The sequence below is a fragment of the Cylindrospermum sp. FACHB-282 genome (genome assembly GCF_014697195.1).
Taxonomy (GTDB): domain Bacteria; phylum Cyanobacteriota; class Cyanobacteriia; order Cyanobacteriales; family Nostocaceae; genus Cylindrospermum.
In genome coordinates, this window is record NZ_JACJRJ010000010.1 from 1 (window position 1) to 57,671 (window position 57,671).

Annotated in this window: 45 protein-coding genes and 1 pseudogene (1 of these 46 running past the window's edge); 20 read left to right on the top strand and 26 right to left on the bottom strand. The window is 41.6% G+C overall.

Translation table 11 applies throughout. The features are described 5' to 3' along the window. Positions 1-466: 466 nt before the first annotated feature. Positions 467-904: a DUF4332 domain-containing protein gene (locus H6G32_RS07065; protein ID WP_190456530.1), complete on the top strand. Its 438-nt coding sequence runs from the start codon at positions 467-469 to the stop codon at positions 902-904. Positions 905-938: 34 nt separating this feature from the next. On the opposite strand, the gene H6G32_RS07070 is transcribed toward H6G32_RS07065, so the two are convergent. After that, positions 939-1,553, bottom strand: coding sequence for a TetR/AcrR family transcriptional regulator (locus tag H6G32_RS07070; RefSeq protein ID WP_190456531.1), 615 nt, complete (start codon positions 1,551-1,553; stop codon positions 939-941). Between the two features lie 731 nt (positions 1,554-2,284). On the opposite strand from H6G32_RS07070, the gene H6G32_RS07075 reads away from it, so the two are divergent. The 9 genes from H6G32_RS07075 to H6G32_RS07115 all read left to right on the top strand — a co-directional run bounded on the left by H6G32_RS07075 (position 2,285) and on the right by H6G32_RS07115 (position 11,193). After that, a complete protein-coding gene (locus tag H6G32_RS07075; protein ID WP_190456533.1) occupies positions 2,285-3,883 on the top strand; it encodes a M16 family metallopeptidase in 1,599 nt (532 codons plus the stop codon). A gap of 23 nt (positions 3,884-3,906) precedes the next feature. Beyond that, positions 3,907-5,394: a M16 family metallopeptidase gene (locus H6G32_RS07080; RefSeq protein ID WP_190456535.1), complete on the top strand. Its 1,488-nt coding sequence runs from the start codon at positions 3,907-3,909 to the stop codon at positions 5,392-5,394. Between the two features lie 424 nt (positions 5,395-5,818). After that, positions 5,819-6,058, top strand: a complete 240-nt coding sequence (locus tag H6G32_RS07085) for a hypothetical protein (protein WP_190456537.1) — start codon at positions 5,819-5,821, stop codon at positions 6,056-6,058. Between the two features lie 591 nt (positions 6,059-6,649). Further along, positions 6,650-6,907: a hypothetical protein gene (locus tag H6G32_RS07090; protein ID WP_190456539.1), complete on the top strand. Its 258-nt coding sequence runs from the start codon at positions 6,650-6,652 to the stop codon at positions 6,905-6,907. Between the two features lie 388 nt (positions 6,908-7,295). Beyond that, positions 7,296-7,511 carry a hypothetical protein gene (locus H6G32_RS07095; RefSeq protein ID WP_190456541.1) on the top strand — a complete coding sequence of 72 codons (216 nt, stop codon included), beginning with the start codon at positions 7,296-7,298 and terminating at the stop codon, positions 7,509-7,511. A gap of 153 nt (positions 7,512-7,664) precedes the next feature. Further along, complete coding sequence (locus H6G32_RS07100; protein WP_190456543.1) at positions 7,665-8,852, top strand: phosphotransferase family protein; 1,188 nt, start codon at positions 7,665-7,667, stop codon at positions 8,850-8,852. Between the two features lie 54 nt (positions 8,853-8,906). After that, positions 8,907-10,010: a T3SS effector HopA1 family protein gene (locus H6G32_RS07105; protein ID WP_190456545.1), complete on the top strand. Its 1,104-nt coding sequence runs from the start codon at positions 8,907-8,909 to the stop codon at positions 10,008-10,010. A 47-nt stretch (positions 10,011-10,057) separates the two neighbouring features. Beyond that, positions 10,058-10,351 carry a HetP family heterocyst commitment protein gene (locus H6G32_RS07110; protein ID WP_190456547.1) on the top strand — a complete coding sequence of 98 codons (294 nt, stop codon included), beginning with the start codon at positions 10,058-10,060 and terminating at the stop codon, positions 10,349-10,351. Positions 10,352-10,383: 32 nt separating this feature from the next. Continuing rightward, positions 10,384-11,193: a peptidylprolyl isomerase gene (locus H6G32_RS07115; RefSeq protein WP_190456549.1), complete on the top strand. Its 810-nt coding sequence runs from the start codon at positions 10,384-10,386 to the stop codon at positions 11,191-11,193. A gap of 620 nt (positions 11,194-11,813) precedes the next feature. Here H6G32_RS07115 and H6G32_RS07120 read toward each other — a convergent pair. From H6G32_RS07120 to H6G32_RS07145, 7 genes are all read right to left on the bottom strand, one after another. Then, the gene (locus tag H6G32_RS07120) at positions 11,814-12,584 is read right to left on the bottom strand and encodes a peptidylprolyl isomerase (protein ID WP_190456551.1); all 771 of its coding nucleotides are present in this window, start codon (positions 12,582-12,584) and stop codon (positions 11,814-11,816) included. Positions 12,585-13,086: 502 nt separating this feature from the next. Beyond that, entirely contained in the window at positions 13,087-13,350 is a 264-nt protein-coding gene (locus H6G32_RS26515; RefSeq protein ID WP_206757959.1) for a hypothetical protein, read from the bottom strand. Between the two features lie 336 nt (positions 13,351-13,686). Next, positions 13,687-13,944, bottom strand: a complete 258-nt coding sequence (locus tag H6G32_RS07125; RefSeq protein ID WP_190456553.1) for a hypothetical protein — start codon at positions 13,942-13,944, stop codon at positions 13,687-13,689. A 562-nt stretch (positions 13,945-14,506) separates the two neighbouring features. After that, on the bottom strand, positions 14,507-16,054 hold the full coding sequence (locus H6G32_RS07130) for an HlyD family efflux transporter periplasmic adaptor subunit (protein ID WP_190456555.1): 1,548 nt from the start codon (positions 16,052-16,054) through the stop codon (positions 14,507-14,509). A gap of 116 nt (positions 16,055-16,170) precedes the next feature. After that, positions 16,171-19,230 carry a peptidase domain-containing ABC transporter gene (locus H6G32_RS07135; RefSeq protein WP_190456557.1) on the bottom strand — a complete coding sequence of 1,020 codons (3,060 nt, stop codon included), beginning with the start codon at positions 19,228-19,230 and terminating at the stop codon, positions 16,171-16,173. Positions 19,231-19,251: 21 nt separating this feature from the next. Continuing rightward, the gene (locus H6G32_RS07140; protein WP_190456559.1) at positions 19,252-19,851 is read right to left on the bottom strand and encodes a helix-turn-helix domain-containing protein; all 600 of its coding nucleotides are present in this window, start codon (positions 19,849-19,851) and stop codon (positions 19,252-19,254) included. Positions 19,852-21,189: 1,338 nt separating this feature from the next. Next, positions 21,190-21,939 (bottom strand): peptidylprolyl isomerase, encoded by a 750-nt coding sequence (locus tag H6G32_RS07145; protein ID WP_190456560.1) that lies wholly within the window; start codon positions 21,937-21,939, stop codon positions 21,190-21,192. Positions 21,940-22,760: 821 nt separating this feature from the next. On the opposite strand from H6G32_RS07145, the gene H6G32_RS07150 reads away from it, so the two are divergent. From H6G32_RS07150 to H6G32_RS07160, 3 genes are all read left to right on the top strand, one after another. After that, positions 22,761-23,129, top strand: coding sequence for a hypothetical protein (locus H6G32_RS07150; protein ID WP_190456562.1), 369 nt, complete (start codon positions 22,761-22,763; stop codon positions 23,127-23,129). A gap of 174 nt (positions 23,130-23,303) precedes the next feature. After that, complete coding sequence (locus H6G32_RS07155; RefSeq protein WP_190456564.1) at positions 23,304-25,466, top strand: peptidase domain-containing ABC transporter; 2,163 nt, start codon at positions 23,304-23,306, stop codon at positions 25,464-25,466. Between the two features lie 87 nt (positions 25,467-25,553). Beyond that, entirely contained in the window at positions 25,554-27,059 is a 1,506-nt protein-coding gene (locus H6G32_RS07160) for an HlyD family efflux transporter periplasmic adaptor subunit (RefSeq protein WP_190456566.1), read from the top strand. 1,164 nt (positions 27,060-28,223) lie between these two features. On the opposite strand, the gene H6G32_RS07165 is transcribed toward H6G32_RS07160, so the two are convergent. The 8 genes and pseudogenes from H6G32_RS07165 to H6G32_RS07200 all read right to left on the bottom strand — a co-directional run bounded on the left by H6G32_RS07165 (position 28,224) and on the right by H6G32_RS07200 (position 41,820). Next, positions 28,224-28,694: a HetP family heterocyst commitment protein gene (locus H6G32_RS07165; RefSeq protein WP_190456569.1), complete on the bottom strand. Its 471-nt coding sequence runs from the start codon at positions 28,692-28,694 to the stop codon at positions 28,224-28,226. Between the two features lie 1,245 nt (positions 28,695-29,939). Further along, positions 29,940-30,569: pseudogene (locus H6G32_RS07170) on the bottom strand (ABC transporter ATP-binding protein); the annotation flags it as partial. 621 nt (positions 30,570-31,190) lie between these two features. Beyond that, positions 31,191-31,400 carry a hypothetical protein gene (locus H6G32_RS07175; RefSeq protein WP_190456570.1) on the bottom strand — a complete coding sequence of 70 codons (210 nt, stop codon included), beginning with the start codon at positions 31,398-31,400 and terminating at the stop codon, positions 31,191-31,193. A 263-nt stretch (positions 31,401-31,663) separates the two neighbouring features. After that, on the bottom strand, positions 31,664-34,114 hold the full coding sequence (locus H6G32_RS07180; RefSeq protein WP_190456571.1) for a GH116 family glycosyl hydrolase: 2,451 nt from the start codon (positions 34,112-34,114) through the stop codon (positions 31,664-31,666). A 654-nt stretch (positions 34,115-34,768) separates the two neighbouring features. Beyond that, on the bottom strand, positions 34,769-37,972 hold the full coding sequence (locus H6G32_RS07185) for a GAF domain-containing sensor histidine kinase (RefSeq protein WP_190456574.1): 3,204 nt from the start codon (positions 37,970-37,972) through the stop codon (positions 34,769-34,771). 102 nt (positions 37,973-38,074) lie between these two features. Then, the gene (locus H6G32_RS07190) at positions 38,075-39,292 is read right to left on the bottom strand and encodes an HhoA/HhoB/HtrA family serine endopeptidase (RefSeq protein ID WP_190456576.1); all 1,218 of its coding nucleotides are present in this window, start codon (positions 39,290-39,292) and stop codon (positions 38,075-38,077) included. Positions 39,293-39,400: 108 nt separating this feature from the next. Further along, complete coding sequence (locus H6G32_RS07195) at positions 39,401-40,660, bottom strand: RNA-guided endonuclease InsQ/TnpB family protein (protein ID WP_190456577.1); 1,260 nt, start codon at positions 40,658-40,660, stop codon at positions 39,401-39,403. 140 nt (positions 40,661-40,800) lie between these two features. Further along, positions 40,801-41,820 carry a ParA family protein gene (locus H6G32_RS07200; RefSeq protein WP_190456578.1) on the bottom strand — a complete coding sequence of 340 codons (1,020 nt, stop codon included), beginning with the start codon at positions 41,818-41,820 and terminating at the stop codon, positions 40,801-40,803. A gap of 660 nt (positions 41,821-42,480) precedes the next feature. On the opposite strand from H6G32_RS07200, the gene H6G32_RS07205 reads away from it, so the two are divergent. Together H6G32_RS07205 and menH are read left to right on the top strand one after the other, a co-directional pair. Then, the gene (locus tag H6G32_RS07205) at positions 42,481-42,882 is read left to right on the top strand and encodes a metal-sensing transcriptional repressor (protein ID WP_190456579.1); all 402 of its coding nucleotides are present in this window, start codon (positions 42,481-42,483) and stop codon (positions 42,880-42,882) included. 280 nt (positions 42,883-43,162) lie between these two features. After that, complete coding sequence (menH, locus tag H6G32_RS07210; protein WP_190456580.1) at positions 43,163-43,975, top strand: 2-succinyl-6-hydroxy-2,4-cyclohexadiene-1-carboxylate synthase; 813 nt, start codon at positions 43,163-43,165, stop codon at positions 43,973-43,975. Between the two features lie 57 nt (positions 43,976-44,032). Here the strand turns inward: menH and H6G32_RS07215 are convergent, their stop codons facing one another. Continuing rightward, positions 44,033-44,788, bottom strand: coding sequence for a glycoside hydrolase family 24 protein (locus H6G32_RS07215; RefSeq protein WP_190456770.1), 756 nt, complete (start codon positions 44,786-44,788; stop codon positions 44,033-44,035). Between the two features lie 98 nt (positions 44,789-44,886). Beyond that, positions 44,887-45,546, bottom strand: a complete 660-nt coding sequence (locus H6G32_RS07220; protein ID WP_190456581.1) for an SDR family oxidoreductase — start codon at positions 45,544-45,546, stop codon at positions 44,887-44,889. Positions 45,547-45,726: 180 nt separating this feature from the next. Between H6G32_RS07220 and H6G32_RS07225 the strand changes: the two genes are divergently transcribed. Continuing rightward, positions 45,727-46,410: a DUF1997 domain-containing protein gene (locus H6G32_RS07225; protein ID WP_190456582.1), complete on the top strand. Its 684-nt coding sequence runs from the start codon at positions 45,727-45,729 to the stop codon at positions 46,408-46,410. Between the two features lie 51 nt (positions 46,411-46,461). On the opposite strand, the gene H6G32_RS07230 is transcribed toward H6G32_RS07225, so the two are convergent. Both H6G32_RS07230 and smpB read right to left on the bottom strand, forming a co-directional pair. Beyond that, positions 46,462-46,932 carry a DUF4079 domain-containing protein gene (locus tag H6G32_RS07230; RefSeq protein WP_190456583.1) on the bottom strand — a complete coding sequence of 157 codons (471 nt, stop codon included), beginning with the start codon at positions 46,930-46,932 and terminating at the stop codon, positions 46,462-46,464. Between the two features lie 124 nt (positions 46,933-47,056). Continuing rightward, on the bottom strand, positions 47,057-47,524 hold the full coding sequence (smpB, locus tag H6G32_RS07235; protein ID WP_190456584.1) for an SsrA-binding protein SmpB: 468 nt from the start codon (positions 47,522-47,524) through the stop codon (positions 47,057-47,059). Between the two features lie 623 nt (positions 47,525-48,147). On the opposite strand from smpB, the gene H6G32_RS07240 reads away from it, so the two are divergent. Then, complete coding sequence (locus H6G32_RS07240) at positions 48,148-48,831, top strand: response regulator transcription factor (protein WP_190456585.1); 684 nt, start codon at positions 48,148-48,150, stop codon at positions 48,829-48,831. A gap of 40 nt (positions 48,832-48,871) precedes the next feature. Here the strand turns inward: H6G32_RS07240 and H6G32_RS07245 are convergent, their stop codons facing one another. The 4 genes from H6G32_RS07245 to murC form a co-directional block, all read right to left on the bottom strand. Beyond that, on the bottom strand, positions 48,872-49,390 hold the full coding sequence (locus H6G32_RS07245; RefSeq protein ID WP_190456586.1) for a low molecular weight protein-tyrosine-phosphatase: 519 nt from the start codon (positions 49,388-49,390) through the stop codon (positions 48,872-48,874). A gap of 83 nt (positions 49,391-49,473) precedes the next feature. Further along, entirely contained in the window at positions 49,474-49,821 is a 348-nt protein-coding gene (locus H6G32_RS07250; protein WP_190456587.1) for a YbaB/EbfC family nucleoid-associated protein, read from the bottom strand. Between the two features lie 329 nt (positions 49,822-50,150). Further along, the gene (gene murB / locus H6G32_RS07255; RefSeq protein ID WP_190456588.1) at positions 50,151-51,149 is read right to left on the bottom strand and encodes a UDP-N-acetylmuramate dehydrogenase; all 999 of its coding nucleotides are present in this window, start codon (positions 51,147-51,149) and stop codon (positions 50,151-50,153) included. A gap of 125 nt (positions 51,150-51,274) precedes the next feature. Continuing rightward, complete coding sequence (murC, locus tag H6G32_RS07260; RefSeq protein ID WP_190456589.1) at positions 51,275-52,732, bottom strand: UDP-N-acetylmuramate--L-alanine ligase; 1,458 nt, start codon at positions 52,730-52,732, stop codon at positions 51,275-51,277. A 405-nt stretch (positions 52,733-53,137) separates the two neighbouring features. Here murC and nadD point away from each other — a divergent pair, with 405 nt between their 5' ends. Both nadD and H6G32_RS07270 read left to right on the top strand, forming a co-directional pair. Further along, complete coding sequence (gene nadD / locus H6G32_RS07265; protein WP_190456590.1) at positions 53,138-53,764, top strand: nicotinate (nicotinamide) nucleotide adenylyltransferase; 627 nt, start codon at positions 53,138-53,140, stop codon at positions 53,762-53,764. A gap of 116 nt (positions 53,765-53,880) precedes the next feature. After that, positions 53,881-54,894, top strand: a complete 1,014-nt coding sequence (locus H6G32_RS07270; protein ID WP_190456591.1) for a type I glyceraldehyde-3-phosphate dehydrogenase — start codon at positions 53,881-53,883, stop codon at positions 54,892-54,894. 67 nt (positions 54,895-54,961) lie between these two features. Here the strand turns inward: H6G32_RS07270 and thiL are convergent, their stop codons facing one another. Together thiL and H6G32_RS07280 are read right to left on the bottom strand one after the other, a co-directional pair. Continuing rightward, complete coding sequence (gene thiL / locus H6G32_RS07275) at positions 54,962-55,984, bottom strand: thiamine-phosphate kinase (protein ID WP_190456592.1); 1,023 nt, start codon at positions 55,982-55,984, stop codon at positions 54,962-54,964. 130 nt (positions 55,985-56,114) lie between these two features. Continuing rightward, positions 56,115-57,242: a peptidylprolyl isomerase gene (locus tag H6G32_RS07280; RefSeq protein WP_190456773.1), complete on the bottom strand. Its 1,128-nt coding sequence runs from the start codon at positions 57,240-57,242 to the stop codon at positions 56,115-56,117. 210 nt (positions 57,243-57,452) lie between these two features. On the opposite strand from H6G32_RS07280, the gene efp reads away from it, so the two are divergent. Then, positions 57,453-57,671: the 5' portion of an elongation factor P gene (efp, locus tag H6G32_RS07285; RefSeq protein WP_190456594.1), read on the top strand. It continues 339 nt past the right edge of the window; the window shows 219 of its 558 coding nt (coding positions 1-219); the start codon lies at positions 57,453-57,455; its stop codon lies beyond the right edge, outside the window.

The window sequence follows — 57,671 nt, forward strand, 5'->3', positions numbered from 1 at the left end:
CCCCGTCCTGTCAAACCTATGGTTTGAATTAGTTGGGGGTCAATTCGTCGTCGCCCAAAAATTCATCCCACACTCCTAAGAGTGAGTGTGGGGCTTCTTTTCGTTTAAGCTAACAATTGCTAATAAATGCTCATTTTTAAGGATTTGCAACAGCATTCTAACTGTCCCGGTTTTGGTGGCTTACCTTAAGGTGCGTTAGGGAACGCACCCTACAGATGTAGCGCTATGGCGCGGTGCGATCGCTTCGCCAAAGGCGATCGCATCTTTATGTCTGGACAAGTGGTAACAATTATGCGTGGGGAATTAATCACCAAAATAGTTGTGAGGCTCTAGTTTTTTGTACTACGTTTTGTTTCAAATTGATGCAATACGCTAAATATAAGGATTCCAAATCCAAAATCCAAAATCTAAAATCTAAAATTGTATGAGTGACAATAGTAAGTAAGTCCATTTCTCGGTTTTAGAAATGACAGCTAAACAAATAGATAGTAGAAATCCGCGCCAATCTAGCGACTGGCCGATTGAGCAATTACCTGGATTGAGCCAAGAGGAACAATCCCAACTGCAAAGTTTTGGTATTACCACCACAGGAGCGCTAGTCAAACAAGGGAAAACGCCAGAGGCGAGATTGGCCCTAGCAAATAAATTACAGATGAATCTTCAGTACATTAATAAATGGGTGGCTTTAGCTGACTTGGCGCGGATTCCCAGTGTCGGGCCAGAACATTGTGGTTTATTGCTGCACGCGGGTTTTGTTTCTGTGGCGCAGTTGTCCCAAACTCCTACTCACCGATTGCACCAACAAGTTATGCGGTTGCACGTGGCGACAATGCAACGGCGAGATTTATGCCCAGCAATTGAGCTAGTACAACAATGGAGTCAACAAGCGCGACAAATAAGTTAAAAATCCAAATTTTGAATTTTGAATTTTGAATTGTTCACTCTTTAGCTAAGACGCCATTAAGGAAGATGTCAGCGAGTCCTTCTGCCATTTGTTGCATTTCCTGGGGGGAGGCGTCGGGCGACATGAGGGTATTGTCGGAAAAACCTGCGATCGCAAACATGCCCAAAAAAACCTTAGCAACAAGCTTGGCATCTGTCTGACGATAGATGCCTTTATCCATTGCTGTTTGAAAAAATGCTTCGGCGACATCGGTCATTTTGCCAATCACTTCTATCTGAATGCGATCGCGCAAGTCTGGGTGAAACTGCACTTCCATAAAACAAACCCGCATCAAATCGGCATTTTGTTGTAAATTCCACATTCGGCGGCGCATCACCTGAGCGATCGCTTTATAGCTGCCCATTTCACTCAATTCTGTCAGCAAATCTGTGAGAATTTCTACCCAACCACTAGTGGCTACTTCTACTAAAATTGCCTTTTTATTGGGAAAATAACGAAACAGCGTGCCTTCGGCTACACCTGCTTTTTGTGCTAAGTCGCGGGTGGTAGTGCTAGCAAACCCCTGGGACGAAAACAACCTCAGCGCTGCCTGTAAAATCCGGGTGCGCGTCTGTGCTTCTGAAGGCGGAGGAGAATTAAAAACTCGCATAGTGATTATAGTTATATCTGCTGTACAAAGACTAGACAACTCTAGACTTTGCTTGACGCTTCAACGGGAGCATGGGAGCAGTTATTCCCTCCACGTCCAGGCACGGGTTAGCCGATATAAAAATGCTAACAATTACTAACAATTGCTCACATTTTATTCCTGCTTCTACCTGGAAGTGTCGGCACTATCCAGTCCAGCCGCCTGCTGTATGCCAGTTGCTACAACTTTGGACACCAAAGCAACGCACTGGCTCAAATTTATCGCCGCGTTTAAATCTTTAGTTCTTACAAATCTATTTTCCAGCAGTTACACTTGGTTTTGGCGAAACTAGTCAATATTTTTATTGAACTAGATTTTTGGGGAGTTCCATCATAATTTTTGTGACAAAAACATCAGCAAATTGTCAAGTGTTATTTATGGTTGTCCAGTCAAACCAATGTTAGTACCTCACGGCGGAAATAAAGCTAGGATTCAAAATCCACCAAAAGCCTACATCATCAGCTTTTTGAATTTTGTATCCCTTACCGGAGCCGTAGGCTCTATGAGAGAATTCCCCGTAAGCGTAGCTTCTGGTAGAGAAGCGTTACTAGTCAAAAGCTCCAGAACACGAATTGTAGGATCATTCCCTAATGTTAAGTACAAAAAGCCCAGAAAACTTAACACAACATTAGCGCTCTTTTTAGCTAATTACCTGTCTCTGAAGAAGTATAACTTTACTTGAATTTTCGCTTATGAATCAGCCCAGACGGTCAATTTTGGATTGGTTAAATCAAGTATCTGTCACCTGGCATCGGCTGTGTTTAACCACCTTAGCCTTAATAATGCTGTTCTCTGTCATGCCAGAAATGGTATCAGCGCAACAAATCGCCAAAACTCCTACCCCACCAACTGCTCAAACTACAATTCAACCCTATCTAGATCGGGCAATCAAGGAGTTGACAGAGTTTCGCCTCGACAATGGCATGAAGTTTATTGTTTTGGAACGGCATCAAGCGCCAGTGGTTTCTTTTCTTACCTATGCCAATGTAGGCGGTGTGGATGAGCCAAAGGGTAAAACTGGTGTAGCCCACTTTCTCGAACATTTGGCGTTTAAAGGTACTCAGCGTATTGGTACAACAGACTACAAAGCAGAAAAACCACTACTAGAACGCTTGGAGCAGTTGGATACCCAAATTAAAACCGCAAAAGTCGGGGGTAAAAAAGATGAGATTTCCCAATTGCAAGCTGAGTTTAAGCAAGTGGAATCCCAAGCAGCCAAGCTAGTGAAGCAAAATGAGATGGGGCGAATTGTCGAACAAGCCGGAGGTGTGGGTTTAAATGCCAATACTTCGACAGAAGCCACCCGTTATTTTTACAGCTTTCCCGCCAATAAGTTGGAATTGTGGATGTCGCTGGAGTCTGAGCGATTTCTAGAACCTGTATTTCGAGAATTCTATCAAGAGAAAGATGTAATTTTGGAAGAACGCCGGATGCGGGTGGAGAATTCTCCCATCGGCTTGATGATTGAGAAATTTATCGATACTGCTTACAAAGTCCATCCTTACAGGCGTCCGGTGATTGGTTATGACGAAGATATCCGCAATTTGACACTGTTGGATGTTGAAAAGTTTTTTGATGCTTACTATACACCTAGCAATATTGCGATCGCCATTGTTGGTGATGTCAACCCGACTGAAGTCAAAAAACTGGCGCAAATTTACTTTGGGCGGTTTAAATCCAAACCAAAACCAGTTGAGCAAATTTCAGTGGAACCTCAGCAGACAGAAACACGAGAAGTAGCTGTAGAGTTTCCCTCTCAACCTTTGTATTTAGAAGGTTATCACCGTCCAGCAATTACCCATCCAGATAATGTGATTTATGAAATCATTGGCAGTTTATTGAGTGATGGACGCACATCACGGCTATATAAATCTTTGGTGGAACAGCAGCAGTTAGCTTTAAATGCCCAAGGTTTCAGCGGTTTTCCGGGGGATAAATACCCGAATTTGATGTTGTTCTATGGTCTCACGGCTCCTGGACACACGGTTGATGAGTTGGCGATCGCATTACGTCAGGAAATTGACAAGTTGAAAACTGAACCTGTATCTGCGGTTGAGTTACAGCGGGTGAAAACCCAAGCAAGGGCGGGTTTGTTACGTAGCCTCGATTCTAATTCGGGTATGGCCGAGCAGCTGTTGGAATATGAGGTAAAAACTGGTTCTTGGCGAAATTTGTTTAAGCAGTTGGATCAAATTGCTGCGGTGACTCCTGGGGATATTCTACGGGTGGCGAATTCGACTTTTACACCTGAGAATCGCACAATTGGCAAGTTGTTGGCGAAGAAGGCATGAGCGAATCGCAAAGGAAGAGGGATATGCTGAGGTTTAAGGGTAAAGGGCAGATGAAGTTTAAAGTTCAATATGCATTGGTTGCGGCTTTGGCTTTTTTAGTTGTGACGTTTAACTTTTCCCTGGCGGCGACGGCAGGGGCGAAGCATTACACTGAATTGCAGTTTGCAGTAGTACCGTCGGTTAAGTTACCCAAGTATGAGCGGTTTGTGCTGCAAAACGGCTTGGTGGTGTATTTGATGGAGGATCATGAACTGCCGTTGGTGAATGGTACGGCGTTTGTGCGTACTGGTTCTCGATTGGAACCAGCCGATAAGGTGGGTTTGGCTAGCTTTACAGGTGCGGTGATGCGGACTGGGGGAACTCAGAAACATTCCCCTGACCAGCTTAACGAAATATTGGAACAACGAGCGGCGGCGGTAGAAACTAGTATTGGTGAAGCTGCTGGTAGTGCTAGTTTTGAGGCTCTGAGTGAAGATTTAGAAACGGTGTTTGGGCTGTTTGCTGAGGTGCTGCGATCGCCACTTTTTGCTCAAGAAAAGCTCGATTTGGCTAAAACCCAGGCTAGGGGTGGCATTGCGCGGCGGAATGACAGTCCAGATAATATTGCCAGTCGAGAATTTCGTAAATTGATCTATGGCAAAGATAGCCCATACTCGCGAACAATGGAGTATGGGACGGTGGATCAGATTAAACGTGAGGATTTGCTCAAGTTCTACCAGCAATATTTTCATCCCAATAATTTGATTTTGGGGATTGTGGGAGATTTCGACAGCAAAAAAATGCGATCGCTCGTTCAAGCTCAGTTTGGTGACTGGAAACTTAACCCAACAATCACTCAACCCCAGTTACCAGCAGTATTACCAGCCAAAACCGGCGGCGTATTTTTTGTAAATCAGCCACAACTGACTCAGAGCAATATTCTCATGGGCCATTTAGGTGGAAAGTTAGATAGTCCAGACTATGCAGCCTTGGATGTGTTGAACGGGGTGTTAAATGGTTTTGGTGGACGCTTATTTAACGAGGTGCGATCGCGTCAAGGTTTAGCTTACTCTGTATACGGTTTCTGGAGTCCCCGCTTTGACTACCCCGGAATGTTCATCGCCGGTGGACAAACCCGATCTGATGCTACCGTGCAATTCGTCCAAGCCTTGCAAGCAGAAATCAAGGGCATCCAAGCTCAAAAAGTCACACCCAAGGAATTGGACTTTGCTAAAGAATCTACACTCAATTCCTTTGTTTTCAATTTTCAAGACCCCAGCCAAACCTTGTCAAGGCTGATGCGATATGAATATTACGGCTATCCCGCTGACTTTCTGTTTCGCTATCAAAAAGCTGTAGCTACAACCACAGCGGCTGATGTCCAACGGGTAGCACGGCAATATCTCCAGCCAGAAAAACTCGTAACTCTGGTGGTAGGAAATCAAAACGCCATTCAACCACCATTAACCCAGCTAGCCCCACAGGTAACTGCAATAGATGTAACCATTCCACAACCACAAGGGAAAAAGTAATCTGCTGGGGAATTGGTAATTGGTAATTGGTAATTGGTAATTGGTAATTGGTAATTGGTAATTGGTAATTGGTAATAGAAGTTATACCAAGAAAGAAAAATGATGGCGACAGTTGGAAATCTGAAAGCTATTACTAATAGCTCATTCTCTGCGAGACGCTACGCGTAGGCGTTAACCGTGCGTAAGCATCAGATAAGCCAAAATCCAAAATGGTATTAACTACCGCTTTACCAATCACCTTTTCCCAATCTCTAATTTAGATAAAATCATTATCTTTACAGACAAAATTCCTTGACTTTTGTCTGTTAAATTAGTTTAAAAACCTTGACTTTATCAAATTAAAGCCGAAAATATAATAACAGGAGTGTAGATTTATATCTCAGGCTCTGTTACTCAATACCTCTATATTTGGGAAGGTGACTAAATGGTGAGTATAATAATATCTGACCTTTATCTTAGTAGAGAGCAACAGCCACTAGGTGAAATAACCGCTGATGAAATGAAGACTATAGCTGGTGGTGCAAGAAGAAGAAGAAGAGGGTCAAATACAATCAATGCAGAGGACTTGCCCTCTATAATAAAATCAATAGATAACCAAGTCGGTCAAATGACAATTAACCTAAATGAAACTTCTGAAAACCTACGGAAGCAACTCGGTATTTGAGCATATTCTTTTGGTAATTAAATATTCTTCTGATTAACGTGCGTTCTAAGTCTAGTAGATATTAGAGCGCATTTTTTTACGCAAATTTTTTAATAAAAAGTATTTAGCATAGCCGTTTACAGACTCAAAATCAAAGCCTCTATCCACCCCCCCTCTTTCCTATAGCGGTACAACAACTAATCCTCTCCTTTCTGGAGAGGTAAGTGTATTTTATCCAAACGAGAAGCGCTATATTAATTAATCCGCTTCATATCTGGCGCTAAATCCTCTTCTACCCCCCTCATAATGGCGACAAAACTGTATCAGCTAGTAGCTTGTAGCTCATAGATACAAGGAAATATTTAACCATATTTGATATGCAAGCTTTCTCAATTAAATTAGGATAATTAGTAATCAAAAAAATATTTATTTGAGGTTGAATTTACGGTTTATAAAAGACACAACTCATTTATTTATGTCTTTTTAAACAGGTTTTTAGCCTTGACTTTACCGATTTTCATGAATAAAAATGGTGTTAACAGGTAAGCGAACCACAGCTTAACTGCCTGCAATTTCTAATCACTGAGAAACAAGTATTTTAGGAGAAAAATCATGGCAACTATCAAACTTGCTGAATTACAAATCGCTGGTTCTGAACTGTTCCAAGATTCCGAAAGCTTTATTAATGACTTGAACGATGTAGCTTCCGTGTCTGTTCATGGTGGTTACGACAGCAGCGGCTTCTCAGATTATGGTTCCTTTGGTGCTGACTTCGGTTTCAAGTACCTTGAGTATTTAGTCAATGGATATGCCGTAAGCACTGTCAAGGAAATCGCTAAGTCCTTCAGCCACAGCCACAGCGGCCACTAAATACTAATTGCTTAGTAGTGCACGACTAAGCAAAATAGCTCTCTAGGGGTTAAAGGGAAAAAGCTACCAATGTGATCACCATCAGGTTTCTTAATTCCCAATACCCCTGGAAAGCTAGCCAAATTCAGCAGTTTCTCAAAAACTTTTTGCTAATTCTAGTTGTTTGTTGCTGGTTTAAGTAGGTTGGTAGTGAGCGGCTAAAGCCCTCTCTTAGCGACCCTACGCAGTAAGCGCAGGCCCGCCTAGCTTCGACCACAGGAGATAGAGAGGGCTAAAGCCCTTACTACGAGCTAATTTCAATATTTTTTACTTTACTTAACATAGTTTGATTTCTTTTCGCCTACTTACTTAGTTTTGGCTATATCTGTTTGTTAGGAAAATCAAAGAAATGGCGAAGATTATAATTGCTGATCTGTATCCTGCCGATTTAGAAACCTTTATCTACGACATGAAATATCTAGATTATCGGTCTATATTTGGCGGTGAAAATGATGCTTTTTCTCTGGGGCTTAACTTTGGCATTAAATTTTTTGAATATGTGTTAGTGGTGTATGCCATCGATACTGTTTCCACACTAGCTAAGTCATTTAATACCACGAAGTAAATCTTGATATTTCCCTGATTATTAGATAACAAATTGCCATGATTACCAATAAAATGTCCTATGCGATCGCTAGTTGGATAGTATCATGGTTGATCTACAGTTTATTAATTGACCAACAGCAAGTTGTAACTATGCTCACAAGCATCTGAAACTATGCGATTTATCTTAAGTGATCAAAATGTTTTTGACTACTTGATATCTCAAGGACTATCTACTCCACAAGAGAAGTCATTGAGCAATATTGAGCTAAAATCTGGCAAAAACTTTAACTTGTTAATCAGTTTGCCAAATGATCGTCTACTCTTGATTAAGCAAGAGAGTTTAAACCCAGAAGGAAAAATTCAGGGTGAGTTATTCGCAGAATGGCAAGTTAGAGATTTTTTACGACAATTTCCCGAAGTTAGGCATCTTCGCTCATGTTTTTCAGAAGCGATACATTTTGATGCGGAAAACTCCATCATAGTTTTCAAATATCTCAATGACTATCGCGATTTAGCAGATTTCCATGATACAGAAAATTTATTTCCTACTGAAATTGCCAGGGAAGTTGGTACAACTCTAGCATCGATTCATCGCCTAACTCTAGACCGTCAAGACTATCGGGAATTCTTCCAAAATAGTCAGAATGGATTAAGTCAAAAACCTCCTAACTTGACTCGTGGATTAGATAGGATTACTCCAGCAGTTTTTGGTTCGGTTCCTGCTGATGGTCTGAAATTCTTTACACTCTATCAACGGTACGATAATTTAGGAAAGGCGATCGCAGATTTGGGTACAGCTTTCACTCCTTGTTGTCTCACCCATAATGACCTCAAGCTGAACAATATTCTTCTATCCTTAAATTGGGAAGCAGCAGTATACCAAGAATCCGGTGAGAGGATGATTCGTTTGATAGACTGGGAGCGCGGTGCTTGGGGAGATCCAGCTAATGACTTAGGAGCATTGATCGCCAGTTACCTGCAAATCTGGCTTTATAGCATAGTAGCTAGTAAGGCGATCGCAATTCAAGATTCTTTACGCCTAGCCGCAACCCCCCTAAATCTACTTCAACCTTCCATCGCTACACTGGTTGAGGCTTATTTAGCTGACTTCCCCGAAATCTTAGAACGTCGTCCAGATTTCTTGCAACTAGTTGTGCAATTTTCTGGTTTAGCCTTAATTAGGTCTATTCAAGCAAAACTCCAACACGAAAAAACCTTTGGTAATTCGGGTATCTGCATCCTTCAAGTTGCCAAAAGTTTATTGTGTCGTCCAGAAGCATCCATCTACACAGTTTTTGGCATGGAAGCATCAGACCTTATTCCCACCAACTTATCTCCTGCTTATACCAATTTTAGTTAGATTTTGGATTTTGGATTTGTCTTTTCCATCACCCCTGATTCAGAGGCAAGACTTATGCAACTCTTAGACTCACAGCTAAATAAACTTTCAGATATTCCAGATTCATTGCAGATATCACTACAAGATATCGTCAATCGTGTTCAGATTGAGTCTCACCATTATATTAAACATCCAGACTACAAAAACGAAGAATTACCAGAGTCAGTAATCTCTCGCTTTCAGCAATTGCCCTTAGAAATTCAGAATCAGCATTTGATTCTGCTACTGCGTAATCTTCTCTACAGCGTATACTATAACGGCTCTTTTAAATCGAACCTCGCATCCGATGCAGAAAAAACCAATTTAGCCCCAAATCAAAATCTAGAAAACAACAGATTATTCGGCGTAGATTTAGCATTTTATGAACGTTTGCATAGCAGTAACAAAAGTACAGGCTACTGGAGCCATGATTGGGTAGTAGTCAAAGAAGAAACAGATGGCACTTTGGCAGTGCATAGAAATGGTTTGACCCTGCACATTGAGCGCGATATTCATCTACCACCAGAACATCAAACAGCCACTGTTGGTAATTTAGTGGCGATCAAAATGCCCAAAAATCTAGTGCAAAACGCCTTTTATATGGCAATGTCTAATGTCTCTGCATCGCCAATTCACCAAAATCTTGTTCGCATCTACTTCAACGTCACCCCAGACGGTGCAGTATCAGTCATGGAAAGTTTGACAACTCAACTCAACGCCATCCCGATTTCTTTCTCATTTAAAGCACTAAATAACCCCTCAGATTATGAGCGTTACGACTCAGCAGTACTTTACTTTGACAAAAATAACTATGAAGTTGTCTACCCAATCCTAGAAAGAGTTTATACAGAAAACCAATCCTATTTTAGCGAGCAAATACCTCTATTTACCAAGTTACTAGCACCAGGATTAGCTTGTGCCGAAGAACCAAATCACAAATTTGGCGACCAAGAAAGTTTTGGCACCAATCGCTGTCAAATTGTTGCTAATGGTTTAGTCGATGCTTGGCTGCAAGGGAATAATACGCCAACAGGTCGGGTAGCATCGATTTTACAAAATTTCTCTTTACACTCAATAAAATTGGCTTATCCTTACCTCAATCCTAACTCAGAGGATATCTACACTCCTTTAAATTTATAAACCTCAAAAATATTCAGTCTGGTTAATCACTGCATTAAAATAATGCTATGACTCAAGAAAAATTTGAACTAAACGAACCATTAGAGAAGATATTCAAACATAAAGAATTAGAGCAGATAGTCAAAGCCATTGTCAGCGGTAAGTATTCCTGGGCTTGTTTTTTAATTCTCCATTTTTCTGGTTACAACCCGATGGATTTTATCCCCTACCGCACCTACATCAGATTACTGAAAAACAACTGCCAAGTCGGTGGAGCAAAACTTTATCCAAATGAACATCGAAAATTAGAACTTTTATCAGCGAGAATTCTACCAGGTAGTGATAAACATGGCTCAAACTAAATTCCTATACTAAAACACAATATCAAAAGGTCATGAAAGAACAATTAGAACCAAGCCTCACAGCAACGGCTATCCGCCACCAAGAAGAAAAACAGCACAAGGAAACATTAACCTTGGTTCCAGTTCCTCCCGCAACTGATGCCGAAATTCTGGCATATCTGCGCCGTTCTGGAAAATTAACGGAAATTGCTGCTTTAGCAGAACGAGATGTAGTCATCTTAACTATGTGCGAGCAATTGGGAATTACGACATCTGATGCAGAATGGCAAGCTGCTGGTGATGCTTTTCGCCTGGAACACCAGCTGTGGGGAACATCGGAAACCTTGGCATGGTTAAAGCAGCAGCGCATTAGAATACAAGAATGGTCACAAGGAATTAGAATAGCTCTATTAGAGAAAAAGCTCAAAGAACATCTGTTTGGTGCAACTGTAGATAGCACTTATTACTCTTGCCAAAACAACTACAGACGGGTGGCGCTGTCACAGATTTTAGTTTTTGATCTCACAACTGCTGAGAAAATTGTGCAGACATTGCAAGCAGGAAGTGATTCTTTCTGCGCTTTAGCATTGGAATATTCTCAAGGTAAACTATCTCAAGAAAATGGCGGTTTTGTTGGACTTCGCTTTTTAGTAGAACTTTTACCAGAAATTGTGACAGCTATTATTGATGCTGAAGCAGGCGAAGTTATTGGCCCCATTCAGACCCAACTAGGGTATCACATTCTCAGAGTAGAAAAGTGGCTCTCTTCAGAATTGAATCAATCAGTCCGAGAGCAAATTATAAATATGATGTTTAAACTTTGGCTAAATAATGTAGAGAATTGCCCTAGTGATGGGGAATAAAAACCTAATGCCACATTAAAAATTTGCCGATATTCTCGAATTTGGTGGAGCTAATTTTCGGTTAGTTATATTATGTCAATTTTGTGAAAATTTGATTGCTGAAATAAATCTGGGCGGTAAATTAGTTGCAAAAATCTGTTTACATAATCTTGAAAACTACAGATAAACACAGATACTTTATCAGGATGTTAGGGTGTAAGTAAGTAGGCGAAAAGAAATCAAACTATGTTAAGTGAAGTAAAAAATATTGAAATTAGCTCGTAGTAAGGGCTTCAGCCCTACTTTGTAAAGAGAAAGAAGGCATAGCTGCGCTTACCGCGTAGCGTCTCGTATCGCCAACGCCTAGCGTCAATCACAGGAGATAGAGAGGGCTAAAGCCCTCACTACCAACCTTGAATTATTTACACCAACCTATTTAATACCAATTAAAAAAAATGTGACAGATACAAGCCCGCAAACCCTATCAAATCAGGCTTTGTTAATTTGGAATTGGTATAATACCACTATCCTACGGCAACGCCAAGGGCGTATGTCTACAGGTAGCTTCAGTTTTGTTCGGGCTTTAAATACCCTTATGCAATAGTCTCCAATTTTTAATTTTTAATTTTTAATTTCTGTTGTCAGATATCTTTCGATGATTGATAATTAGCATCTTCTGCTAGCTTGGCTACAATTTCTACAGTGGTGATTTGTTGCTTTAACCAATTTGTAAATAAATCTCCCATAATTCGCTGACGCAGCTGTTCATCTAATTGGGGTTGGATGATTTCTTCAACCACAATTATATGCACTCCTTTAGGTGTAATTATTGGCTTGAGAATTTGCGGGGGAGTAGCAGCAAAGACTACTGCGGCAATCTCTGGTCTAAAGTCGCTACGTGGTCGAATTCCCTGATATCCTCCAGCACGACGGATTTCTGGATTTTGGATATATTGGCGGGCGATTTCTTGAAAAGTAATTTCGCCCTCTTGCAGGGCATAAAAAATTTCTAGGGCTAAGTCTTCATCATCTAATATAACTTCATAGGTAACTACTCCGCTATAATCAAGTTGGTTTGCATAAAAAAATGGTTCGATCTTATCTGCAAATAAATGATTTGCTAACTTTGCAGATAGTAGGTTAGTTTGTGCTAACTCTTCAAATTCATCTAGAGAAAGATGATGTTTTTCTAACCACTCCCAAGTATCTTCTGCTTTGAGGAGTCTGTTGGCTAATCGCAAGCTATCTGCTGCTTGTTGCAGTTCTTCTGGCTCAATTTTAATACCTTCCTTTGCGGCTGTGTCGGTAATAATTTTTCGGGTGGCGATCGCTTCTAATAAACTAGGAACTTGTCCAGAAAGTTTGATATAGTAAATAATGTCTTTATCTGAGATGTTTAAAGTATTTGACACGAGATAAGTCCTCCGATTACTCACCTATTGTGGATTAGTCATTTGAGCTTATTGGCATAAACATAAATTAGTTGTGTATCTATTATATTTAGCTTATATATTTTTTTGTTTTCTCTATCTAATGGTACTTTTAATTAATATTTTAATATTTAAAGCAGTATAAATAGATTTATAGCACTGATTTAAAGTATGTAATCTTCTTGACATTAAATATCAAAAAGATAGGTTTAAATCAATATATTTTCGTTTTATATATAGCAATCCTATTTGATTTGTGAACATAAAGTGAGTCAGATACCTGACTTCTTAGAGAAGTCGGGTATCTTTGTGTTCACAAATGATTTAGGACTACTATAGAAATAGAAACTTAATTAAATTAGTTTGAATTACTCAATTATAACCGAATCAAAACATCTAGTTAGCAAAGCATAAAAAACCTGCATTAATATATTACTATCTCAATGCAGATTTCCGTGATATTCAAATATGAATTGGCAACTGATTAGAGTACCAAATAGATAGTTAACCTTGAAAAGTCAACAGTAAACAACTTGTTGTTATATAAACTGAAGGGACCATTATATGTAGTTGATGTGTTATTTACACCATCATGAACAGTGGTTAGCCCAAGAAGGGTATCCTCACCCAACAAAGTCAGAAGAATATTTTCTGATCCTGATATGGCATTCATTTCTTCTGAAGTTAGGTCATGGAAAAACGTCTTATCATCAATAGGATGTAAGTCAGAAATCATGATTGTAGTCATTGTCTTATTTTCCTAATCAGGAAGTGAACAGTTTTGCAACTTTAGTGGAGAGTGGAGCAAAAATGCTGACACAATTATACAGAATCCCTGTCAAAATTAAAGCGATTGCACCGTCGTAATATTGCTTTTTGGCTAGGTTTTTAGGCTCATTTTTGGATAGTTGCCATAGAGTAATTTACGGATTTAGCTCTTGATTTGATGTGACTGAAGCCTCAAAAAATACCCCACTTTCAGAAAGGTCTACGTGCTATGGTTATTATTCAGTCTGCTTTGTAGCCTCTCTATCACTCCATCACAAACTATTATAAGTTTTTGACAACATAACTGAGCCAATTATCAATCCCAAGAACGGTACCAAATGTAAGTTGACCTTGAATAGTCTACGGTGTGGATTTTATTATCATGGGAGTTGCCTGCGCCTTCATATGTAGTTGATTTGCTATTTATGTCGCCATGAATAGTCAGTATCCGAGCATTGCGATATTGATCTGATAAGAAGCCGCCTAATAAAGTTTTCATTTGCGCTGGATCTAGATCAGACAGAAATGTCTCTACATCAGTAGGATGTAGGTCAGAGATTACTAGTTTATTCATTGTCTGTTATTCTGAATCAAAAGTTAATTTGACTCTTATATTTTTACATTATTTTGATGTAATTTTTTATTTTGAAACAAAGGGCAAATATTGAAAATCTGTATGAAAAAAATTAGTTTTATACATAATTCTTTGTAGACGTAATTAAATGAATTTTGTCTGGAATATGATGCTTTTGTAGTAATTATTAGCTAATTTAATGAGCTAGGATAGCTTGACATAAAAATACATCATAAACAAATAGTTTAATATCCAATTATCTAGGACATAACTCAATGATTTCTGTCTTAAAAGCCGATACTGTTTTACAGCAAAGATGAGATGATGGGTCTGCCTACAAAAAATGATACAAAGTTGTATTTAAATTTAAAATACAAATTAAGCAATATATAAATTATTGATATAGGAGTTCTAAATTCTTGGGGTCTTTGGCAGTAACTTGCGGCACACGGCTATTGTTTTTTTAGGTTTCAATGTCTTTTAATTTGGGGATTCAGGAACCCATGAAAAATTTTTCATGGGTTCCCTGTCGCTGCAAGGGGGATTTATTAATCTGATGGCACTAAAGCTCCAGTCCGCCGGTTTGTAGCTTTTTAAATGGATCTAAAATCAAGTCAATTACCCGACGTCGGCGGACAATTACCTCTGCTGTTGCTGTCTGACCAGGCGTTAAGATGGTGCGTTTGTCGCCGGTTTGGATATAAGGCTGATCTAGGGCAATATCTAACTCATAGCTTTCAGTGCGATTTTGGCTATTTTCCTGAATTTTAGAGTCAGGTGAAATCCAGCTAATGCGCCCTTGTAGGACTCCATACTCTTGGAAAGGATAGGCATCAAATTTGATTTTGACTGGCATTCCCACCTTGACAAAACCACTTTGTTGACTGGGCATTTGTGCTTTGAGGATTAAAGCAGTATTTTGGGGGGCAATTTGGGCAAGCATTTGTCCTGGTTGGACGACAGAACCGGGTTTTTTAATGGGTAAGGCAAAGATCATGCCATCAATAGGCGATCGCACCACTCGTTGCTGTAACTGCAGCTGTAAGGATGTGATCTGACTTTTGGTTTGAGCAATTTCCGATTCCAGGGTAGTTATTTGGTTTTGCAGGTCTTTAATCTGTTCCTGACTCTTGAGTACCGCCAGTTTCCCTGCTTGCACCGCGCTTTGATAGCTGCTTTCCTGCTCTTGGAGGCGCATTTTTGCTAGTTCAATATCTGACCGGGCTTGACTCATCAGTGAGTCATAGCGGCTCAATTCTTCTCTTAAGCGCAGGTTAGCTAGTTGGATGTTGGATTTTGCTTCTTCTTGGGAACGTTGGCTTTCTTCGGCTGTTTTTTCCAGTTCTACAACTTTGATTTCGGCAATTGCACCCTGTTCTAAAAGTTGGCGATAGCGCTTGACTTCTACCGAATCTCTGCTTAAACGACTGTTGGCTAACCTCTGGGTAATTTGGCTAGATTTGATATTCTGTCTAGCCTGATCTACTAGAGCTAGTTTTTCTAATTTTTGGAAGTTATAGGTACTCTTTTTAGCATCCAGGTTTTGCTGGGCCTGACTAACTTGAGACATTTTTTCCCATGCTTGGGATTGGTTTTGTTGCTCTTGGATGTTAATTGCTAGCATGACTTGGTTTTTTAGCAACTCCAATTGCGATCGCCGATCAGCTAAACCGGCTAACTTAGTTTGTGCCTGTTGCAGTTCCGTTCGTAAAACATTAGATTCCAGTTCTACCAAAACCTGTCCGGCTTTTACAGTTGCACCTTCTGTGACATTGACAGCAATTACACTACCAGTAACAGGACTATCTAATTTTTGTGTTGCTCCTTTGGGTTCTATCCGCCCAGTTGCACTTCCTGTTTCATCAACTTGAGCATACATCGACCAAGGTAAAGCGATCGCCGTAAAGCTGATTAATAAATACAGTATTGAGCGCGTCCATACCCTGGGTAAAGCGTCTAGGAGTTCCTCAGTACCGTAAAACCAATCATTGCTGCTAGCTATGATCTGTGTCTGATGAGGAAAAACAGCACTAGAGTCTTCAACTAAAGGAAGTTGCTCCGGTGATCTCTTAATCAGGGTGGATGATGGTTTATTAGATGGGTGTGGCATAAATAATGGGTAATGGGTAATGGGTAATGGGGAGAAAGGTAATTGGTAATGGGTAATGGGCAATCCTTTTTTTGTTCATCCCTAATCCCTAATCCCCAATCCCCAATCCCGATTTCTCAAGCTGTTTGGGCTAGTTGTTGCTGATTGAGATAGTAGTAATGACCTCTTTTAGAGATTAAGTAGTCGTGAGTGCCGCTTTCCACTAAAAGGCCCCGATCTAAGACTAAAATCAGGTCAGCATGGCGCACAGTGGAAAGGCGATGGGCAATAATCAGACTTGTGCGTCCTTGGAGAATTTTTTTGAGATTAGTCTGAATAATCCGCTCAGATTCTGAATCTAGGTGACTTGTGGCTTCATCTAAAATCAATAGGCGGGGATTGCCTAATAAGGCACGAGCGATCGCTAAACGTTGACGTTGTCCCCCCGATAACATTCCCCCACCTTCCCCAATTTGGGTTTCGTAAGCCATTGGCATTCGCTGAATAAATTCATCTGCTCCTGCCTGACGCGCCGCTTCCGTAATCTCTTCTAAAGTGGCTTCCGGATGAGCAATGCTAATATTTTCGCGAATTGTCCCGCCAAACAAAAACGTATCTTGATCGACAACCCCAATTTGCGATCGCAGCGATCGCAGGGAAATATTAGTCACATCTTGATTGTCAATTAACACTTTCCCATCCGTCGGCAGATATAAGCCTAAAATCAACTTAGAAAGAGTAGTTTTGCCAGAACCACTACGCCCCACAACCGCGACAGTTTGCTCTGGCTTGATTTCAAAACTCAGATTTTCCAGCACATTCACATCACTTTCTGAGTGATAGCGAAAAGTGACATTATCAAAGCGAATTTTACCCCGTAGCCTGGGTAAAGACTGACGGTGTTGATGCTCTAAATCTTCCTCTGGTTCAGCTTCCAAAATGTCATTAATCCGCTCTGTAGAAATAACCACTTCCTGTAATTGATTCCACAGAACTATTAACCGCTGAAAAGGCTGAATCACGTTACCTAGCAACATATTAAAAGCAACTAACTGGCCAATTGTCAGTTGGTTTTGAATTACTAGCCATGCACCAAACCACAACAATCCTGTACCTGCTAGAGATTGAATTGTCGCACTGAAAATTTGCAGTTGATTACCAATTACTTGACCGCTAAAACTTTTTTTTGTTAACTTATTCAGCAGTTCTTCCCAATGCCAGCGTACTGTCTGCTCAATAGCCATTGAGCGAATAGAAGCAACCCCTGTCAAAGCTTGAATCAGATAACTGTTTTCATTGGCTCCAGCACTAAAAACTTCGCGGTTGATGCGGCGCAAAAAAGGAGTGGCCACAACTGCCAACAGTAGATAAGGTGGTAAGACAGCTAAAGTCAGCCAGGCCATTGCCGAACTGTACCAAAACATCAACCCCAAATAGATAAACACCGTCAGCAAATCCAAACAAATAGATAGTGCTTCCCCGGTGAGGAAACGCTGAATTTTTTGATTTTCTTGGACGCGAGAAACAATATCGCCAACGTAACGCGACTCAAAGAAAGAAAGAGGTAAGCGAAAGGTATGTTTGATAAAACCTACCAACAACGCTACGCCGATGCGGTTGGCTGTATGGTCTAGCAAATATTGCCGTAGTCCGTTGATAGCAATGCGGAACAACCCAAAAATCACCAACCCGAAACCAACGGCGTTTAATGTCAGAGTACTACCCTGGACAATTACTCTGTCTAAGATCAGTTGGGTAAATAGAGGAGTAACAAGTCCAAAAACCTGAATTAACACCGAAGCAACAAACACTTCTAGCAATACTTGTTTGTGTGGTTTGACTAAATCAAGCAACTGCCAAAATGGTGTATTTGCTTCTGGGGTTTCTTTGAGTGAGTTTGTGGGTTGCAATAACAACGCGTAACCAGTCCAACCAGCTTTGAATTCCTCATTGGTGAGAGTACGTTGACCAATGGCTGGGTCGCCGACAATCACCCGTTTTTTGCTGATTTCATAGACAACTATATAGTGCTTGCCTTCCCAATGAGCGATCGCTGGTAGAGGTTGTTGTGCAAATTTATCAAAGCTAGCTTTCACCGGACGGGTAGCAAAACCGATGCTTTCTGCCGCTGATGTTAAACTCCGCATTGATGCACCGCTGCGGCTAACGTTGGCTAAATCCCGCAGCCGATTGACACTCAAGTTTTTGCCCCAATAGCGACTAATCATCACCAAGCAAGCTGCCCCACAGTCAGAGGCACTTTGTTGAGCAAAGAATGGATAGCGCTTGGTAACACGTTGCCACCAATGACCCACACTCACATTGGGGTTGGGAAAGTAAGCTTTTCGTTTCTTTGGTTGTGGCTGTGGTTGTTGCTCTGGGGTTGATTGGGGAAATGTAATCAGATTTCGGTTGATTTGGGCAAGTTGTTCGACAGCTACAGCAGCGGATGGCCCTTCTCCAAAGTCGTTCAACTCTGCTAATTGTGGCCAGTGTTCCAGTGCTGTTGGCCAATCAGCATGACGCAGAGCGTATGCGATCGTTGGTTGTGTCGCTTGCCAACTCCCCTGCTGAGGATTTACATAAATGTTGCCTGGTATTACAGTCCGCCCGTCAGAGTACAGTAGTTCACCCCGACGCAGCAGCCAAAGCTTGGTATCTTTGGTGAGTTTGCTATTGAGAGAACCACTTTCGAGATTGTGGCGCTCAAATAGACATAGCGCTTTGAACATCGACTCGGAAGAGCTATTTTGCGGCAGTAGGGAGTTTTGGCAACATAACAGCAGCTCATCCCAAAGTTCTGCCTTTGTGAGGAGGCATAAGCGAACATTATCAGATGAGCCAAAGATTTCTTGCAACACCTCTTGGTGAAGATAGCAGAGCTTTAAATTCACAGAAGCTCTGGCCACATAAGGAATAAAATCCTCTTCTGGAAACAGAGTCAACTCGCCAAATGATGCCCCAGGGGAAAGGGTAGTAATTAAGTTATTGGCGCTATCTAGCAGTCTAGCTTTACCTGTAAGAATGATATAAATTCCCGGATTTGCTGTTGTTGCTTGCCAGAATTGTTTGGCTACTGGTGGTTCAACAATTTCTACTGCTTTAACGCACTGATCAATTTCCCTGCTTGACAACGACTCACCCAAGGTTTGGGCGATTTGTTCAGCCAACTGTTGTGGGGAAAACGCTCTTTGCATTTCCTTACCTCCAAAACACTACTACTTATTGGTCTGAATCAGATTGAATGACCAATGGAAACTAGGTTTGGAGTTAGATTCCAAGTCGCAAATCGTAATACCAGCGTCCTTAGTATGATCAGTTTCTGCTGGACAGGAACTTTTTCGCTTAGTGGAAAGTCCCATTTGTTTAAGCAGGCGATTAATATGGCGATCGCTAATTTCGATGCCAAATTCAGTCGCTAAATGTTTGCTTAACCATTGAGCTGTCCAATAACCAAAAGCATAGCCATATTCACGAGGACTATGGCTTACCAATTCCTTCAACCTTTCAAGATATTGATGACTCACCGTCTTTGGTCTACCTATCGGTCGCTCACTCCACTTGTGCGCCATACCTGCTTGAGCTACACCAATCCAATACCGCGCCATCTCTTGAGAACAACTTAATATTTCACAGATTTGGGCTTGGGATTTACCCATATCTGCCAACAGCATAATTTCCATCCGCCGCCGAAATTCTGGCTGTAAATTAGCTTGCAAATTTTTTACTAGCGCCTTACGCTGAAATGGGGTTAAAAACTTACCTTCCTGTGTCTCATAACCCTCAAAAGCTTTATCTAGACTGGAATAGTATGACATAATCCTTACCAGTTGCCGTCTACTGTACAATGTGGGCAATTATGTACGTTGCAGATGTTGCTGAAATTTAGATGCCTAAGATTTTACAGATGCTTTCATTAATTAGCCTGTTATGGCTAATTAAGTATTTACATAATGTGTAACTCACGCTAGATATTTCCCCCTAGCTTTCTCAAACTCTAGAGAGTCATACCTGCGTTTACTTAGATTTTGATCCATCAATATCCGGCTTTAACGCGCTCCATCTGATAAAAACAGAACATCAAAAAATCTGAGCCAGACCATGTAAATTTGGTTTTTTCCATTCAGTAAAATCTTGATCAAAAACTACACTCCAAAGTTACTAGAGCCGATAGTTTACAAGCAGTAGTCAGCATCCCTGATAAAATATGCAGCAAGCATAGCTGTTCTGTCCCTGATAAACAGCAGTGTCTGGTAAAACACCTAAAACTAGTGAACTACTCACTGGTTAACCCCAAGAGCTAGAAAGACTTTCCTGGCACTTGCTACAACAATGGTATTGACTGAAACCATTTACCCCGGTTGATCATAACAGGAAAGCAATTTAGAGCCTGAACTCGGCTCTTTATTTGAGGATATTACTGAACTCTGCAAAGCAGATTCATAGGTCAACCTCCGAATATTTAGGTTGGTTAATTTTTGATTACCAAAAAGAGGTTGAAAGCTGTTCAACAGATTGAAGCCTAAAAATAGCCAATGTCAGGCATGAGTGAAAATCTATTTCCTACACTAGCCTAACACTAGTGTTTTCTCATCAGCAGATCATCATAAATCTGAAATTCTCTGTAAAAGCAGTTCAACTAAAAAGCGACAGTTCCTCACTCTTTGCCTTGTTTAAGAATTTTCCTACATCCTAGCCAGGAGATTTTATAAAAAAAATAAATTTCACCAAATATTCATAATATCTTCATCAAATATTCATAATTTGATGCAAGTGAACAATAAGAGCTTAGTTATTAATTTTATTGTTAAATTAACCGAGTTAATTTAAAATTACTAATCAAACTAATTCTGGACTGGCAAATTTATATTTGATGCTAAATATCAGCATAAAAATCAAATAGTATCATCAACATCTAGCTACTAGATATGCATCTATCTTTAGTTAGAAACTGACATACTTGTTAATATCTGACATAACTTATAATATATCTACTAAATTTGTATCTATCTCTAGCATCAAAACCCTATAGAGTGAAAAATACTCATTTTTTTCTAATTACTGTTGATAAATCTAACCTTAGTTGGATGATACTTTAATTCAATATATTTATTACCTGGCAAAATTCAGTCTAGGAAAGTAACACAGCCAATAGTCTAAACTGTGTCTTTTAATGACGACTTCAGTAGAGAGTCTAGTTCAGAAGCTAGCCAACGTTGAAACATATTATTGAGAATTTCTTGATACCTTTCAGAAGTTAATTCCGCTGGTAGGAACTCTTCAACCATAAAAAGATGATAACCTTGATCAGTTTTAAAGGGAGGAATCAACTGTTTAGCTGGTGTACTAAATACAACAGCAGCTATATCTGGCTGGAGAGCAAAACGGTAAATCTTACCTTCATAACCGCACTTGTATCTGCGTTGTTCATCCATATCATAAAGGTGAGCAGCATGATAAAAGCTAATTTCTCCTTCTTCTATCTGATAAAAAAGTTCTTGAGCAAATTTTTCATAAGAAACAATAATTTGATAAAGCACAACTTGCTCAAAGTCTAGACGATTTTGGAAAAAGACCTTTTTAACTTCTTGAGCAAACAACGTTTCAGCTAATTTTTGTGAGAGCAGTCTAGCATGAATTCCCACTTCCCAATCTTCAGGAGTAATTAATTGATCTGCTAACCATGCTATTGTATCCGTAGCCTTCTCTAAGCGCTTATTTCGGCGCAGATTATCCGCTTGCTCCTCAATTTCTTCTGCTGTGACACTTATGCCCCTTTCCTGAGCTACGTGGAAAATAACTCTTTGAAATATAACATTCTGGTATACTTCCTTAAAATTCATTTTGCTCTTGAGGAAGTTGATAATTTCCTCTGGTTCAACAATTATATTTACAGGATTATTCATCGGTATTTATTTTTTTATAACTGACATATTGACAAAATAGGCAAAAACTGTATTAGGTGGAATAAGGAAACTTTCAGGCGCTTAATCTCCCAATGGATTGAATGTAATTCCTGGAATTCAGCTTGCTTAACCGCAATTAGTGCATCTTCATCCGGTACAAATATAATGTAGTCTCTTTTTTCTTCGTTTTTGAAGCTTTTTTGAAATACTTTTACTTTGCCGAAACTGTTTAGATGAACTATTAAGCCTTCATCTGGAATTTCTAGATGTTCAATTTAAGTATAATCTCGACCATTTATGGACAGGTTCTGATTATTTGCTACACCCATCATTATATTCAAGACAATAGATGTATTATCACTCTTTCAATGCCCCCTCTTAAAATTTGCGGTAAGCATACCGTAGGCTTATCGCCTGAAAATTTCCTATTTACACCCAATACATTTATTCCCTATTTTGTCAATTCGTAAGTCCTAATAAACTTAAAAGCAAAAGAAAAAATTAAAATTGTATAATTCGTATATGCAATTTCTTTTTATCCTAATATACTAAAAAAAGAGGAGTTAATAATATCCTCTCAAAATTCAGCCTGACACTAAAAACTTAGCTACTACTATTTCAAATAGGGGTAACTTTTGCTTTTTACCTTTGTGTCTACTCTGCAAGAACGACTACTTGTGAGAACTGCTAGTCTTCCATGACACCAAAGGCAAAGGTCAGATGGGTGAGACTTAGATATTATCTATCAGCAACGCCTAAATTGTAGGCGTTTAAAAATCTTTAGCGTACTTCCTAAACACAAACTTTTAGGAGAAACTCAAATGGCTATCACAGCAAAAAAAGCCCTGTTAAACAACCAAAGCATCTTACAAAATTTTGCTTTAGTTGAAGAAATTGACGAACAAGCTGCTGAAATAATTTCTGGTGGTTACGAGGTGTTTACGATTAGAAACAAAACACAATACAACATTACCCATGTCTTAGATGGTAAGGAATTCCTAATGAAACCAAATGAAGAATGGATATATACTGCCTACCAAGGAGGAACCATTAAATTTGACGTGGACGGTCGAGATGATTACAACCAATCCAAATCATACAATTTGTCCGATGGAAAAATATATGAATTTCAAGACAATAAATACACTGCTGGCAACCCATATGATATCGAACTCTATAGCGTAGGTTAAGTTAATTTGGCTTTTCACATAACGTGGAAAGTCAGCGACTGACCTAACCCCCTACCTGATTTTTCTGCTAAAGAATTAAGTCTAATGCATAAATCCTAATTTTTCTGCGTAAATCCTGACTCAATACAGTCCAATGGCTTAACTATATTTTCGCCCCAAGAATTGCGCTTGAAAATGAAATACAAAATTGTCCTTCAACACAGTGAAGAAGATTGTGGTGCAGCCACTTTAGCCACGATTTCCCAACACTACGGACGCACCTTTACCCTTAACCGGGCGCGGGAAGCTGTTGGTACTGGGGCCAGAGGAACTACTCTATTGGGATTACGGCGGGGTGCAGAAGCTCTGGGATTTCATGCTAGGCAAGTTAAAGCCACTCCTCAACTAATCAACCAATTAGATCAAGCTCCTTTACCTGCAATTATTCACTGGAAAGGCTACCACTGGGTAGTATTATACGGGCAAAAAGGCAAAAAATATGTAATTGGCGACCCTGGCATTGGTATCCGTTACCTGACTCAGCAAGAGTTAATCACAGGTTGGAGTAATGGCGTAATGCTGCTACTGCTTCCAGATGAAAGCCGCTTTTATCAACAAGAATCAGATAAAATTGGCGGTCTTGGAGGTTACATCCAACGGGTTTACCCCTATCGCTTTATTTTAGCCCAAGCGATCGCCATGAACATCGCTATTGGACTCCTTTCCCTAGCATCTCCCTTCATGATGCAACTACTCACCGATGATGTCTTAATACGGGGAGATACCCAACTATTAACCACCGTCGCTATTGGCGTCATCACCCTGAACTTAATTAGAAGCGCCATTAGTTTAGTACAATCGCACTTGATCGGTCATTTCGGTCAAAGATTGCAATTAGGATTGATTTTAGAATACGGGCGCAAGCTCTTACATTTACCCCTATCTTATTTTGAAGGACGACGCAGTGGGGAAGTTGTAAGTCGCATTGCTGATGTCAACGCCGTTAATAAGTTAGTTTCCCAAATTGTCCTCGGATTACCCAGTCAATTTTTTATTGCTGTAGTCTCTTTGGGCTTTATGCTCTTTTATACTTGGGAGTTAACTCTAGCTTCTATAGTTGCATTTATCATTGTTACGGCTGTTAACTTGCTTTTTTTACCAGCACTGCGCCAAAAAACCCGCAATATGATTGTTTCTGGTACAGAAAACCAAGGTTTTTTAGTAGAAACATTTCGTGGGGTACAAGTCTTAAAAACTACCCAAGCTACACCCCAAGCCTGGGAAGAATATCAAGGAAATTTTGGGCGTCTGGCTAACCTAGGCTGGAGTACCATGCAGCTAGGACTTTACAGCAGCACAGTTACGAGTATTCTTTCTACATTTATTAATATTGGTATTCTCTGGATCGGTAGCTATTTAGTAATTAATCGTACTTTAACAATCGGACAATTGATTGCCTATAACGGCATGAGTGGCAATCTTCTTGGCTTTTTGAGTTCTGCCATCGGCTTAGTAGATGAGTTTATCACTTCCCAAATAGTCATTCAACGTCTGACAGAAGTTATTGATGCTACCCCAGAAGATGAAAATGATTTGAAAAAGCAGTGGGTAGAAATTGCTGCCAATACAGATATTACTTGCACTGAAATTAATTTTCACCACACAGGTAGAGTTGATTTATTGCAAGATTTTTCTGTAACTATTCCTGGTGGTCAAGTAATTGCTCTAATTGGTAAATCTGGCTGTGGTAAAAGTACCCTAGCAAAATTGATTACTGGTTTATATAAAGTTCAGTCAGGGAATATTCGCTATGGTCTTTATAATCAGCAAGATATATCTTTAGAATGTCTCCGGCAACAGGTAATCTTGATACCACAAGAATCACATTTTTGGAGTCGTTCTATTATTGATAATTTCCACTTCAGCTACCCTCATATCAGTTTTGAAGAAATTGTCAAAGCCTGTCAAATTACTGGTGCAGACGAATTTATTAGCGAACTACCAGATAAATATCAAACTGTCTTAGGAGAATTTGGAGCTAATCTTTCTGGTGGGCAAAAGCAACGATTAGCCATAGCTAGAGCAATAGTTACTGACCCACCTATTCTGATTTTAGATGAATCTACAGCCGCACTCGACCCAGTGAGTGAAGCCCAAATACTAGATAGGCTTTTAGACCATCGCCAGGGTAAAACTACTATTTTGATTAGTCACCGTTCTCAGGTCATCCAGCGTGCAGATTGGATTGTATTTTTAGAAAAAGGAAGTTTAAAAATCCAAGGTACACCAGAAGATTTGTGTAAGGTTTCAGGCGAGCATTTACACTTCTTAGATCATGTTGTTTTGAGAATGGGTTAGTGCTGTTACCAATTCTATGTAAAGTTGCGCCAAATAAAGCGCATCTTCATCTGCTGCTGTTCATACATTGTGCATTTTGAACTAACCATGACTAAGAACACAGATTTTTTACCCCCAATTCAAACAGATCAATTTCTTCCACCGATTAGCCGTTGGACTACCTTTGGAGGACTCTTTATTCTCTGTGTTCTGGGACTAGCAATTCCCGTCGCCGCAGTGGCCAAATATAAGGTGACAGTCAAAGGAGAGGCAGTTGTGCGTCCATCGGGGGAATTGCGAATTGTGCAGGCTGCAACTGAAGGTCAAGTTATGCAGATTTATGTCAAAGAAAATCAAGTTGTCAAAACCGGAGATGCGATCGCCATCATTGACGACTCCCGTTTACAAACTAAAAAAAGCCAACTGCAAACTAATATTCAGCAAGCTCAGTTGCAACTAGTGCAAATCAACGCTCAAATTCAAACCCTTAACAGTCAAATTAGAGCCGAAACTGAGAAAGTTAACCGGATTATTACTGGTGCTGAAGCTGAATTTAGCGATCGCCTGCGGCAATATCAGGATAAAAAAATTACCACTGTTTCTGAACTCCAAGAAGCTCATGCTAATATCCAAATTTCTCAACAAGAATTACAAATTGGCAGATCACAGTTAGCAACAGAACAAGCAAATCTTAATTCTATTCAAGCAGCTTTGGATGCAGCCTTAGCCAAACAACAGCGATATGATCCCATAGCGCAAACAGGAGCATTATCTAAGAATCAAGTGGAGGAAGCACAATTAGCGACTAAACAGCAACAACAAGCACTGAAAGCCCAAAAATCACTGATTGAAACCAAAAAACAAACAATTAAGCGGCTACAACAAGCTGTATATGTTGCAACTACTAGAAAACAACGTGCTAAAATAGCCGTAAATCCCAGTGATGCAGAAGTAAAAATTGCTACTGAGCGTATAGCCCAAGAAAAAGCCGCAGGTGAAAGTAACAAGGCAGTTTTAGACAAAGAACGTCAAGCAATAATTAAGCAACGCATTGAAGTTGAAAAACAGCTAGAGCGTGATGCTAGCGAACTAAAACAAGTGGAAATCGAAGTCAATCAGACCACTATTACTGCTACGGCTGATGGTATTATTTCTCAAATAAACTTGCGTAACTCTGGTCAAACTGTGCGTCCTGGCGAGGAAATATTGCAGATTGTCCCCAGTGATGTTAGTCAGATTGTTAAGGCAGCAGTGGCATCTGAAGATAAAAATAAGCTAAAAATTGGTCAACAAGTCCAAATGCGGGTTAGCGCTTGTCCCTACCCAGATTACGGTACTCTCAATGGTAAGGTCGAAGCGATTTCTCCAGATGCCATTACTCCCCAACAAAATGGTACAAATGGATCTATTTCTCATACCAATACTAGTCCGAAAGCAGCAGCACCAAATGCCTTTTATGAGGTGACTATTGAGCCGGAAAGCCTGGTTTTAGGTAAAGGGAAAAATCTGTGTCACATTCAATTGGGAATGGAAGGTAGAGTTGATATCATTTCCTCTGAAGAAACGGTACTGCAATTTTTCTTGAGAAAGGCTAGGTTAATTGCAGATTTGTAATTTGACATCCTCATAGGAAATAGTACTTACTTTCCTTGACAAATTTACCCTCTTTTCAGGCTTTTTCGATGCGTCTCTTTATGCATCCTACACGTAGTGTGCGTTCCCTAATGCACAATTTATAGGATTTTCAATGAATAAAACCGATGAATATATTTACCATTTTTTGTCAATGCGTAAGTCGTCGGAAAGTAGTGTGCGTTCCCTAACGCACAATTTATAGGATTTTCAATGAATAAAACCGATGAACATATTTACCATTTTTTGTCAATGCGTAAGTCATCGGAAAGTATACCCGGATTTCTCACAATATTTCTGTCGAGCTTAGAGGATGCTTTTATTTTAAAATAAAAAAAACTGGAAGCTGTTCAAGTTTTTGAGCTTCCAGTATTTGCTAGATAAATTGCCAGTTTACATAGCAGAGATAATCCTATTTGGGAGGAATTGGATTATCATAGTTGGTTGAAAGAGAAGCGTATCAGCTATAAGTTCTACCAGCCAGGACAACAATTTAACCGTACTCTTTCAATTTCTATGCCTGTTTTTAATGCGAAACCTGAGCCTTTTAGACTAAGGTGACACCAACCACAGTACAAGAAGTTAGATAGCCATTCAAAGCTTAGATTGGGTAAGCCACTACTCCAATCTATTTTTGCTCAAACTTCCTAGAAAAAGTAACCACCATGAGAACGGTTACATCGTTAGTCTTCGTTTAGGAGTTATCTAATCCATGAGATACTGACTGCTTTAGCAATCAGTTTGATATATTGCATGGTTAGAAATTAAGATTGATTTTAGGGTTGAAAATGAATATGCTTGCCAGTCACCTCGGTTTAGGTTGTTATTTATAATTTATAATACTTTTTCTGTGTATAATTGCCACTTTGGCAGATTTCTCCGGGTAATTTATTACTCCTTTGCTGCTGCAAGATTGCCTATTTATTCTCCAAGTTGGCGCTCTTGGCGTCTAATAAGGTACTTAAACCTTTGCCTACAGGCAGAATTTACACCTCTGTATCAAGGTGTAATCTATCCAAATCCAAATTGCTGTAGGGTTGGCAAAAATTGTAAAAAACCAGCCATGCTAAAGATTTTGAATCAGCATAGCTGGCTATTATGTACTCAATCAATGGTGGTTCAATATCTATTGAAGCAATAGATTTATTAAATAAATTCACAGAATTTCAAGGAAACATCTTGACTTTTTTCTGGGTTTAATTGAGATTTTATGGGTTGAGATTCTGGAGTTTGCTGTACCAACCACTGCTCCATGTTACCACCACGAACTTCTGCTTTTTGCTTTCCTACCACCTCAAGATAGGCTAGGTCTTTAATTTTGCTTAAGCAGCTTGGAGCAATATTTTTCTCAGTCCTTTTCTCAGCAACTTGGTTGGCAATTTTTATATTTTCATTGTGCTGTGAGTTTAACCGGCTCATGCGGGAGTTTTCTTTGAGTAACCGATTGTAAGTGCGGTAGGGAATGTAATGCAGGGGATTGTAGCCAACAAATCGTAGCATTAAAACACATGCCCAGGAATACTTCCCGGCAAGAATTGCTTCTACGACTTGGTCAAATTGTTCAGGATGCATTTTCTTATCTAAGTTGCTACTAATGCCAGGAATGTCTTGATTCATAGTGTTAGTTGTCTCGGATGAAGTAAACTAGTCCAGTTTCTTCGAGTGTTAGTGTTTTAATTGAGGTTTCCAAACTGCTGAAAACAGGGTTAGTTTGGGTAATTTTGTCTTTGGCTCGTAAAACCGGCAGTAAACAAGCTTTGGTGGCTATAGTTGAGCGGTTTTTGGACTCTGAGCCTTCGAGGCTGGGATTTGCTTTTGTTGGGTGTGACTGACTGTATTTGACCTGATGATTATTTCCATAAGCTCACCTTTGATTGAAAACTTGACTGTTTTGAATCAAGTCTGTTTACTGCATACCATAATTTCCCTGATTCCCTCCGTGGTTCCACAGCCCTCACCCACTGGGATTGGTTGTTAGGGTTGCCACCCCCTATTGGTTACTACTCGGCGTGGCTCTTGGTAGATGCAGTTTTACCCTGAAGGAAATTTTCCTACCCCTAATTCAATTACTTTCCCTGATTATTTGTTGTGTAAGTTTTTGCTAATAAAATCTGAATATTTTCAGGAAATTTGCATTTTTATTAGCTTGGCGGAGAAATCTATTTAAACCCTGATGCTCAAAACCTACATTCATATTTATACTATTTTTGGCTGTTAATGTCATCCGCCGATTTATTATGCTTATAAGTTATATTTACTCAGCATCTTTAGATATTTCCTGGTGGACTGCATATCTTTATTTTATGTCCTATTATTTGATAATAAACAGGGGGTAACACCCCTCATTTAATATGATTTAAAACTATATTTGCTCTGAAGCTACTGGGAAATATTACTATTAATTTTGCCTGTAGAAGCTAGTATATAAAGCAATAGTGATGCTATTCGCCAAATTTAAATAGGCTAGTTTTATTGAAACTATTGTCTATATCTCATTGATTAAATATTGTTATCTGCCTGGTAAAATATCTTGTGTGGGAAGATTCTTGGCATTGGCTAATCCGCACAAATTACAATAAAGTTATTGTGTTTATTGCATTGTTTTTTTTTAGTAATTACAAATAAAAAACTTATATAAATTCCTATTCAATGGTATGATCTATTAACCTTGATATCTATTAGACTTGTATACAAAAACACCCCCTGAAGGAGGTGAGATGAAAATAAATTGTAGCTGTTTTAACAGAAGCAAGTTAGATTATTGATAAATTAATAATTAGTTATTTTCTAGAGATTTTTGCTATGTTGATTTACTAATAATTTTCCTGGTTTTTGGGAGATGACTGATTAAGCCAGGTGAGATTACAGTGGCAATTGCAGTTGAGCTAAGTGGGAATAAAAGCCGCCAATTGCTATTAGTTCTTGATGAGTGCCTTGCTCGACGATGATACCTCGGTTGAGGACGAGGATACAGTCAGCATGGCGGACGGTGGAAAGACGATGGGAAATGATGAAGGTGGTACGATATTGACTAATTCGGGTTAAGTTTTTTTGAAAAGAGCGTTCTGATTCGGCATCTAGGGCGCTTGTGGCTTCATCCAAAATCAAAATTCCTGGTTTTCTGATCAGTGCGCGGGCGATCGCAATTCTTTGTTTTTGTCCACCAGAAAGCTGCAAACCACCATCACCTACAGGGGTGTTGTAGCCCAAAGGTAGGGACTCAATAAAGCTGTGTGCTTCTGCTAACTTGGCTGAGGCGATCGCTTGCTCTAGGGTAAACTCCGGGCTATACAGGGTGATATTTTCTAAAATCGTGCCGGAAAACAGAAAACACTCCTGTGGCACCAAGCCCAACTGACTACGCAACGACTGGGGCGAAACATCAGTAATATTATGCCCATCAATCAAAATCTGCCCAGTATCAGGACGATATAAACCAGCCAGTAAATTAACTAAGGTGCTTTTACCTGAACCACTCTCTCCGACAATGCCAGCTGATGACACCAAGATTGCCCGCGATACTTTCTTGAGGTAAGGACTGGCAAAGAGAGTCAAAAGTGCGATCGGCAAAATCCAACCCAGTGCTAAAATAGTCAGCTGCCAAAAGTGCGATGCTAGACTTGTATCCTTAGCAACTAAATTTAAAAGTTTAATAATAGCAGCATTGGGAGTGGGAAACTGGGGGTTAATTCTATATTTCCGCTCTCCCTCGACTCTTAACGACGAAGAGGAGTTCATGATTTTATTTTGGTGGTTGTAGTAAATTGGTTAACTTTTGCTAGATGAGCAATTACAGAAGAAAAGAGTTGGTAATTCTTTTGCCAGAAGGATTTAGCATCATTCCAACAACCTCTGGAAAACGCAATTATTTGTGTTTTTAATCAACAATTGCTTAGGTCTCATTTTTCAGTGGCTTTTCTTAAGTGAAAGTTGGTGAAACAACATTATTTAACTAGCAAAACCCAATTTTTGTTGACACCAGCCTGTCAGCCACTTAATCTAAGAATTTTGGATTTTGGATTAACGAGATACCTTATTTTATTCACGTCTTAGGCGGTATTTATTTCTATGGTTGCCATATTTTTGCCTTTTTAGATACGGTTTATTGGTAATTTAATAGCTAATAATCCCGTAATTTTTGGGATATTTTTTGACGCCATAACTTAATAAATCTGGGTTGAAAAATATTATGATAATAAAATCTTTCTTGAGAGAAAAATGTTCATGATGAACATAAGCTGAGGATTTTTTATGGATAACGCTGGCAGCATAGGCATTTTTTAACACTTTGGCTTCAGTTTTAAATCTTTCAACTCTTACCATTACTTATGTTTTTCTGCGGTTCCGGAAACAACCGCAAAATACAATCACAGAAGGAGATGTCTGCTTACCTGGTAAAAACAGGGACATTGAAAGCGGCAATTTTAAAACAACTCTGCGTTTATGTATGTATCGTTAGTTGCAAATTGCCAATTACTCAAATGGCGTTCAAAGTTTTTTGTTGAGAGTGGGGATAATAGGGATTTTGATTTGAGTGCAATAGAGACCTTGCATACAACATCTCTATTGCAGATAAACGAGAAGCCCTAGGAATGGGAGAATTCCTGTACCAAGTAAATTGCCCAAATAGCCATTGGCCGCAAATAAGTACTAGCACGGAAAGTGCCGGTGGTGGTGATGGCTTCCGGGGTGCGGAATTGCAGCCCATTGTCGTAAATTTGCCCGACAACAGCTTGTGTCAACTGCAATGCTTCATCCTGCATCCCCATCTGCACAAGAAAAGCTGCTAGCCCAAAATTAATCCCCGTCCAGACCTCTAGAGGATGAGTTGCGTGAGGATTTTCTGGTACACCATCAGGACGGACACCATTAGCAGCACCAAACTGACCATTAAAGAACTTTAAGAAACAAGCATCGTATACAGTTTTCAATGCCGAAAGGGCGCGATCGCAATTTACAATATCTGGTAATCCCAACAATCTAGCGTAAAACTGACCACACAACTGATCTGCCATTACCACATCAGAACCACTTTCACTATCCAGACGATAATATTGCCCATTCCAAAGCTTATCCTCATAAACCAGGCGAGATTGGGCCAACCAAGCCCCATAGATAGACCTTTGCCTCTCCAAATCCTTGGCGTTCTTGGCGTTTTGGCGGTTCGTTAATAAAATATCACAAATAGCGATCGCACTTTCCAAAGCTGCCAACCACAACCCCCCACAATAAGCACTCACACCCTGCAACCGCCAATCATCAAAAGTTTGGTCAGGTGCGCCAGAATTTTCTGGTATTCCATCGCCATCTTGATCAAAAGATTTCAAATAATCAAGAGTTTGCACAATCGCATCCCAACAATCTGCGAGAAAATCCACATCATCAGCACCCGTAAGCAGAAAATCTCGATATACTTGCAACACAAAATCACTGCCCAAATCCTTCCACAAATTGCAATCTTGATAGCAGGTATAGTTAGTTTTTTCCCAGACGTGTTCATTGGGTGCCCCCAAATCATGGGGTGTTGCACCTGGAATTTTGCGGACTGCTGTAGTTGTGTCTGCCCCAATGGTGTAATAGTAGCCAATTATCCGCTGATGATCATCACCTTGGGGAATTGCCCGTGCAAAAGCGCGAATTACCGATTTTTCTAGTTCAGGAAACAGCATCAGCAAAGCAAAAGAACCATACAACCGCACATCCAGACTTTCGTACCAGCGGTAATCTAAGCATTCCAAGACGGCAAACTGACCGAATGGGTCAAGTTCTGAAGCTGCACTCCAGAGAGTCCCGCCGCTGGTGAGGTCGTAAAGCTCATTAAAGAGAGCCATTTTGAACCAGTTTGGTAAATCTTCGCGGTCGAGGATAGGTTTTTGCCAGTTTTGAATCTGCGATCGCCAATTTTGATATTGTTGTAGGGATAGAGTAGCGATCGCCTCAGCATTCTCCCCACTGCGCCCAAAAAAGTCTGTATATCTGCGAAAATAGTTAACTCCCGCGGCAAATTCCGTCACCGGAAAATCCCAACTCAGCACAAAAGGAACCTCTAAACATTCCCCTGGTTGCAGAGTGAACCGCACAGCCAGCGCCGCCCCTATTTGGGTATTCTCTGCTGCTGGCGTCACATCTACATAATTAGGCAAAGAACCATCAACAGCAAAGCATTGCCACACCTCATTACCCGTACCAGCACAATTCCATCTATTGTGGTGAAATACCTCAACCTGGGGATGTTTTACCGTTGCAATGCACCAAGTCCCGTCCCCTTCCTGCACAGGTGCATCACTAGCAACCCGTCCCAAAACACAACCAACCTGTTGAGTATTTTCAATTAACTGATTATAATTTCCTTGACTTTCCCCCAAACATGGCTGATATTCATAAACCGGACTACCATCATCCCGTATCTGCACCTGTGGAGATTTCAGGGCATTAGTAAACCAGCCCACCATATTTTGCCAAGTCAGCATAATACTAATAGTGATAGGTGCATCTGTGGGGTTATGTGCCTTCCAGTTAAACACCGCCACAGGGTAGCTAGTTTCTTGGTAATTATTTGCCCAAACAGGGGAAAATTGCTCACAGCTTAACTGTGCTTGAAATACATTTTCATAGACAAACCAACTGCGCGGATAAAGTGCGTGATATGTGCCTGTTTCTTGTGGGGTGGGCATCTTGCCCGCCCTTGGTTCTGCAATACGGGGATACCATTGCCAAGCTGAGAGAGTGCCATCTTCTGGGAGTTCAGTAGATAAAGCATAAGCCTGGGAAGATGCGCCATCAGACTCAAAAACACTAAATTGACAAGCGGGGATATTTTTGAAAGTATGTTCACCCCCGTCAATATGCCACAGGTTAAAATCCCCCCGTGAAGAACGACCGATGCAACCTGCACCAAAGCCACCTAAAGGCATCCCATGCCACGGGCCATCATCAATATTGCTAGGGTAGCGAACAGTATAGGGTTTGTCCCAGCCGAGTCCAATGGGACGGTTCCAAGTGCAAGGGGGAATTTCCGGGTAGGGTAAAGTAGTCATCGCCTGATATCACAGATTTACGCTAATGAACACTAGCGCGATGTGTGATTTTTCTCAAGTCATTGGTTATGGGGTAGCAGCTAGGGAACTGAAAAATATATAGTGAACAACAAGATACCCGACTTCTCGAAGAAGTCGGGTATCTGAGCCTTTTGGTGATTAAAATATTGATTCTATATAGAATAGATGTTTCTCAAGGTTTTTTCAGGTTTGAGGTAATAGTTCACTTTGATGATATTTAAATTTTTCTGATAGGCTTAAAATATCACATTTTGATATAGATGTAACCAGATTTATTTCCCGGTCTTTTAAGTAATGATAACATTGTGGTGGTCGAAAATCTGCCCATTCTTCTCTTAAACGTTTAAGTTTAATTGGTGAATCAAAGCTGAATGGTTTTTTGAAGAAAATAGCAAAAGCGGTTATCTTTACCAGCCAGTCATTAACTGCACCTATTAAAATAGTAACACTGAGGTGGCATGATCCTTAACCAGGCTTCTACAAATCCTTCCAAGCTTCATCTTTCTCTGGATTTAGCCAAACTTTGCTGAGTGACTTCCAGAAAAATAGCGTCAGCTAGAGTTGAGGGGGAGAAGTTCTCTAGCATTACGCTTGATTAAGCCTTTGAGGTAATTTTTTCTGTGAGCAAGATGCTTATTTTTCGTCTGCTACCTTGACTTGAGCTAGTGGTTTTTTAGTTACTACCTGACGAATCGGCAGTTCAACTACAAACTCTGTGCCTTTGCCGAGTTCAGAGTGGCAATATATCTTGCCTTTGTGTTTATCTGTTACTATTTGATAGCTGATAGAAAGCCCCAGTCCTGTGCCTTTGCCGACAACCTTGGTAGTAAAAAATGGATCGAACAGCCGAGAGAGTACTTTGTCATCGATGCCGAGTCCATTGTCACCTATACGAATGGCTATCCAGTCCTTATTCAGCAGGGAAGTAGAAATTCGGATTTCGCTGGGATTGGCGGCAATTGTGTCGGGGGTAGCTTGTGCATTTCGCTCTTCTAAGGCATCAATGGCATTAGATAGCAAGTTCATAAATACCTGATTCAACTGACCGGGATAGCATTCTATCAGTGGTAAGCTATCATAGTTTTTGATTACAGGAATGGTGGGGATATCAGGGGAAGGCTTTAAGCGGTTTTGCAAAATCATCAACGTACTGTCGATGCCTTCGTGAATATTTGCGGATTTGAAGTCGGCTTCATCTAAACGCGAGAAGTTCCGCAGAGAAGTGACAATTTCGCGAATGCGCTCGGTGCCGACTTTCATGGACTGAAATAATTTAGGTAAATCGTCGAATAAAAACTCTATTTCGGCTTTCTTTAAAAACTCTTGGATCTCTGGTGCGACGGTGGGATAATGATGCCGATAAAGCTCAACACAGTGAAGCAATTCTTGGGTGTATTGGTGGGCGTGTTCTAAGTTGCCGTGGATGAAATTAATTGGGTTGTTAATTTCGTGGGCAACCCCCGCCACCAGTTGCCCCAAGCTAGCCATTTTTTCTGCGTGGATAATTTGCATTTGGGCTGTGCGTAGCTCATTCAGTGCTTGGGCGAGTTGATTGGCTTCTTCACGGGTTTGACCTAATAAACTGGATTGTTGGAATAAGTTGGCTTGACGCAGGGCTACACTGAGTTGAGCCGCTACTTGGGTGACAAATTCTAATTCAGCCTCTTCCCAATCACGGGGATGAGTGCATTGGTGAATGCACAATAAGCCCCACAAATCATCCCCTTCCATCAACGGCACAACAATCTGAGCTTTGACTTGGAATCGCTCAATTACATCTAGATGAGGCACCTTGGAGCCAATGCTGTTGACATCAGAGATTACTTGCACTTGCCCTTGGCTATATTGGGGGGCGTACTGGTCGCCAAAGCAATAGTCTTGTACCTTGATGGCTAGGGCAGAATCGAACTTGGGTAGGACATCTTCAGCGATAAATTCACCACGGCAAAAACCGGCATCAGGGTCAAAGCGGAAGATGCCGACTCGATCCACCCTCAAAGATCGCCGCACTTCCTGTACTGTAGTCTTAAAGATCGTTTCTAAATCCAAGGATTCCCGAATTTTGACCACCAGATCAAATAAAATCCGCCGCTGTTCAGCCGATTGTTGCAGTTCATCAGCGCGAGTTTGGATTTGGGTCACCATTTGAGAACTTTGCAACGCCACTCCTAGTTGACTGGCCACCTGTCCCAAAAATTCCACTTCCACACTATCCCACTGGCGGGGGGCAGAATGTTGATAGGCAGCCAGCAATCCCCAGAGATTCCGTCCTACAAAAATTGGGGTCAAGGCATAGGCGCGAATCTTGAACTGCTCTAAAATATCTAGATGACAGCGAGAGTGTCCGGCTTGGTAAATGTCATTTACCGCAAAACTTTCGTTGTTGCGGTAGCGTCCACCTTTGGTTTCTTGCAGGTGGGTATCTTGCCAAACGAGATTTTTGCCAAAGGGATTGATGCTGTCCCACTGAGCCTCAACCATGCCAAAATGGCTGACGAATTCGCCAGTCCAGTCTGGATTAAAGCGATAAACGCCGATCCGCTCAACTCGCAGCATTTTACACACTTCTTGACAAGTGGTTTTCAGAATTAAATCAATATCTAGGGAAGAGCGAATTTTCCCCACGACTTCAGTTAGTGCCCGCTGCCGGGCGATCGCATCTTGTAAGGCAGAAGCCTGTTGTTTCGACTGAGCCAAGTTCTCGGCTTGCTGAATCGCGACTCCCAATTGTGCCCCCACCTGTCCGAGGAACTCAACTTCGTAATCTGCCCATTGGCGCGGTTCAGAGTGTTGATACGCCGCTATCAGTCCCCACAGTTTTGGCCCCATAAAGATGGGTGCTAAGGCATAGGCCCGAATTTTGAATTGCTCTAAAATGTTAATGTGACAGCGTGAGTGACCTGCTTGGTAAATGTCATTTACAGCAAAATTTTCGTTATTGCGGTAGCGCCCGCCTTTGGTTTCTTGGAGGTGGGTATCTTCCCAAACCAGATTTTTGCCAAAGGGGTTGATTCTATCCCACTGGGCTTCAACCATGCCGAATTGGCTAACAAATTCGCCGTTCCAGTCAGGATCGAAGCGGTAGATCGCTGCCCGTTCTACCTTCAGGAGTTTGCAGAGTTCCTGACAGGCAGTGTTCAGAATAATTTCGGTGTTCAGAGACGAGCGAATATTCCCCACCACTTCCGTCAAGGCACGTTGCCGCGCAATTGCGTCTTGCAGTTCTGCTGTGCGTTGTTTGGAAGTCTCTAAGATTTCTGCCTGCTGCATTGCTACGCCGAGATGGCTTGCGGCTTGCCCTAAGAATTCGACTTCGTGAGGGTGCCATTGCCGAGGAGCAGAGTGTTGATAGGCTGCAAGGATTCCCCATAGTTTTGCACCAATGAAAATCGGTGCGATCGCATAGCCCCGAATCTGAAACTGTTCTAACACCTCAATATGACAACGACAGTGCCCTGCATCGTAAATATCAGCCACGGCAAATGGCTCATTTTTACGATATCGCCCTCCCTGGGTTTCTTGCAAATGGGAATCTTCCCACACCAAATCTTGCCCAAAGGGGTTCAGAGTATCCCAGGGAGGTTCTGCAAAGCCAAAACGATTGATGAAGCTACCGCTCCAGTCAGGATTGAAGCGGTAGATTGCCACTCGCTCAATCTTCAATTGGCGACAAATATCTTGACAAGAAGTCGAACACAGAGATTCTAAGTTGACAGATGCACGAATCTTAGCCAGAATTCTCACCAAGATTTTTTGGTACTGAGCCGCTAGCTGTAGCTGTTTGTGAGATTCTTGCAAGTCTAAGCGGTTTGACGTTTCATAACTGTTTGTTGTCATAGAGTATAAAGAAAGTTAAATATCTGTTTTCCGTGTTCCCTAAAGCTATAAAAAAATAGGGGTATGCTTGAGCATACCCCCACACTGAAAACTCAGCTCTAACTAAGAAGCATTTTGTAACTCAGCTGTGCGAACTGAAAGCTGCTGTGTCTGATTACCCCGTTGCACCTTCACCTGCAACGCTTGACCCAGGCGACTATCTTCCACAATGCCTTGCAACTGTTCGGCTGTGGTGATTGGTTGTCCATCAATTTGAAGAATCACATCGCCGCGTCGGATACCCGCAGATGCTGCTGGGGAATTGGGGATAACTCGCATTACCAAAACACCATTAACTTCAGGAATGACGATCGCCGAATTCGGGTCAGTGTTATTCTGTTTGGCTAGCTCTTGTGTTAATGTCACCATTTGCACGCCTAAATAGGGGTGAGCAACTTTGCCATCACGTTGCAATTGAGCGGCGATCGCTTTAGCTTTATCTATAGGAATCGCAAACCCAATCCCCATGGCATCAGCCCGAATCGCTGTATTAATTCCAATCACCTCACCTCTACCGTTTAATAATGGCCCCCCAGAGTTACCAGGGTTAATGGCGGCGTCGGTTTGAATGAATTCTAAGCGTTTATCACTAATCCCCACTTGGGCGCTGGAACGTTTGAGAGTGCTGACAATCCCCAAGGTAACAGTGTTATCAAATCCTAAGGGATTACCAACTGCGATCGCCCAATCTCCAACCTGTACATTATTAGAAGAACCCAAAGGGGCCACAGGTAAATCATTCCCAGCGTTAATCTTCACCACCGCCAAATCTGTCACTTCATCAATCCCTTGCACCTTACCTTCAAAGGTGCGACCATCTTTGAGGCGGACTGTCACCTTATCAGCCTGATCCACTACATGGGCATTGGTGAGAATTAACCCACTCTTGTCAATAATAAAACCAGACCCCAAACCGCGTAATTGCTCCGTGGGTGACTGTTGGGGCAACCCTTCACCAAAAAACCGCCGGAAAATCGGGTCTTCCATAAATGGATCAACACGGCGAGTAATCGTCCGCTCTGTATCAATCCTGACCACCGCTGTTCCCACACGATTCACTGCATCTGTAACAAAGCTACTGCTACCAATAGCAGCCGTTGCAGGTGATTGCCTCTGAGCAACTATTCCCGGTGCTTTTGCTAAAGTTAAGGCATTGGGCGCAGGTTCTGCTTGAGAGGGTAACACCCACAAGCTACCAACCGTGAGCAAAATTCCCAAAGCAACTGCTACAACATAACCACTGAGTTGGCGTATAGACTGGGATATTTTGAGACTTTGCATAATTACAACCTAATCTAGAAGCCTAGTTTTTACTTAGTCGTGACAAATCTATCTACATTTATTTTTACAGCTTGGTTGAAAATCCCTGAGTCGTGACAACTCTCACCGCTAATTGCAAGCAATGTAGCGGGAGCATCTCAGATTCACAAATGAGACTTTCTGCTTCATAGGCTGACTACTGTCTAAGCCTCCACAGACAGGAATCGGTAGTCCAACCGATCCACGCTTCAAAATATTTAGCGATGCATTCCAGTCCCTATCAATAACTAATCCACAGGAACAGCTATGAACACGGACTGAAAGGGCTTTCTCAACTCTCTCACCACAACTTGAACAATTAATACTAGTTCCTCTTGGGTCAACTCCAAGTGTCAGCTTGCCGCGTTTTACCGCTACTGCTTGCATGATTTCCAGGAATGCACCCCAAGCAACATCTAGTATAGATTTAGCTAGTCGTGTCTTAGCCAGTCCTCTAATATTCAAATTTTCAAAAATAATTAAGTCATAGCAATTAATCAACCAATGAGAGACATGATAATGAAACTCTTTTCTTTGTCTGGCAACGTGCAAATGGGTACGAGCAACTTTGTTAGCCTGTTTTTGGTAGTTCTTAGACCCTTTAGACTTATGTGCAAGCTTGCGCTGCTGACGGGCTAATATTGCCTGTGCCTTGCGGTAGTACTGCGGCACTGCAATACTTTGCCCATCACCAGTAGTTAAAAACTTTTCTAGCCCGACATCTATGCCAGTAGCGGTTTTGATTTCATCAACAGGTAATAAGGTGGGAACGGTTTTATCTTCTATTGATAAACTGCAATACCACCCATCAGCTTTTCTTAGAATCGTCGCCTGCTTAATTTCAAATCCATCTGGGATAGGACGGTGTAAGATAACCTCAATTTCACCAATCTTGGATAGTTTGAGAACGTTTCCAATTAAGTGTGCGCCAGCCTTGGCATTGTTAACACGCGGGAACGTGAACGAGAGAATATCACCACGCTTTTTAAAACGCGGACGGCCTCCCCTTTTCCCGTTCTTGTCAGGCATCAACCACCGCTTCCATGCCTTATCCAACCTCATCAGGTTTTGCTGTTGGCAGTCGGTATAGATGTTTTTGTAGTCGGGAAATATGTCTTTAGTTTGCTTGAGGTCTGAAGCTTGTGTATAGTAATCAGCCTTGCTTGGTATCTCGCCAATTGGCTCACAAACCAAACTGCATCGGTCAATTTGCGACCTTGTACGCCTTAGCCAATCTAGTCTTTGCCCTAGTGCGTAGTTATAGTGACGACGCAGCAACTCACCCCAAGTTTCAAATGTGGCTATCTGTTCCGATGTAGGGCGTAAACGGTACTGGTAAGTTAGGCGCATAGTTCGGTAGAGGGACTTGATTAAAGAGAGAATTAGGGGGGAGTTACTAAATCCACAGCACAATTTAAAGGCTTGTGCAATTTTGCAGGATGGTCCGTGAAAAAGTTCTCAGTAACAGTTTTAGGCTATCAAAGTAATGCTCACAGCATATTAACTAAGGCGTCGATAGCGTTAATGCAATCGGTTTTGTACTTTTCTTGAACTTGGACTCGACGACCACCAATATCTAACTTCCCACTAGGCAATCGATAGAACGGACACCCTCTTGCAAAAGCAACAACTCCTGTAGTTTGAAAGTCTCGAATGCTTACTATACCTTGCTGGACTTCGGGGAAAGTAAAGATTTCATGATTCGAGTTGATTAAACTTGCTACATCCTGCTCAATTGAACGTAGTACAGCAGCATATGCAGAAGCAGGCCCCATATATTGAGTAATGCGGTTTTTAGCGACTATATGCACTTGAGGGAGTGAGCGATTGGACTGTTCTAATTTATTAGCAAATGCATATTTTGAATATACCTCGGAAGGCAATTTCAGCCCATATATGAGAGAGAATGCGTTTTGGATCGCCCTTCGAGAAGAATCGTCAGCCATTACTGGCAATATAAGAAGGTTTGTAGTTGATAAGGCAATTTGTGTATAAATTGAGAAACTCGGATTAGCATCAATAAACGCCACATCGTATTCATCTTTCACTTGGTCAAGAGCATCTTTAATCCAGTCAATAATTTCAATCCACGGATCAATGCCTGGAATTTGTGCGTTTGACAAAGTATTGATTGCATTGGCTTGTAGTTCAAGCAACGGATCTCCGCAAAACAAATCTACATTCTGCGGAATAGTTGGATTGTATTCCGCAGGCTTAGTTAAAAAATCCTGAACTGAAAAATCAGGCGCTGCAAAAGGGGAAGGAAGTCGTAACTGAAAATATCCGCCAACACTACATCGAGGCATCAGCCCCTGTCGCTCTAATAGGTTTTTGCTGCCAAAGTTAGTTAATCCACCCAAGAAAAGTTCAGATAGATTGGCTTGAGGGCACACATCAACTACGAGTATCCGCTTGCTAGGGTTTCTATCTGCATATCGACAAATAGTTTGAAACGCTAGGCTGGTTTTCCCTGTACCACCTTTGTTGTTCCAAAATGCATATGTCAGCATAAGTATTTTTTAGACAGATTTATGAACTACAAGGACAGGATAACGTCCATAGTGGACTATGGCAAGTCCAAAGTAGACAAATTTCTACGTATTCGGAATTAATTACAAAATAAATGCAAGGGCTGTAGTGGTTGAGGAGTTGTTGAAACAGCAGCGTCCTGGGGGAGCGCTGAATAGGTGATATATGTGTAAGAGCAAATGAACGAGGTTGACTAATCAGATAAATGCTTGGGTTACTTTTTCGCCTCCATTGCTACAGCTTCTTGACTGCATTGCATCGCCTCACTTAGTGATAGTAAGAACTTAAATCTTATGTTGAGAAACAAAACAGTCCAAATAATTAAGAAAATTGCCGACTTCGGGGGTATCGAACCCTACTCAGCCAGCCCTCCTATCCCCCATCACCACCAATTGGAGTACCAATGTGGCGGGGAGTACCCCGGAGGTTCCGATGGAATCTTGAACTACAAAGCTATGATGGAGATTCACCTTAAAAGGTTCGGGTTTTACCCATTAATCAAAATTTTCGATAGCTCAAGTATCCGTAAAAAAGACAATTTTCCACGGAGTACAAATAAATAAAAAACTGACAGCACCCATTACCCCTGAACCATTGCCTCTAGGATAGGATCTTAATCAATACCAGAACCGTGATCACCTATGAATCGCTCAAACCGATTAACTAAAGAATCCTTACCCATATCCCAGCAAGCAAAACATACCCATGATCACGATCTAGAACACAACCACACAGATCATACTCCTGGGTCTGGAGAATCGGTTCATCCTCACGTCCATAGTGAAGAGTCTCTGCGGCGAATTGTCAACCGATTATCGCGGATAGAAGGACACGTTCGCGGTATTAAGACAATGGTGCAGCAAAGTACCCCTTGTCCTGACGTTTTATTGCAAATTGCCGCTGTGCGTGGTGCATTAGATCGGGTAGCGCGAATTGTCCTAGATGAACACTTAACTGAGTGTGTTGCTAGAGCAGCCAAAGAGGGCAATATGGAATTTGAAATAGAACAATTGAAAGCTGCTTTAGATCGGTTTTTACCTTAGCAAAATAAAAGTTTTCTATAAACCCCAAATCTGCCAATTCTCCGCCATATCATTTATATGATTTTTTCTGTGCAGGACGTTCGGCGAAGCTCAGTCGAGCCGCGGACTTTTCTGTGTAGCCTCTATTATTTCCTAGATAATACCAAGAAATAAAAATGATGGCGACAGATGAACAGAGAAAACCCAGATACACCAAGCAGTTTCCAATCTAAAATCTAAAATCTAAAATGGTATAATCTTTGATTGTGTGCAGATGCATATTGAATTCCCCAGGGCATCTATGATCCAAAAAAACTATCAATTTAACTATTCTTTAACTGGCAAAACAGATAGGCCACTAATTTTGTTTTTACACGGCTTTATGGGTAAGATCGATGAATTTGATGAAGCTATAAAATTATTATCTGATGAATTCGCTTATCTAACTCTTGATCTCCCCGGACATGGCAAAACTCAAGTTTTCGGTGGAGATGAATACTATACAATAGAAAATACTGCCCATGGCTTAATCAACTTATTAGATGAGTTAAAAATAGCTAATTGCTTCTTAATTGGTTATTCAATGGGGGGTAGATTAGCTTTATACCTCACCCTAAACTTCCCGGAACGTTTTCTCAAAATTGTCCTAGAATCAGCTTCCCCAGGATTACCAACAGATGCAGAACGATTAAACCGCATTAAACTGGATTCCCAAATAGCCAGAAAATTAACCAGAATTGTTGATAAAAGTGTTTTTGCGGCTTTTCTAGCCAATTGGTACAATCAGCCAATTTTTGGTGATATCAAAAATCATCCAGGATGCGATCGCATGGTAGCCAGCCGTTTACAAAACAATCCACGGGAATTAGAGAAAGTACTGCGCTTTATGGGTACTGGCTACCAACCTTCTTTGTGGGATAAGCTACAAGAAAATAAAAGTCCTCTGCTGTTGCTAGTTGGCGAATATGATAAAAAATTTATAGCTATCAATACAGCAATGGCCAATAGATGTGAATTTTTCCAGCTAAAAGTAGTTCCTCATGCTGGACACAATATCCATTTGGAAAACACTTCGGCATTTGTGCAGAATGTGAGAAGTTTTTTGATGCATTAGGTTAGCGACTATAGCCATTTTCAATCCTATAGAATACAGCACAGCACTGCTGTGCCCCTAGTTTTTACCTTTTAGTTTACTGGTAGGTGTAGGCGTCAACTTGGGTGATGCTGGTTGATTAGCTGCGTTTAATTCTTCTTGCAACACCTTTTGATAAACTTTAGGTAAAAAACGAGTATTAGAATTAGTTTCTATGCCATATCCCAAACTTGTCCAAGTGGGAGACAATCGCCGCAAAACTTCATTTAACTTTCCCTGACGCAGCAGTTGAGAAATGTCAGTTTCCCAAACTCGTGAATCACTCAACCAACGGTAAACCACCACATCTTGATACTCTGGTTCAAAACTATAACCAGTCCAAAACATTAACTGTGTCGGGCTTGGGTGATAGCGGGGAGCAATATGATACCAAGTAGTATTGATGATTTGATATCTGCCAGCAGCCGTGGAACAATTACCAGTGTTCGGCCCTGCGACAATAGTGACGCATATCTCCGGATGACGGCTGAGGTCATTCACCTGCTGTCCACCATATAACAGAGAATAGGGACGGTTCCCACTGGCCTCACTTGCTGAGATGGTTCGCATTAAAGCACGAATGTAAGGATCACCGCCTTTCATCACTAACAGAGGCTGTTTTCCGCCTAAAACAGGGTCAGTAGGCGATCCTCCCCAGGGAATCTGCCCAAATTGCAAATCGTCAAAAACATACCACTGAAATAGATATACGAAGCCGAGAAGGGCAGCTATTGGGCCAATCAGCTTTTCAATGCCTTTGAGTTCAACGCCTTTCAGATTTAGACTCCTTAAAATTTGCTCTCTTAGCTAACAACAATCATCGACGGCCTCATTTCGGCAAAGTTAACACAATATAGACAATAGAGACGTTCCATGCAACGTCATTTATTTCATCAGGCGACGTTAGCGAATAACTCGCCAAACTTTTTAGAGGTAGCCTCAGGTTTAGCAATAATCTCGACAATTTTATTACGTGCGGCCGATTCAAACAGGGACTCGATACAAACCAGGGCGACTTTTTGGCGGGGAATGCTACCATCGAACAATGTATCAGCACCCTGCATCACTATTGGGTTGAGATCATCTTCATTCTTCAACCCCCCAGGTCGCACAATCGTATAAGTCAGTCCACTTTTCTGGATGTACTCCTCAGCTTGTTTTTTCCACAACAAAATCAGCCAAAACAGATTTAACGGATGAAATAACTGGGAAGTACACAAAGAGGAAACAAGGACAAAATGCTCAATTCCCTTTGTCTTAGCAGCATCTACTAAATTTTTAGTACCTTCAAAATCTACCTTATAGGGCCCAGTGGGATCAAAGCTGGGTTTTGCACCAGTAGCGCACAGCAGTACTGTACTATCACCCAAAGCAGCAGACAGGCTTTCTGGTTGCAATACGTCCCCTACCACCAACTCGACTTCAGGAGACAAAATATCTCTAGCTTTCTCGATATCGCGCACCAAGGCCCGGACAGGAATATTCCGCGCTATCAGTTCTTGGACAATCCGGCGACCTGTTTCACCTGTTGCACCTGCTACAAATGCTTTCATGATAAACGCTATCCTGAGAAACTAAATATGTGTTTATTTCGTTCTTTATTTTAGTGATTTTATGAAGGTGATGACGGATTGTTGAGGTTTCCGTCAAAATGGAATCTCAGTACAAAAAATTCCTGCCAACCTGGGAATTATTAATATAGGCAAACGCCAAAGTATATAGGAAACCCATTTATGCTGCCAAGAAAGGGCGAATATCAATCTTTAGAAATAACAGAACCAATTTTACCTGTGGCGTTAAGCGTAGCAGAAGATGAGAACCCATTAAAAGAAGCAAATGTATCCAATACAACAAAATTTCATGGCCGTTATCAAGACTTTATGGAAATGTATGCTCCTGTAGAGGTGGTTGCTGAGTATATTGGTGCTCACAAATCTTGGTTTTATCGCTGCGCTGAACCCATGAAGGTGCAACCATTGGGAGAAAATGGCTATGCTTTAGTAATTGGTCGTTTTGGATCTTTTGGTTATGAAGTAGAGCCGAAGGTTGGTTTGGAATTATTACCGCCAGATGGAGGTATATACCGCATCCGCACTATACCCATACCTGACTACCAGCCACCTGGTTATGATGTGGATTATCGAGCATCGCTACAGTTAATCAAAAATGTGGCTAATGATGTATCTGCCAATGTCGGTGAGATTACACGAGTTGAATGGGATTTGGATTTGACGGTTGATCTGCAGTTTCCTAGATTTATTCAGCGATTGCCTCAGTCTTTAATTCAATCTACAGGCGATCGCTTACTTAATCAAATCGTTCGCCAAGTCTCCCGTCGCTTAACTAAAAAAGTCCAAGAAGATTTTCATCAATCCTTCGGTATATCGTTTCCTGTCAAATCTCAAAAAAAGCGCTGAATCAATGTCATTAGTCAATAGGTAATGACTAATGACCTGTTTGACCAATGACTATGCTTTACTGAGAATTCTTTGGACAATTTCCACCCCAGAGACAGCCTGCCAGACAAAAAGCCCCAAAAGCCCAAAATTCAGCAGAATGTGAGTCACACGCGCCCAATTTGCCCCTTTTTGCATAAAAGGAGATAGGGACGCAGAAAATGCAATCAGACAAGTCATGCCAAGTCCTGCTAGCAGGTGAGAGGAAACAAACAATTTACCATTATTGATGTAGGTGACAGCCATGCCACCAATGGCACCTGCAACCATCAAAGCTAAAAGTATAGACCCGATTTGGTGGTGTTTGAGGCTATATTTCCCTTTAATCAATTCTTTCTTTTCTTCGCCCTGAGCATTTCTGGTACGCTGTATTTGCAGCCCCAGGTAGGCAGCATAAATTGAGACTGCTAATAGCACCCACATCATTAGCGGGTGAAAAAAGGTAAGCAAAAATTTCACCGATGGGGAAAGTTCTAGACTCATCGTGTTCTCTTCTAATTATTAAATCTTCATAAAACTTAGTATACCTTGATTTTGTGTGCCTAAAGCAGGGTAATAGGTAGTGGGTAATAGTTTTTTCCTATTACCTGTTACCCATTACCAACCCTTAATAATTTTTCATCGCCCGTTGAATATCGCGCTGATCTTGGCGGCGTTTCAGGTCTTCTCGTTTGTCGTGGAGCTTTTTACCTTTGCCAAGGGCGATACTCACCTTCACCCAGCCTCGTTTGAGATACATTTTCAAAGGGACTAATGTTAAACCCTGCTGTTCCACCTTACCAATTAGCTTGCGGATTTCTTGGCGATGCAGCAGCAGCTTGCGCGTGCGACGGGGTTCATGATTAAAATATTGTCCACTAGCGTTGTAAGGCGAGATATGCATGTTGATTAGCCATGCTTGGCCATCGCGAATTAAGGCATAGCCATCTTGGAGATTGACTTTACCCTCGCGGATCGACTTCACCTCTGTTCCTGTCAACTGAATTCCAGCTTCGTAGGTTTCTAGGATTTCGTACAGATAACGGGCTTGTCGATTGTCGGTAATAACTTTGTAACCGTCGTTCTGATCACTCATTGAAAATTTTGCTTGCGTTAAATATTGCCTGAAAAATTATTAGACTGATTTTTGACATTCCCACGGCTTCTAGCCTTGGCATTCTTGGTTTAGTAACATCCTTCTACACCATATTTGGTTTGGTGTGAGATATTTATTCTTTACTCCCAACCTTACAGGTTTACCGCATCTAGCCCCCACTGAGAACAAATTTTGTTCTTTGGTACTCTATTATTTAATATTTTAGCCTTGCAAGCTTTCGGAACACAGAATTCCCTATCTATAGTTTTACAGATGTCTTGCCTGATTCGCTACCGCCAGATGATGGGTAGACGCGGTAGCCTGGCTATTTTTAGTCGAGGGTGGGTCAAAAGATGGTGAGTGATTACTCCAGTTACGTGATAAGTTGTTACGAATTACAAAACTCTCTGTGGTTATTAGGTGCAGAGAGTCCCAGGTGCGTTAGACTTCTTTAACACTTCCTCAGGATTTAAGATTTTCTTTAGAAATCAGCCCTCAGGCAGTCATTAGCTGGTAATCCTGTCATAGTATGAAACATAAGAACACTATTATTGCCTGTGTTCATTGATAGTGCTCATAGAAGCAAATTTCTTAGTAAAAAAAATGCTAGGGGTTTATTGTCCATGCCCTTGACGATCCTTGTGGTGGATGACGACCTGGGCACTCGTCTGTCTATTAGCGATTATCTTGAACTGTCTGGCTACTCGGTGATTACGGCTGATGACGGTCAAGAGGGTTTGGCGATGGTCGAAAAGTACCATCCTGACTTGATTGTCACTGATATTGTCATGCCACGGATGAACGGCTATGAGCTGGTGCGCCGGGTGCGTCAACAGCCAGCATTTCGTTTATTGCCTGTAATTTTGTTAACAGCACGCACAAAAACCCAGGAAAGAATTCTGGGCTACCAATCAGGGTGCGATTTATACTTGCCCAAGCCTTTTGAACTAGAAGAGTTAGCGGCAGCGATTCGCAATCTTCTGGAGCGATCGCAAATCATTCAATCAGAGTACCGCTTTTCTCATAGAGACAATTTCGGCACTTCCACCGCAACAAAAGCAGTGGATGCCCATAATCCTCTGTTCACTCAGATTCACGAATCCCAGATGCTGTCATCACTGACTTCCAGAGAGCAGGAAGTCCTAGAGCTATTGACTCATGGTCTGTCTAATGCCGACATGGGTCATCAGCTACACCTAAGTCCACGAACTGTGGAAAAGTACGTTAGCAGTTTATTGAGAAAAACTTCAACAAACAACCGAGCGGAACTAGTACGTTTTGCCATGAAGCATGGTCTAGTGGAATAGAGTGCTGAGTTAGTAGCTTTTTCCACTACTTACCTGCCCCTTAGACATCTAAATCAGTACTCAGGACTCCTTCTATGTATTTGAGCAGACCTTCACAAGCATCAACAAGTAGATCAATTACCTGATTAAACCCCTCTGTACCACCATAATAGGGGTCTGGAACTTCTTTGAGGGTGTGTTTAGAGCAAAAATCACACATCAAATGGACTTTATGGTGATACTGCCCAGAGGGGTCAACAGAGAGGATATCGTCATAATTCTGTCGATCCATCGCCAAAATCAAATCAAATTCTTGAAAATCTGACTTTTGAAACTGACGGGCTTGACCACGCAGTTGAAATCCCAGCTTTGTCGCCGCCGCCGCACTCATACGACGGTCAGGTGAGCTACCAATGTGATAACTAGAGGTACCAGCCGAATCGCAGATCACGCGTATGCCTTTGGCATCGGCGCGGTCATCGCTGAAACCAACCTGCTCAATAAGATGATTCATAATATTTTCTGCCGATGGCGATCGGCAGATATTACCCAAGCAGACAAATAAAAGTTTGTAAGGCATATATTATATTTTGTGCTTTGTCATTAGTCCTTTGTCGTTAGTTATTGGCTAATGACAAAGGACTAATAACTAATGACCATTGACTAAAATCCAGGAAGCTCCAGTCCACTGGTTAATTCTTCCATCCGTTCCCGCATTGTTGCAGTGGATTTGATGTAAGCGTCTTTCATTGCCACTGTGACGAGATCGGAAAGTACTTCTGCACCTTCTCCTAGGGCATCTGGAGAAATTTCCACTCGCTTGGGTTCTTGGTTACCACTGACAATAACCTTGACCAGACCACCGCCAGACTCTCCTAGAATTTCCATTTGCTCCAATTCATCTTGGAGTCGCTTTGCGCCTTCTTGAACTTGCTGCGCTTTTTTAAAAGCTTCGGCCAGTTCTTTCATTTTTCCCAAGCCAAAGCCAAATCCCTGTCCTTTTCCTGTCATAATTGATTATTCGCCTGTGCGCTGAATGACAAATCAAATTTAATTATAGATGCGGTGGTTGACACTCCCCGCTTTAAAGAGACGAGGATTCTTGCTTCAAAGGGATTCCAACGAATTTACCCGCGAATGAGGCGCCGCTGGGCTAACAGCAAGCATCTTAACCTGATGTCCCCATGTTAAAAAGGAAAATAAAGGGGATTTGAATCCCCCGTGTCGCATTTCATCCCTGGTCTAAAGACACAGGGGCTCTCATGCTCCCGCTTACTTCCTTGTAATTAGTAATTGGTAAACTCTTGATCTAGTTCTCAGCCCCTAATCACTAGTCCCTTTCAACAAGCAGCTTGAAACTCACCGATCATTTTGACTTCTGGTTCTAACCAAATTGACCAACGTTCTTGTACTTGGTATTGGATGTGACGAATGAGACAAAAAATATCGCTGGCTTTAGCCCCTCCACGATTAACAATAAAATTGGCATGAAGTTGTGCTACTTGCGCTCCGCCAATTTGGTAGCCTTTTAGACCAGTTTGTTCAATTAACCACCCAGCAGCGTAAGGTGTGGGATTACGAAACACACTGCCACAACTGGGGAAGTTATAGGGTTGGGTAGACAGGCGATGCTGCTTGTTTTCCTTGGTTGCTGCTACAACCTTTACAGGATCAGCACCTGGTTGAAGTTGTAAAGTAGCTTGAGTGACTATGCGTTGGCCACCTTGTAGTAATGAACTCCGGTATTGGTAACCTAATTGGTCGGGGGTGATAGTTTCCACTGTACCTTCGGCTGAAAGCAGTTGGGCGCTGACTAACATATCTGCAATACAGCTATTATGTGCCCCTGCATTCATCACCACAGCTCCACCAACGGTTCCAGGGATACCAACAGCCCATTCCAATCCTTCCCACCCCAGATCCGCTGCGTACCATGCCAAACCAGGTATAGATTCTCCCGCAGCAACGGTTAATTGACCTGTTTGGGGATCGAAATAGTTAGAGCGGAGATGACGGGTAGCGATAACTAAGCCCGGTATACCCCGATCACTTACCAATAAATTAGAACCTGCCCCTAGTATTGTTACTTTTAAATCTTGTTCTTTTGCATACTTAAGGCTTGCTTGTAGCGCTTCTAAGTTTCGGGGGGCAACGTACCATTCAGCTGCGCCCCCAACCCTATAGGAAGTAAACGCTGACAAGGAAGCTTGGGACTTAATCACACAATCAGTTTTTGGTAAGTAAATTATTTCACTATCGACCGAATTAGCTGTTTCCTGTTTCTTTGTAGTCAAAGCAGAAACTGTGCAAAGGTTTCCAGCTGCCTGGGAGGTTGTCATCTTTACTTCAAATGATGAATTTTTTACTTTTATATACCGTTTAAATACGGTAATATCATTAACTAATGGAAGCATTGCTAGATGGGTAATTTGGTCAGAAACGAAACCTAGCAAGTCTCGTTAACTTAGGATGTAGCTTTAGCTGGCTCGCGCAGTGTTGCCATGACTTCAGGAATCACCTGATTCAAATTTCCGGCTCCCAGAAACAGGGCTAAATCTCCAGGACGCAGTGTTTGCGACAAGAACTCGCACACTGAGGATAAAGTTGGTTGATAAACTACCTGGGAGTGCTGTTTAGCTATTTCTGCCGCCAGTTGTTCACCACTAACCTGCCCTAAATCAGGTTCGCCTGCACTGTAAATGTCAGTCAGTACGACCAAATCAGCATGAGTAAAGGACTCGGCAAATTCTTCTAAAAAGGTAAGTGTGCGGCTGTAGCGATGGGGTTGGAAAATGGCAACTACTCTTTGCCCTGGTCTGGTTTGAAGGCGTGCTGCGGCGAGAGTAGCGCGAATTTCACTGGGGTGATGAGCGTAGTCATCGATGAAGGTAATACCATCGACTTCACCCCGAAACTCAAAGCGGCGTCTTGCGCCTTCAAAGGTGGCAATACCTTTGGCGATCGCTCCAAATTCTAAACCAAGGGCGCGTCCCACAGCCACGGCTGCTAGGGCGTTGCTCAGGTTGTGCCGACTCAGCAACCGCAAATTCAACACACCTAAAGCTTTGCCTCGTTCCCAAACAAGAGCTGTTGTGCCATCAGCGCGATAGTCAACATTGCTAACTGTGTAGTCAGCCTCTGTATCTGGATATAAGCTGTAGGTAATTGTTGGTTGCAGGCGATCGCGCACTGTATTACAATCAATACTACCAACTAAAATTTTGCATCCTTGGGCAAATTTTTGGAAGATGTCAACGACTTCCTCTAATGTCTGGTAATGGTCGGGATGATCCAGTTCAATATTAGTAATAATGCCAATCTCTGGGGCGTGTTTCACCAGGGAACCATCTGATTCATCTGCCTCCGCTACTAGATATTGACTTTCTCCGAGTCGCGCATTGCCAGACCAAGCATTTACTTCACCACCAACCAAAATTGTTGGGTCTAGACCAGCCTGGAGTAGCATATAACCAATCATGCTACTAGTTGTAGTTTTGCCGTGGGTTCCTGCTACGGCAATGCTGTAGTAATCAGCAATTAAAGCAGCTAGTACATCTGAACGATGTAAAATTGGGCAGCCTAATTCTAGGGCTGCTGTATATTCGCAATTATTTGTGTTAATAGCTGTTGAACAAATTACTTGGGGCATTACTGACTTGTCCCCAGTTAATTTCTCCTGTGAGTTTAATACTCCATTAGCTGATACCTGAGGAAGAAAGAATTTCAAATTGCTTGCTTCTTGTGTACCAAAAATATGAGCTCCGATAGATTCCAACTTTCGTGTCATGTGGTTTGGACGCAAATCCGAACCGGATACTGGTAATTGACGTTTTGCCAAAACATAAGCCAGGGCGGACATCCCAATACCGCCAATCCCAATGAAATGAAATGGTCTACCGCTAAAATCTATAGAATTACTCATTGCTTGCTCCTCTTATACCACACCACACCATAATCACAAATGACACGCGTATCATAACAGGATTTTGATTTTTACCGATACATCTCCTGCATTATTCTCATATCTGATGAATGACTGATTTTTTTGTGCTGGTTTTGCTTGTTCAAAAAGATTTTACCTCTGTGGGAGGTTTTTTCTATTTCTGACCTGTTTTTATGATTATTCTGAAAGTTATTGCCGCATCGGGAAAAAAATTCTTGTAATGTCAAATACATATTTTTGGTCACCTTACTGGTAATGCCGACAATAGTACATTGGTAGTGAAACTGATTTTAAATTGCATAAAGTCTAGCCGTGAATTGACTACAATAGTACATTGGTAGTGAAACTATTTTTCAATTGCATAGAGAGCTATGGCTTGACTGGATGCAGCAGCTAGCAATTTTTGGTGGCACATTCGATCCAATTCATTGGGGACACTTACTCGTAGCCGAGACAGCGTTGCATCAAGTACCCCTAGAACAGGTCATTTGGGTACCATCCCTCAATCCTCCTCATAAACAAGCGGCTTTGTTTAAGCATCGGGTGGCAATGCTAAAACTAGCCATAGAAAATAACCCAGCGTTTAAAATCTCACTAATTGAGAGCAAACGCTTTGGAATTTCCTATGCCATCAACACCCTGATCGACTTATCTGCTTTGCACCCAAATACTCACTGGTACTGGATTATTGGTTTAGATGCTTTCCAAACCTTACCCCGTTGGTACCGTGGAAACGAACTAGCACCAATGTGTGATTGGTTAATCGCACCCCGACTGCTAGGTGGTGAGACTATAGCTCAAAGTGAGTTAATCTGCAAGCAAGTGGAGAAAAAACTGAGGGAGCAGTCATTTACCATTAACTGGCAACTCCTAGATATACCCTTAGTAGGTGTTTCGTCAAGTCTAATCCGCAAGCTTTGCCGCGAAGGCCAGTCGATTCGTTATTTACTGACGGAACCGGTCAGATGGTACATTGCCGAACACAACCTCTACTGCAACAATTCTGAATAAATTGTGTTTTTTTTTTTTGATCTAACACTTTAAGGTTAAAAGTACTCCCCCCCTTTGCGATATGATTGGGGTCAACGATATCAACTTATAAGCATAAATACAGAGGGCAAGACACTGTGATTAGAGTTGCAATCAACGGTTTCGGGCGCATTGGACGTAACTTTGCACGCTGCTGGGTGGGAAGAGAGAATAGCAATATCGACCTTGTTGCTATCAATGACACATCAGACCCTAGAACTAATGCTCACCTGCTGAGATATGACTCAATGCTAGGTAAGTTAAAAAATGCTGACATTAGCGCTGATGATAACTCAATCACCGTTAACGGCAAGACAATTAAGTGCGTATCTGATCGCAACCCAGAAAACTTGCCCTGGAAAGAGTGGGGAATTGACCTGATTATTGAAGCAACTGGTGTTTTTACTAGCAAAGAAGGAGCGCTCAAGCATGTTAATGCTGGAGCCAAGAAGGTACTGATCACCGCTCCTGGTAAAAATGAAGATGGCACATTTGTCATGGGTGTGAATCATCACGACTATGACCACAACATACACAACATCATCAGTAACGCCAGCTGTACCACCAACTGCTTGGCTCCTATTGCCAAGGTGTTGAATGATAAATTTGGCATTATCAAAGGTACGATGACTACCACCCACAGCTACACTGGTGACCAGCGTTTATTAGACGCTTCTCACCGTGATTTGCGCCGGGCGAGGGCAGCAGCGATTAACATTGTACCCACCTCCACCGGTGCGGCAAAGGCAGTAGCCTTGGTGATTCCAGACCTCAAAGGAAAGCTAAATGGGGTTGCTTTGCGTGTACCCACCCCGAACGTTTCAATGGTAGATTTCGTGGTTCAGGTTGAGAAGCGTACTATTACCGAAGAAGTTAACCAAGCCCTAAAATCTGCTGCTGAAGGTGAACTCAAAGGGATTTTGGATTACAGCGAACTAGAGCTAGTATCATCCGATTATCAAGGTTGTGACGCTTCTTCGATTGTTGATGCCAGCTTAACTTTGGTCATGGGTAATGACATGGTAAAAGTCATGGCGTGGTATGACAACGAGTGGGGTTATAGCCAACGAGTTCTAGATTTGGCAGAATTAGTAGCCGTGAAGTGGGCTTAATGTTTAGTCATTAGTCATTAGTCATTAGTCATTGGTCATTAGTAAAAAATTAACAACTGACTACTGACTAATAACAAAAATGTTGAAATCCCTGGCTAAGACTCAGCACTTTGTCGGGGAATTTATCGTGTTCATCGTGCAATATTACTGTTGACCCTGGTGTAATTGTGCCCACAATTGCTGCGCCTTGACCCAGTTTTTGCACTAAATCAGATGCTGGTTCTTTTGGTAAGCACAGCACTAATTCAAAGTCTTCGCCACCATATAGGGCATATTCTAGGGCTTCCTCTTTTGTCAACCAGTGGTCAAAGGCTGTTGCTAAAGGAATTTGCCTACTTTCTAAGATAGCACCGACACCACTGGCGCGGCAGATTTGCACCACAGCGTCTGCTAAACCGTCGCTGCTATCCATTCCAGCAACGGCAATGGGGCACTTGTATGATAGAGTTTTCCACAAAATGGGTAGGACATCTAAACGTGGGTTGGGGCGCTGATGTGCTTTGATGAGAGACTGCTTTTCTTCAGGGTTGAGGTTTTGTCCTAATTCGGGATGCAACAGTAATTCTAGACCTGCACGGGAGGCTCCGTGGATACCTGTGACAACGATCGCCTGACCCACAGTTGCAGCAGAGCGGCGGATAATCAAATTAGGGGTAGCTTGACCGAAAGCTGTGATTGCTAGAGTAATGATAGGCGATCGCACAATATCACCGCCGACAATTGAGGCATTGTACTGATGCAGGCATTCTGTCATTCCTTGGTACAAGCGCTCAACCCAACTCACCCTAACCTCTCCAGGGAGTCCTAGTCCAACAGTAATGCCTATGGGATTGGCACCCATTGCCGCCAAATCTGATAAATTAGCAGCAACAGCTCGCCAACCAGCGTCTTCTGGGGAAGTAGTGACATTACTAAAATGCACACCGTCAATCAGCATATCTGTAGTAACTACCAAAGATTTCTCCGGTGCTGTTAACAGCACCGCTGCATCATCTCCAATAATTTCTGGAGGACAAAAGCGCTGCAATCTTTCTAAAAGACCTTGTTCACCAATATCTTTAACTTGCAGAGAAGATAACTCACTATTCACAGTTCTCAGCTTTATAAAATTACTTTAAAGGTGATGATAATTGAATATTTTAGTTGTGCAACAATGCTAAAGTTTTAGACTTTAGATTTTAGAATCAATCCAAAATCTAAAATCTAAAATCCAAAATTGATTATGCTGCTTGGGGCTGGACTAAATTTTCTATTCCTTGAACGACGGTTGCCGATTCAATTTTGTCCCCAGCTTTGAGTTTATCCAAAACTTCTCTGCCTTCGGTGAGATAACCAAAAACGGCATAGCGACCATCCAACAAATTACGTCCTGCTGGGGTCAATTCTGGCTCAAAGAGGAAGAAGAAAAATTGTGAAGAACCCCCATTCGGTTCGCTTTCGGGACGGGCCATCACCACTGCACCGAAAGAAGAAAAAGGTAGAACTGGCATATCTAAGTAACGACCAGCTTCTTCTAGAGTAATGCCGTAGGTGGGTTCTTTGTCACCTTCGGCCAATATTTCTAAGGGAATGGCCCGATATTTGCCTGTGCTGGGGTCAATAAAACCTGCATCTTCTCCTGGTGGGTCTCCAGTTTGCACAAAGTAAGATTCTTCAGAACGGGTAAATTCTAAGCCATTATAAAAACCTCGTTGCACCAAATCCACAAAGTTACCAGCAGTTACAGGGGCGCTGTAGCCGTCCACCACCAAGGTAAGATTGCCTTTGTTGGTTTTCATTTCTATAGTGGCACGACCTTTAAGCTGGGGCAGATTACTGAATTGGGCAGGTACTTCAAAGGGAAATCCCTTGACCATTGACTCTTCTAGCAGAGTCACGAGATTTAGTACTTTTGCTCGACCTTGGAGAATTTGTTCTTTATCTTTGGCTTTCACCGACTCTTGCAGTAAATCCACGCCAGATTTTAACTCAGCTAGCCAAGCTTCGGCTTGGGGTTGGCGTTCTTCGGGTACGCTTGCTAAGATATGTTCGGGTTTATCGAGAATCCGCGATGCTTTGCTGAGGTCTTTGGAGATCGCACCAAAGCGCCGATTTGCCCGCAGTTGGTTAGAAATGTCTTCTAAACTGGCTTGCAGTTGCCGTACAGGTTGATTGTTTATCGGGAGTGCATACCGCAACAAAGCTTTGCCGTCGGTAATTGCGTTTCCAGCTGGTAGAGCGGCGTTACTGAATGGAGTCCACCCAGCTGTACTTATGCCTAAAAATATTGTTACCAGCAGTATTGCCATTAGGCTGTTTTTCAGCCAGGACTTAAATGAGTTAAACATGGGATAGATCAAAAGCAGCATCAAATTGTTGAGAAGGAAGTAACCCATTTATAATCTTCCCACAGTAAGAGTGCTGTTAGCGTAGCCCGTGCTGAGTACTGAGTGCTGAATCCTTACGTACTGAGTCCTAAGTCTAATAACTAATGACCTGTTTGACCAATGACTAATGACTAATGAGTACCCTAGAAGGGTACAATAAATGCCGATTGTCTTCCAAAAATTGAAAGTTTCATGATCTCTAGTAACGACTTTCGACCCGGTGTCTCCATTGTCTTAGATGGATCTGTATGGCGAGTAATAGATTTCCTCCACGTTAAGCCAGGGAAAGGTTCTGCTTTTGTGCGAACAACACTAAAAAATGTCCAGAGTGGGAAAGTACTCGAAAAAACTTTCCGGGCTGGGGAAACTGTGCCGCAAGCCAATCTGGAAAAAATTACGATGCAGCATACC

Coding starts and splice junctions, on each gene's coding strand:
- H6G32_RS07160 (WP_190456566.1), top strand. CDS start 25,554: ATGACTAAGAACACAGATTTTTTACCCCCAATTCAAACAGATCAATTT.
- H6G32_RS07145 (WP_190456560.1), bottom strand. CDS start 21,939: ATGAATAATCCTGTAAATATAATTGTTGAACCAGAGGAAATTATCAAC.
- H6G32_RS07190 (WP_190456576.1), bottom strand. CDS start 39,292: ATGCAAAGTCTCAAAATATCCCAGTCTATACGCCAACTCAGTGGTTAT.
- H6G32_RS07240 (WP_190456585.1), top strand. CDS start 48,148: ATGCCCTTGACGATCCTTGTGGTGGATGACGACCTGGGCACTCGTCTG.
- H6G32_RS07065 (WP_190456530.1), top strand. CDS start 467: ATGACAGCTAAACAAATAGATAGTAGAAATCCGCGCCAATCTAGCGAC.
- nadD (WP_190456590.1), top strand. CDS start 53,138: ATGCAGCAGCTAGCAATTTTTGGTGGCACATTCGATCCAATTCATTGG.
- H6G32_RS07125 (WP_190456553.1), bottom strand. CDS start 13,944: ATGAATAAACTAGTAATCTCTGACCTACATCCTACTGATGTAGAGACA.
- H6G32_RS07095 (WP_190456541.1), top strand. CDS start 7,296: ATGGCGAAGATTATAATTGCTGATCTGTATCCTGCCGATTTAGAAACC.
- H6G32_RS07195 (WP_190456577.1), bottom strand. CDS start 40,660: ATGCGCCTAACTTACCAGTACCGTTTACGCCCTACATCGGAACAGATA.
- H6G32_RS07140 (WP_190456559.1), bottom strand. CDS start 19,851: ATGTCATACTATTCCAGTCTAGATAAAGCTTTTGAGGGTTATGAGACA.
- H6G32_RS07135 (WP_190456557.1), bottom strand. CDS start 19,230: ATGCAAAGAGCGTTTTCCCCACAACAGTTGGCTGAACAAATCGCCCAA.
- H6G32_RS07130 (WP_190456555.1), bottom strand. CDS start 16,054: ATGCCACACCCATCTAATAAACCATCATCCACCCTGATTAAGAGATCA.
- smpB (WP_190456584.1), bottom strand. CDS start 47,524: ATGAGTGATCAGAACGACGGTTACAAAGTTATTACCGACAATCGACAA.
- H6G32_RS26515 (WP_206757959.1), bottom strand. CDS start 13,350: ATGACTACAATCATGATTTCTGACTTACATCCTATTGATGATAAGACG.
- H6G32_RS07220 (WP_190456581.1), bottom strand. CDS start 45,546: ATGAAAGCATTTGTAGCAGGTGCAACAGGTGAAACAGGTCGCCGGATT.
- H6G32_RS07080 (WP_190456535.1), top strand. CDS start 3,907: ATGCTGAGGTTTAAGGGTAAAGGGCAGATGAAGTTTAAAGTTCAATAT.
- H6G32_RS07175 (WP_190456570.1), bottom strand. CDS start 31,400: ATGGTAAGAGTTGAAAGATTTAAAACTGAAGCCAAAGTGTTAAAAAAT.
- H6G32_RS07075 (WP_190456533.1), top strand. CDS start 2,285: ATGAATCAGCCCAGACGGTCAATTTTGGATTGGTTAAATCAAGTATCT.
- H6G32_RS07250 (WP_190456587.1), bottom strand. CDS start 49,821: ATGACAGGAAAAGGACAGGGATTTGGCTTTGGCTTGGGAAAAATGAAA.
- H6G32_RS07115 (WP_190456549.1), top strand. CDS start 10,384: ATGAAAGAACAATTAGAACCAAGCCTCACAGCAACGGCTATCCGCCAC.
- H6G32_RS07155 (WP_190456564.1), top strand. CDS start 23,304: ATGAAATACAAAATTGTCCTTCAACACAGTGAAGAAGATTGTGGTGCA.
- H6G32_RS07205 (WP_190456579.1), top strand. CDS start 42,481: ATGAATCGCTCAAACCGATTAACTAAAGAATCCTTACCCATATCCCAG.
- murB (WP_190456588.1), bottom strand. CDS start 51,149: ATGACAACCTCCCAGGCAGCTGGAAACCTTTGCACAGTTTCTGCTTTG.
- H6G32_RS07105 (WP_190456545.1), top strand. CDS start 8,907: ATGCAACTCTTAGACTCACAGCTAAATAAACTTTCAGATATTCCAGAT.
- H6G32_RS07280 (WP_190456773.1), bottom strand. CDS start 57,242: ATGCTGCTTTTGATCTATCCCATGTTTAACTCATTTAAGTCCTGGCTG.
- H6G32_RS07090 (WP_190456539.1), top strand. CDS start 6,650: ATGGCAACTATCAAACTTGCTGAATTACAAATCGCTGGTTCTGAACTG.
- H6G32_RS07150 (WP_190456562.1), top strand. CDS start 22,761: ATGGCTATCACAGCAAAAAAAGCCCTGTTAAACAACCAAAGCATCTTA.
- H6G32_RS07165 (WP_190456569.1), bottom strand. CDS start 28,694: ATGAATCAAGACATTCCTGGCATTAGTAGCAACTTAGATAAGAAAATG.
- H6G32_RS07225 (WP_190456582.1), top strand. CDS start 45,727: ATGCTGCCAAGAAAGGGCGAATATCAATCTTTAGAAATAACAGAACCA.
- H6G32_RS07230 (WP_190456583.1), bottom strand. CDS start 46,932: ATGAGTCTAGAACTTTCCCCATCGGTGAAATTTTTGCTTACCTTTTTT.
- H6G32_RS07185 (WP_190456574.1), bottom strand. CDS start 37,972: ATGACAACAAACAGTTATGAAACGTCAAACCGCTTAGACTTGCAAGAA.
- H6G32_RS07085 (WP_190456537.1), top strand. CDS start 5,819: ATGGTGAGTATAATAATATCTGACCTTTATCTTAGTAGAGAGCAACAG.
- H6G32_RS07200 (WP_190456578.1), bottom strand. CDS start 41,820: ATGCTGACATATGCATTTTGGAACAACAAAGGTGGTACAGGGAAAACC.
- H6G32_RS07180 (WP_190456571.1), bottom strand. CDS start 34,114: ATGACTACTTTACCCTACCCGGAAATTCCCCCTTGCACTTGGAACCGT.
- H6G32_RS07245 (WP_190456586.1), bottom strand. CDS start 49,390: ATGCCTTACAAACTTTTATTTGTCTGCTTGGGTAATATCTGCCGATCG.
- H6G32_RS07070 (WP_190456531.1), bottom strand. CDS start 1,553: ATGCGAGTTTTTAATTCTCCTCCGCCTTCAGAAGCACAGACGCGCACC.
- menH (WP_190456580.1), top strand. CDS start 43,163: ATGATCCAAAAAAACTATCAATTTAACTATTCTTTAACTGGCAAAACA.
- murC (WP_190456589.1), bottom strand. CDS start 52,732: ATGAGTAATTCTATAGATTTTAGCGGTAGACCATTTCATTTCATTGGG.
- H6G32_RS07100 (WP_190456543.1), top strand. CDS start 7,665: ATGCGATTTATCTTAAGTGATCAAAATGTTTTTGACTACTTGATATCT.
- H6G32_RS07110 (WP_190456547.1), top strand. CDS start 10,058: ATGACTCAAGAAAAATTTGAACTAAACGAACCATTAGAGAAGATATTC.